Raw genomic sequence first — 56,151 nt, forward strand, 5'->3', positions numbered from 1 at the left:
TCCAGTGTTTGTCGGGCGCGATCTGGGCAAACGCGGCTTCCTGGGACGCCAGCACCAGTTCGTATATGGCTTTTTGTTCAGGCGAGTACTTGCCGCCGACCGGGAATGTACGGCTGATATCACTGGCGTAGCAGTCGATCTCACACCCGGCATCGATCAATACCAGGTCGCCATCCTTGAGCAGGGCGTCATTTTCCTGGTAGTGCAGGATGCAGCTGTTATCGCCAGAGGCGACGATCGAGCCATAGGCTGGCATTTTTGCCCCGCTTTTACGGAATTCATAATCCAGTTCGGCCTCGAGGCTGTACTCATGCAAACCGGCACGGCTGGCCTGCATGGCGCGCACATGGGCGCGAGCCGAGATTTGCGCCGCATGGCGCATGACCTTGATCTCTGCCGCCGATTTATACAGGCGCATGTCATGCAGCAGATGATCCAGAGCAACGAATTCGTTGGGCGGCTGAGCACCGAGGTTCGCCTTGGAGCGGATCGTGTTGATCCACTCCATCAGGTTGCGATCAAAATCGGGGTTGCTGCCCATCGCCGAATACACCCGGTCACGACCTTCAATCAGCCCCGGCAGGATGTCGTCAATGTCAGTGATGGGAAACGCATCGTCTGCGCCGAAGTCGCGGATCGCGCCTTCTTGCCCGGCCCGCAAGCCGTCCCACAGCTCACGCTCGGCATTGCGCTCGCGGCAAAACAGTACGTATTCACCGTGGGCCCGGCCCGGAATCAGGACAATCACCGCCTGGGGCTCTGGAAAGCCGCTCAGATACTGGAAATTGCTCTCCTGGCGGTAAACATGTTCGACATCGCGATTACGAATTGCCACTGGCGCAGCAGGAAGAATCGCAATGCTGTTGGGCTCCATCTGCGCCATGAGCGCCTTGCGGCGACGTGTGTATTCCGATTTCGGGATATGGATCATGGGCAGACGGGTTCCCTCTTGACGATCAATCAGTGCAGCGAAGGCTTGGCAGCCGCAGGCTCAGCAGTTTTTTTGGTTTCAGTGAACAGCAACAGCGGCGCGACGCGCAGGTATTCCATCACTTCCATGTAATCGCTTTCGCCGTCTTCGGATTCTTCCAGGGCATCTTGCACCTGGGAAATGGCCGCCAGATCGTTCAGCACTTCTTTACCTTCAAGACTCAAGGCATTGTCACGGTAGTTCAGGCCGAAACCGGCCAGGAAACCCTGACACCACTCACCCAGGGCGATGGCGCGTTCAGTCAGCGGCGCATCATCGGTAGGCAACAGCAACACAACGGTCATGTCGTCGCCGGTCAGTTCGCCTTTAACCATTTCTTGCAAACCGATCAGGGCATTGCGTACGTTGTCACTGATTTCATTTTCGCTTTGGAACAGCTCTTTGGCATCCGCCAGCCAGCCGTCGTGGTCAAAGCCGGCGCCAGCAGCGCTGCGACCCAACAACAGGCCGTGCAGTTCTGCAGGCGAAACATTATGGCCGCTGGAGGTCAGCAGGGTGGCAAAGGCTTGATACGGGGAATTCTGAATAGGCATGGTCAGCTAGGCGCCAAGCGGCGCTATGTCTAGAATGGAGGCCTTGTATCCTAGCATCGGCAGACGTGCCAGACCATCGAGGCGTCAACTCGTTTGACGGTTACCATCCATCAGAAAATACACAGTAGGACACAATGGAAGACACCGACCTGCATGCACTGATGGCCAGGCTCGAGCTGCTGATCAGCCGCGTCGAGCAACTTAACCGTCAAAACGGACTCTTAGTAGCTCAGGAAAAAACTTGGCGCGAGGAACGCGCGCACCTCATTGAAAAAAACGAAATCGCCCGACACAAGGTGGAATCGATGATTTCGCGCCTCAAAGCCCTGGAGCAAGACTCATGAGTACTAGCAGCAGCGTCACCGTGCACATCCTCGATAAAGAATATTCGATCATGTGCCCCCAGGAAGAACGCACCAATCTGGTGAGTGCCGCCCGCTATCTGGATGGCAAAATGCGGGAAATCCGCAGCAGCGGCAAAGTTATTGGCGCCGACCGTATCGCCGTAATGGCCGCCCTGAATATCACCCACGATCTGTTGCACAGACAGGAAATCGCCGAAGTTCAGCCCAACGGCTCAACTCGCGAACAGGTGCGCGACCTGCTGGAGCGCGTCGATCTGGTGCTCGCCACTGATCCGAACGAACGTCAGAGCTGATTCAAAAGGTTTCTTTGGGGTATACTCGCGCCACTCCCTGGAGTATTCGCCAGTTAGCGATGTCCCTGAGCCGATTCGCACTACCCTGGAGCTTGCACGTTGGACCGGTGTGCATGTCCGCTCGACGGAAAGCCTTAAGGTCTACTGCAACTTCCACCTTGAACTTTCGGGTTCAAGGGCCAAGCCGACAGCGGTACGTCGGGGAGCCTGATTTCCAGCGCAATGCCGGCCATGAGCTGGCATTGCCTTTCACGAGCCAACCGTCCGGTGAACTCGATCTTGAACAGCACCATGACCGAACCTGCGACACGCCCGCAACTTCGACGACTGCTGCGCAAAGCCCGCCGCGAACTTTCGCCCTGCGAGCAACGCCAGGCTGCCCGCGGCCTGTACCGGCAACTGGCGCAACACCCGCTGTTTCGCCGCGCCAGACATATCTCGCTGTACCTTCCCACTGACGGTGAAATCGATCCGCGCCTGCTGCTGCGTGAAGCACAGCGTCGGGGCAAGACTACTTACCTGCCCGTGCTCAGCGCATGGCCACGAACCAAGATGGTGTTTCAGCGCGTTGCACCCGGTGAAAAACTGATCCCCAATCGCTTTCGAATTCTCGAACCCCGAATCAACCGCGCACGCCAGCGCAAGGTCTGGGCACTGGACTTGGTGCTGTTGCCGCTGGTGGGGTTTGATCAAGCCGGGGGAAGACTGGGCATGGGCGGCGGTTTTTATGACCGCAGCCTGGCCTATCTGGCCCGTCGCCAAAGCTGGCGCAAGCCGACACTGCTGGGGCTGGCCCACGAATGTCAGAAAGTAGAGAGTCTGGCCCAGGCCAGTTGGGATGTGCCGCTACAGGGTACGGTCTCGGACAAGCAGTGGTACGTTGCCCACTGACTGCCAGGGCGTCTCTGTCAAATTGACTGGAAGTGTCTAGCGCTTGAAAGGTTGTACCTGTTGCTGCGCCAGTTCCATCGAGGTGTCGGTCGAAGTTGACCAGAGGCTTTGCGCATAACCCGTTGTAACCACGCCCAAACCGAACAAAATAACCAAAATCCACAGTAAATCCGGTTTGCGTTTCATCGATTGCCCCCCTTCAGGCAAATCAACACGATGACAGCAACGGTTTTTGTTATAGGCCGTGCAGCAGCGTCAAGCTTAAAATCCCGGCATTCTGAGGCAACACGAACTGACACGCAAACGCTGGCGTCAACCGACTGTCGGTTTACAAATATCTTGCCAGACAAAATGACCAGGCAGCATTTGAGGAGCAGTGAAAATGGCCTATTGGTTGATGAAATCCGAGCCCGACGAGTTCTCTATCAAGGATTTGCAGAAGACTGGCGAAGCGCGCTGGGATGGCGTGCGTAACTATCAGGCGCGCAACTTTATACGGAGCATGAGCACCGGCGACGAGTTCTTCTTCTACCATTCCAGCTGCCCCGAGCCTGGGATTGCCGGGGTTGGCCGAATCGTCCAGTCCGCGTATCCGGACCCCACGGCCCTGGACCCCGAAAGCCACTATTTCGCCCCCAAGGCCAGCGCCGAAAAAAACCCGTGGAGTGCATTGCAAGTGGCACACGTGCAAACCTTCCCCAGGGTCATCAAGCTCGACTACCTGAAACAACAAAGCGCGCTGGCCGAAATGCCACTGGTACAAAAAGGCAGCCGCCTCTCAGTCATGCCCGTAACTGCCGAGCAATGGGCAGTGGTGCTGGGCCTGCTTTAGTAACACTCGGCTCCCGGGTTGAATCCGCCCCGGCTCCGGCAACATCCTGTATTAGCGTCTAGGCTCTCAACTTCCTTTGACTGGCATCAAGCCTGCGCGGCCTTGAAACAGTCAAACTAGAGCGCTCTGTGACACAGGATGTCGGCATGTCTAAGAATCACCGTCTTTCCCATTACTTCGTTATTCCTTTGGCAATATTGCTGATTGCCGCAGGCGGGTTCGGTTACTGGAAATCCCTGCACGACCGCCTCCCTGAAGGGATCAGCATGGGCAACGGTCGACTCGAGTCCACGGAAGTGCAGATCGCCGCGAAGATTCCGGGCCGCCTGGCCGAGGTTCTGGTCGATGAAGGTGATCACGTGACCAAGGGCCAGTTACTGGCCCGCATGGACACCCGCACCCTTGAAGCCACCCGCGCCCAGGCCCAGGCCGAAGTACAGCGCGCACGTGAGGCCCTGGCGGCCAATGAAGCCAACGTGCAATTGCGCCAAAGCGAAAAACTGCTGGCCAGTCAGGAGCTCAAACGCTTTCGCCAACTGTCCGAACGCGGTTTTGCCAGCGCCCAGCTGCTAGATCAGCAACAGGCAAAATTCAATACCAGCAACTCCGCGGTGGTTGCCGCACAGGCTCAAGTTGCCGCCGCCAAAGCCGCCATCGTGTCCAGCGAAGCGCACGTCGCGCAACTCACCAGTGAAATAGAAGACAGCAGCCTGCGAGCGCCAATCAACGGGGTGATCCAGTTGCGCCTGGCCGAGCCCGGCGAAGTGCTGGGCTCCGGTGGACGGGTATTCATGCTGATCGATCCGAGCGACCAGTACATGAATCTGTACTTGCCCGCCTCGGTGGTCGGCAAGCTGGCGGTTGGCGCTCAAGCCCGCATCGTGCTCGACGCCCTGCCCGATCAGCCACTGCCGGCAAAAATCTCCTTTGTCGCCGCCAAATCGCAGTTCACCCCCAAAGAAGTCGAAACCCGTGACGAGCGGCAAAAACTGGTGTTCCGGGTCAAGCTGCGCCTGACCGACCCCGCCGCCGTACCTCAAGCAAAACCGGGCATGCCGGGAGCCGGTTATGTTCGGACCAGCGACGTGAACTGGCCGGCTAACCTGCAATGAGCGACCTGGCGCTCAACGCCAGTGGCATCAGCCACAGGTACGGCAAACAACAAGCCCTGCTAGACATTGCCTTCAGCCTGCCCAAAGGCACGCGCTGCGGGCTGATTGGCCCGGATGGCGCGGGCAAGTCGAGCTTGCTGGGGCTGATTGCCGGGGTCAAAAAACTACAGCAAGGCTCACTGCAAGTGCTTGGCGGCCCCATTGACGACCGCCGCCATCGCAACACCCTGTATCCGCTGATTGCCTTTATGCCCCAGGGCCTGGGCGGCAATCTTTATCCCGAGTTGTCGATCAGCGAGAACATCCGTTTTTTTGGCACTCTGTTTGGCTTGTCCAGAGATGACTGCGAACAGCGTATGGCGCAGTTGCTCAAGGCTACCGACCTTGAGCGCTTTGCCGAACGCCCCGCAGGCAAGCTGTCCGGCGGGATGAAGCAAAAGCTCGGGCTATGTTGCGCGCTGATCCACGAACCGGACCTGCTGATCCTCGACGAACCCACCACCGGTGTCGACCCGCTGTCACGGCGACGTTTCTGGGAGCTGGTGGATGACGTACGCAGTCAACGCCCACAACTCACATTGCTGGTCGCAACGGCCTACATGGAAGAGGCCGAGCAATTCGAACACTGCCTGATGCTGGATCGCGGCAAGTTGATTGCGGCCGGATTGAGCCGTGAACTGGCAGCCGTCACCACTACCGGCAAGCTGGATGAAGCCTTTACCCACTACCAGGGCGACAGCGCTCATAACAATGAACCCCTGGTGATACCGCCACGCACCAGCGACAACAGCGACATCGCCATTGAGGCCCACAACCTGACCCTCAAATTCGGCGACTTCACCGCGGTCAACAACGTCAGCTTTGCCATTGGCCGGGGCGAGATTTTCGGCTTTTTGGGCTCTAACGGCTGCGGCAAGACCACCACCATGAAAGTGCTGACCGGCCTGATGCCCGCCACGCAAGGCAGCGCCAGGCTGCTGGGTAATCCGGTTAACGCCAAAGACCTGGCCACCCGCAAGCGCGTAGGTTTCATGTCGCAGAGCTTCTCGCTGTACGGCGAATTGAGCGTACGCCAGAACCTGGTATTGCATGCCCAGCTCTTCGACTTGCCCAAGGCGCAAAGCCAGACCCGGATCGAGGAGCTGATCCAGCGCTTCGACCTCGCAGAGGTTGCCGAGCAACAATCCGGCGAACTGCCATTAGGTCTGCGCCAGCGCTTGTCCCTGGCAGTGGCGGTGTTGCATCGCCCCGAAGTGCTGATCCTCGATGAGCCCACCTCCGGCGTCGACCCCGCCGCGCGGGATGACTTCTGGCGCCTGTTGATCGAACTGTCCCGCGAGCAGGGGGTGACGATCTTTCTGTCCACCCACTTTATGAACGAGGCGCAACGCTGTGACCGGATTTCGCTGATGCACGCGGGCAAGGTACTGGCCTGCGACACCCCGGATGCGCTGCAAAAACAGTTCCACGGCGACACCCTGGAGGCGGCATTTGTCACCTGCCTGGAAGAAGCGCAAAACGATCCGGCCGCCAACGTGGCAACCCAAGCCGAGCCGCCACCGGCAGCTGCCGTGAATGCACCACCGCCACCGGGCAAAACCGGCTTCAGCATGGCCCGGCTGATTGCCGTCGCCAGCCGCGAATCCAAAGAATTACTGCGGGACAAGGTGCGCATGGCGTTCGCCCTGCTGGGCGCGGTGTTCATGATGGTCATTTTTGGCTACGGCATTTCCCTGGATGTGGAAAACCTCGCCTTCGCCGTGTACGACCAGGATCAAAGCCCCCAGAGCCGCGCCTACCTTGAAGCCTTTCGCAGTTCGCGTTATTTCGAGGAGCACGCGCCCATCCAGAGCGCAGACCAATTGCACGAACGCCTGCAGCGTTCCGAAATCAAGATCGCCCTGGAAATCCCGCCGGGCTTCGGTCGTGATCTTTACGCCGGACGCCAGCCCACCGTGGCCGCCTGGCTCGACGGCGGCATGCCGTTTCGGGCCGAAACCAGCCGCAACTATGTCGAAGCCGTACACTCGGCCAACCTTGAGCAACTGGCCGCACAAAGCAGCCTGGCGCAAAACAAGCAGGTAATGGCCAGGCTGGAAACCCGGTTCCGCTATAACCAGGACGTGATCAGCGTGAATGCCATCGGCCCCGGGGTGATGGCGCTGATTCTCGCGTTTATCCCGGCGATGCTCACGGCACTGGGCATCGTGCGGGAAAAAGAACTGGGCTCGATCACCAACTTTTACGCCACGCCGCTGACCCGGCTGGAATTTCTGCTGGGCAAACAGGCTCCCTACCTGGCGGTGAGCCTGGTCAACCTGGCATTGCTGGTGGCGATGAACCGCTGGCTGTTCGGCGTGCCGTTTAAAGGCAGCGGACTCACACTGGCATTGGGCGGACTCTTGTATGTACTGGCCACCACCAGCATGGGCCTGCTGATCTCCGCATTCACCCGCACCCAGATCGCGGCAATCCTGGGCACCATGATCATCACCAGCTTGCCGACCATTCAGTTCTCCGGGCTGATCGTGCCGCGCTCCTCCCTCGACGGATCTGCGGCGCTGATGGGCATGCTGTTCCCGGCCGGACACTTTCTCGACATAGCCGTAGGCACCTTCACCAAAGCCCTGGACCTTCGCCAGCTGTGGCCGCAATGCCTGGCACTGCTGGGGTTCTTTGTCGTGTTCACCGGACTGAGCCTGATCATGCTCAAGAAGCAGGAGGTTTGATGCACAAGCTCTCGCACATCCTGCGCCTGGGTCTTAAAGAACTCACCAGCCTGCGTCACGACAGTGTCTTGCTCCTGTTTTTGCTCTATGCCTTCACCGTAGCTATCTATATGCCAGCGGCCGGCTCGATCATCGGCGTGCATAACGCCAGCGTGGCCATCGTCGATGAAGACCACAGCCAGTTATCGCGCAAACTGGCGGAGTCGCTGCTACCGCCCGAATTCCAGGCACCGCAGGACTTGCCTTACGATCAGCTGGACCAGTCGATGGACAGCGGCCGCTACACCTTTGTGATCAACCTGCCGGCCAACTTCCAGGCCGACTTGCTGGCCGGACGCGAACCGGGCGTGCAGGTCAACGTAGATGCCACGGCCATGAGCCAGGCATTTATGGGGGCGGGGTATATCGGCCGGATCTTCCAGCGCGAACTGCTCAACTACACCGGGCAGGCCGATGCCGCGGCCAATACGCCGGCGCTGCTCAGCAGCCGCGCGTTGTTCAACCCCAACCTGGAGGGCGGCTGGTTTCTGGCGGTGATCCAGATCGTCAACAACATCACCATCCTGGCCATCGTCCTGACCGGCACTGCGCTGCTGCGCGAGCGTGAACACGGCACCCTCGACCACCTGCTGGTCCTGCCACTGACGGCACTGGAAATCATGCTCGCAAAAATCTGGAGCAACATGCTGGTGGTGGTGCTGTGTACCTGGATATCGCTGGAAGTCGTGGTGAAATGGGCCCTGGGCGTGCCGCTGGCGGGGTCGTTGACCCTGTTTTTACTGGTAACGGCACTTTACCTGTTTGCCAGTACCGCACTGGGAATCTTCCTCGCGACCCTGGCCCGCTCAACGCCGCAGTTCGGTTTGCTGGCGATCCCGGTGATCATTCCGATGCTCCTGCTATCGGGCGGGAGCACCCCGCTGGACAGCATGCCCGAGTGGTTGCAATGGGTGATGCAGTGCTCGCCCTCAACGCACTTTGTGAGCCTGAGTGCGGCGATACTGTTTCGCGATGCGGGGGTAGAAGTGGTGTGGCCGGACCTGTTGGCACTGACCACTATTGGCCTGGTATTTTTCGCCATTGCCCTTGCGCGGTTTCGCAAGAGCCTGGCGTCTTAGTCATGGGACTGAACACATGCCTGCAGACGCCGGGCCCGGGCACTTACTGAACGATTAAATTGTTAAACAGCAAATCCTCGATCATCGGCTTGCCGGTCTCTTCGAGCATCACCTGCTGAATCTGTTTCAAGGCCTCCTGGCGCAGCTTCTCCTTGGCTTCAACACTGCCCAGGCTTTCGCTGGTCTGCTGGGTAAACAAACCCACCAACTGATTACGAATCAACGGATCATTGGCTTTCACCGCCTTGGCCGCCTCGGCTCCGGACACGCGCAACGAAATGTCCGCCTTGTACACCTTGAGCCTGGAACTGCCATCGAGCCCGTAGTTACCCACGAACGGCGGGTTCAGGGTGACATAGCTGACCTTGGCAGCGCCCTCTTCGGCTTCCTCTGCAAGCGCCACCATCGGCCAGGACAGGGCCAGCATCAATAAAATCCACGCTTTCACAATTCGCTCCTTGGTACGGGTTGAAGAAGCAGCCGGGGCTGCTTGCACATCTATTTCTGGTTATCGGCCAGTTAGCGCAAAGCCGTAGGGCTCCGATCCTGGCGTGAGACAGATCCGAATAAACGGACAGACCTGCCCTTTAATTTTTTATCCACAGCCCGTTTCTCCAGGCCTGTGGACAGTTTGACCCGTTGCGTCTGCCAAGCGGGCTGTGGAAGGTTTCACCCCCGGGCAACAGGTTCACAAATGAAAGTGCTCTGTGGGATTTTTCCTATAACAGCAGAAAGTAAGGCCTGTCATTTTCAGTAACGAAAATGTAACGTTCGCGCTCGCTGATATAACAAGAAATTTGGAGCTCTTGAATGTTTGCTTTCTTTCGACCTGCCGCACACCAGGCGCCCCTGCCTGAAGAAAAAATCGACAGTACTTATCGACGTCTGCGCTGGCAGATTTTCGCGGGTATTTTCTTTGGCTACGCGGGTTATTACCTGCTGCGCAAAAACTTCTCGCTGGCCATGCCGTACCTGATTGACGAGGGTTACACCCGGGGTCAACTGGGTCTGGCCATGTCCGCGATTGCCATCGCTTATGGTTTGTCCAAGTTCCTCATGGGGCTGGTGTCCGACCGCTCCAACCCGCGCTTCTTCCTGCCCTTCGGCCTGCTGATTTCAGCAGGCGTGATGTTCATTTTCGGTTTCGCACCCTGGGCCACCTCCAGCGTCACCATGATGTTCATTTTGCTGTTTATCAACGGCTGGGCCCAGGGCATGGGCTGGCCGCCAAGCGGTCGGACCATGGTTCACTGGTGGTCGCAGAAAGAACGCGGCGGTGTAGTGTCAGTCTGGAATGTGGCGCACAACGTTGGCGGAGGCTTGATCGGGCCGCTGTTTTTGCTGGGTATGGCCTGGTTCAACGACTGGCACGCGGCATTCTATGTACCGGCTACCGTTGCCCTGCTGGTCGCGCTGTTTGCGTTTATCACCATGCGCGACACCCCGCAGTCCGTGGGCTTGCCACCGATCGAGCAATACAAGAATGATTACCCGGCCGGTTACGACTCCAGCCACGAAGACGAATTCAGCGCCAAAGAGATTTTCGTCAAATACGTGCTGCGTAACAAAATGCTGTGGTACATCGCCCTGGCTAACGTGTTCGTTTATTTGCTGCGCTACGGCGTCCTGGACTGGGCTCCGACTTACCTCAAGGAAGCCAAGCACTTCACCGTGGACACCACTTCGTGGGCGTACTTCTTCTATGAGTGGGCAGGTATTCCGGGCACGCTGCTGTGCGGCTGGATGTCAGACAAGATCTTCCGCGGCAATCGCGGCCTGACCGGCATTGTGTTCATGTCGCTGGTGACCGTCGCCACGCTGGTTTACTGGCTCAACCCGCCGGGTAACCCGAGCATTGACATGATCGCGCTGTTCTCCATCGGCTTCCTGATTTACGGCCCGGTGATGCTGATCGGCTTGCAGGCCCTGGAACTGGCGCCGAAGAAAGCAGCCGGTACTGCCGCAGGCTTTACCGGGCTGTTCGGCTACCTGGGCGGTTCGGTGGCAGCCAGTGCGGCCATGGGCTATCTGGTTGACCACTTCGGCTGGGATGGCGGCTTTGTACTGCTGATCAGCGCATGCCTGTTGGCGATTGCGTTCATGATCCCGACCCTGCGCCACAAGAATGTCGCCAGTGCCGAGCGGGCAACCGACGCTTAAGACAACGACATGCAACGCTTGAGCCGCGCCTCCAGATTCAGATCTGGCATGGCGTGGCTACGCAGGGCGCTTACGGTCTGCTCGACATAATCGCGAGTAGTGCCGTAACGCCCGTTGGCGTTGGCCAGTACCTGGCTGAGTACACCGTCCGACAGGTTGCCCGCATAGCTGGGTAGATGTCGCTCCAGCACAAACCCCAATGCCTGCACCTGACTGCCATCCTCCAGCCGGCAAGTGAGCCAGTGCGGCCGATAAGACGGCACCGGCATTTCACGCAGCCACAGGGCATAGAGCGAGGCATCGAGGTTGTCTTCAGGCAGCCGATAGGCAAAACCGCTGCACGAACCGCCCCGGTCCAGACCAAACACCAGCCCCGGCCATTGCGGCGTGCCACGATGTTCGTGGGACCACAGATACAGCCCGCGATGATAGCCATGCACCCGCCCGCGCTTGCGCTCGACCGCCGAACACTCGGGGCGCCAGATCAGTGAGCCATAGGCGAATAACCAGACGGGGCCGCCTTGATGACAGGCCATGGTGGCTTGCAAGGATTGCTGAAGTTGTTCTGGGGTCAACGGCGCCCCAAGATCGAGTCGCGGAGGGTAATCCGGGTTTAAACACACAGATTCAATTACAGTCATAACTAAGGCTTTTGGATCCTGCTCGCATTACATGATGTAAACGAAAGTAACGACCTGAATGGTATAGCACTAAAAAGCAAATGACTTGCAGGTCCGGACCTGTGGCAACCTAGAAAAACCGGCCTGGCTTATTACACTTGTGTAAGGCGCAGGTTCAGGTAACTGGCACCACAGATCTCTATAGTGTTGCACCCCAATATAATGACAGAGGCCACCCTATGAGAAAGTCAGGAATCTGTTGCCTGTTTATGTTGGCTCATGCCAGCTTTGCGCTGGCCCAGGATGACACGCAGCAAAAAGACAAAGACTTCTGGTACGTGCAGACCAGTGTCTATACCAGACACTTTTCGCCAGACCCCGAGCACAATAACAATCAGGATCTGATCGGACTGGAATATAACGACGCTTCAGGCTGGCTTGCGGGCGGAGCAACTTTTCGCAATTCATTTAGCCAGCGCTCTTATTACGCCTATGCCGGCAAACGCTTTGACAGTGAAAACTACCCGGTCTATTTGAAGCTGACCGGTGGCTTGCTGGAAGGCTATCACGGCGAGTATCAGGACAAGATCCCGCTCAATCGCTTCGGAGTTGCGCCGGTGATTATCCCCTCGATCGGGGCCTATTACGGGCCCGTGGCGGCCGAGCTGGTGTTGCTCGGTTTCAATGCCGCCATGATCACCGCCGGACTGCGGATCTAAGGCTTGAAAACCTGCAGGAGCGAGCTGTTGGAAGCTCGCTCCTGCACAGATTTCAAGGGCGCGGGCAGTAGGCAAATACATCCGCGCGCATCTGGTGCGGGTCCATTCCGGCATTGACCAGTGCATCGAGGGTTCCATAGATCATCGCCGGGGAACCGCTGGCATAGACATGCACCGCCTTCAGATCGCTGATGTCTTCACACACGGCTTCATGCAACAGACCACAGCGGCCCTCCCAGCCACACAGGTCACTGACGACCTTGTGCAGGAACAGGTTGGGAATCTTCTGCCAGGCGTCCCATTCCTCCAGGGTGTAGAAGTCTTCAGGGCGACGCACCCCCCAATACAAGTGCACCGGGTGCTGGAAACCCTTCTCACGGCAATGCTCGATCAGGCTGTGCATTTGCGCCATGCCGGTACCGGCTGCGATCAGGACCAGCGGGCCGTCCGGCAACTCGGACAGGTGCGTGTCGCCAAACGGCAGCTCAAGGCGGACCATCCTGTTGCGCTGCAACTGCTCGATCAGGCTGCGGGCGCTGTCTTCGCGCACCAGTACGTGCAGCTCAAGATCACGCCCGGAGTGCGGGGCACTGGCCAGGGAAAAAGCCGATTTCTCGCCATTTTCCCGCTCCAGCATCACGTACTGTCCTGCGTGATAACGCGGCGGCTTGCCCGCCGGCGCACGCAAACGTACGCGCCAGACATCGCCACCCATATCGACACATTCAATCAACTGACACGCCAGGCTACGCACCGGTAACTCTCCCAACGCAAGCACCCCGTCCCACAACACCACGCAGTCTTCAAGCGGCGCTGCCAGGCAGGTATAAAATTCGCCGTGATCGCGGACTTCTCCCGCCTGCTCCACCTGGCCTTCAACCAGCAAGGCCGCACAGACATGACAATTACCATTGCGGCAACTTTGCGGGCATTCATAGCCCAGGCGTTGCGCCGCATTCAGAATCCGCTCTCCAGGCAAAGTTTCCAGCACCGCGCCTGAAGGCTGCAAGGTTACACGCATCAATCTATTCCTAATTGATTCCAGATGTCATCGATCCGGCGTGTGACCGCCTCATCCTTGACGATGACCCGACCCCATTCACGGGTGGTCTCACCCGGCCATTTGTTGGTTGCATCCAGCCCCATTTTCGAACCCAGACCGGAAACCGGCGAAGCGAAATCGAGGTAATCGATTGGAGTGTTGTCGATCATTACCGTGTCACGCTTGGGATCCATGCGCGTGGTAATGGCCCAGATCACGTCATTCCAGTCCCGGGCATTGATATCGTCGTCTGTCACGATAACGAACTTGGTGTACATGAACTGGCGCAAGAACGACCACACACCCAGCATGACGCGCTTGGCGTGGCCCGGATATTGTTTCTTCATGGTCACAATGGCCATGCGGTACGAACAACCCTCTGGCGGCAGATAGAAATCGGTGATTTCCGGGAACTGCTTTTGCAGAATCGGCACGAACACTTCATTGAGCGCCACACCTAAAATCGCTGGCTCATCCGGTGGCCGGCCAGTGTAGGTGCTGTGGTAGATCGGTTTGATCCGATGGGTGATGCGTTCAACGGTGAACACCGGGAAGCTGTCGACTTCGTTGTAGTAGCCGGTGTGGTCGCCGTAAGGACCTTCGGGGGCCATCTCGCCAGGGTGGATCACGCCTTCAAGGATGATTTCGGCAGTGGCAGGCACTTGCAGATCATTGCCACGGCACTTCACCAGCTCGGTGCGATTGCCCCGCAGCAAGCCTGCAAAGGCGTACTCGGACAGGCTGTCAGGCACCGGCGTTACGGCACCGAGGATGGTCGCCGGGTCTGCACCCAGGGCCACCGCTACCGGGAACGGCTGACCCGGGTGTTTCTCGCACCAGTCACGATAGTCCAGCGCGCCGCCACGATGGCTCAGCCAGCGCATGATGACTTTGTTGCGGCCAATGACCTGCTGGCGATAAATACCCAGATTTTGACGGTCCTTGTTCGGACCCTTGGTCACGGTCAGGCCCCAGGTAATCAGCGGCGCCACGTCGCCCGGCCAGCAATGCTGAACCGGCAGCATGGCAAGGTCGACATCGTCACCTTCAATGACCACTTCCTGACACACCGCGTCCTTGACGACTTTCGGGGCCATGGCAATGATCTTGCGAAAGATAGGGAGCTTGGACCACGCGTCTTTCAGACCTTTAGGCGGCTCAGGCTCTTTGAGGAAGGCCAGCAGCTTGCCAATTTCACGCAACTCGCTGACCGACTCGGCCCCCATGCCCATGGCCACGCGCTCAGGCGTGCCAAACAGGTTGCCGAGTACCGGAATCGTATGTCCTGTCGGGTTTTCGAATAGCAGCGCCGGGCCCTTGGCCCGCAGCGTGCGGTCGCAGATTTCTGTCATCTCCAGCACAGGAGACACGGGAATCTGGATGCGTTTCAACTCTCCGCGCTGCTCTAACTGCTGCACGAAATCCCGAAGATCCTTGAATTTCATTGACGTTGGCACCCTCAAAATAGGCGTACATCCTACCTGCTATGGCGTGAGCTGGCAGCTTATCGCTGCTCAGCGGGCCGTATTCACCTCACTCACGCCGGTCAACTCTTGAGCTGCCGCTTCTTCGAACACCGGCGCCAACACTGGCAGCATTAACCGGGCACCCGCCTCTGACAGATGATTGTCGTCGGTGTACAACGAATGACCATCGCGCTGCGCACGACACAGACCCGAGGCGTCGCAAAGCGCCGGGGTCGGATCCAGCACCATGACACCGGCGTCAGCTGCTGCAATTTGCGCGAACAAGCGGTTAATGAATGCTTTTTGCTTGAGGTGGTCGGCCAATGGAAATCCAACGTCGGCTGTCGGTTTATGCAGCATGGCCAGGCGGCTTAGTCGGTACGGCGGATTGAACGGCTGCAGCGGTACATCTTTCATGAGCCAGACCCGATAGCCGGCCTTGCGCAACTGCTCCACCCTGGCCCGCACGCCGTCAGCAAGCCTCTGCTCGGCAACGGCTGGGTCATAACGGCCATCGGCACCCTTCAATGCATGGCCGTGATCGCCCTTGGCGTCGCCATACAGGTACAGGCCCCAACGGGCCACCAACAATACATCCGTGAACGGTTCCGTCTTCAGGGCCTGCTCCACGCGACGGTTGTAATTGGCACAGCGCTCGCCATGTTCCAACCCCTCAAGGGGCAAACAGCCCGCCGAACTGGCCAGCATCACGTTAACCCCGTGCTGCCGGGCGTTGGCGTCCAGCGCCGGAATCAATGCCGTGGCATGACTGTCCCCCCAAACCAGCAACTGCGCGGGCTCGAACCCGGAAGCGCTATTGCCGTAGCGGCAAAAAGGCGTATCGACAGGGCTCTTGTCGTCGGTGATACAGGCCATCAACTCAGGACGCCAGTGGCTGGCATTGGCGTACTGCAACGCATGCTCGGACAAGCGGGACGGCAAACCGTCAGTCCAGCGCAGCGTTTGCCCGGCCAGCCCCAGTACCAGGATACCCAGACCCGCAGCGAGCAGAATCTGACGCCGCCCTGCCAACAATCGACGCTCACGAAACGGGGTTTCGATGTAGCGCCAGGACAAATATCCAAGTACCAGTGTCAGTGCGATCAACGCACCGGTGAGGACAGGACCTGGCTCATCCACGTCGGCATAGCTGGCGAAAACAAACACCGGCCAATGCCACAGGTACCAGGAATACGAGATCAGGCCGAGCCCTACCAGCAGGCGGGAACTCAAAATACGCCCTACCCAGGTGCTGTGATGCTCATTGGCCCAAATCAGGGCAACCACACCCAGCACCGGCAACAGTGCTGCTGCTCCAGGGAACGGGGTGTTTTTGTCGTAAGCGAAAACCGCGACAAGGATCAGTCCGAGCCCGAGCAAGCTTATGCATTGCGCGGCGGCGGCTGTAAGGCGCGTCTTACTGACCGGTGCGACCGCCAGCATCGCGCCAGCCAACAGCTCCCAGGCCCGCATCGGTAACAGGAAAAAGGCCTTTTCAGGGTGTTGCGCAACAGCCCACACGCTTAATCCGAACGAGATCAGCAACACACCAAACAAGGCCAGACGCCAATGCCTGAAGCGACTGGCCAACAGGGTCAGCAGCAGCGGGAAAACAATATAAAACTGTTCTTCAACCGCCAGCGACCAGGTATGAAGCAGCGGTTTTAAATCGCTGGCCACATCGAAATAGCCATCCTGGCGCATGAACAACAGGTTGGAGGCGAACATCACCTGGTATCGAACTGACTGGCCCAGTTGCTCGTAGTCCTTGGGTGCCATCAAGAACCAGCCCACCGCGAGCACGACTGCAATCATGGCGAACAGTGCGGGCAGGATACGCCGCGCACGCCGGGTCCAGAACTCGACGAAACTGAAGCGCCCGGCCTCGCGCTGGCGCCAGATGATCGAGGTGATCAGATACCCCGAGATCACGAAGAATACGTCGACCCCGACGAACCCGCCGGTCAGCCCCGGCACCCCGAAGTGAAACAAGACGACAGCAATGACGGCAATGGCGCGCAAGCCATCGATGTCCCGGCGATATACAAGAGAGCTCATCAATGTCCAAATCCAGAAATATTGTTTTTATTGACCGGTACCAGCCCAAAAGCTTCCTTTTAAATGCAAAAAAATGGCGCCCCTAGGGACGCCATTTTTTAAGACCCGAAAACGTATTACTTACGCTTCATCGACAAGAAGAACTCATCGTTGGTCTTGGTCTGCTTCAACTTGTCGATCAGGAACTCGATGGCTGCAACTTCGTCCATCGGGTGCAACAGCTTGCGCAGGATCCACATGCGTTGCAACTCGTCATCGGCAGTCAGCAACTCTTCGCGGCGAGTGCCGGAACGGTTGATGTTGATCGCCGGGAAGACGCGCTTTTCAGCGATCTTGCGGTCCAGAGGCAGTTCCATGTTGCCGGTGCCTTTGAACTCTTCGTAGATCACTTCATCCATCTTCGAGCCGGTTTCAACCAGCGCGGTAGCGATGATGGTCAGCGAGCCGCCTTCTTCGATGTTTCGCGCAGCACCGAAGAAACGCTTTGGCTTCTCAAGGGCGTGAGCATCGACACCACCGGTCAGTACCTTGCCGGAGCTAGGGATAACGGTGTTGTAGGCACGAGCCAGACGGGTAATGGAGTCGAGCAGGATCACCACGTCTTTTTTGTGTTCGACCAGGCGCTTGGCCTTCTCGATCACCATTTCAGCAACCTGCACGTGGCGGGTTGGTGGCTCGTCGAACGTGGAAGCAACCACTTCGCCACGAACGGTACGCTGCATTTCGGTAACTTCTTCCGGACGCTCGTCGATCAACAGAACGATCAAGTGCACTTCAGGGTTGTTACGCGAGATGTTGGACGCGATGTTCTGCAGCATGATGGTCTTGCCCGCTTTTGGCGGAGCAACGATCAGACCACGCTGACCTTTACCGATCGGGGCGCACAGGTCGATCACACGACCGGTCAGATCTTCGGTGGAACCGTTACCGATTTCCATCTTCATGCGTACGGTCGGGAACAGCGGGGTCAAGTTCTCGAAGAGAATCTTGTTTTTCGCGTTCTCTGGACGATCGTAGTTGATCGTGTCGACTTTCAGCAGGGCGAAGTACCGCTCGCCTTCTTTTGGCGGACGGATTTTACCGACGATGGTGTCGCCGGTGCGCAAGTTGAAGCGTCGAATCTGGCTTGGCGAGACATAAATATCGTCTGGGCCGGCCAGGTAAGAAGCGTCAGCGGAACGGAGGAAGCCGAAGCCGTCCTGGAGAATCTCCAGCACGCCATCACCGGAGATTTCCTCGCCGCTTTTCGCGTGCTTTTTGAGCAGGGAGAAAATCACGTCCTGCTTGCGCGAACGGGCCATATTTTCTATGCCCATCTGTTCGGCCAATTCGAGCAGTTCGGTAATCGGCTTTTGCTTGAGTTCAGTCAGGTTCATATAGGAATGACGTAATCATTTATGGAGGGGGAAATTAAGCTTTTGGCTTAATGAGGCCGCGCCGCAGAGAAGGCGACAGGATCGCGTACTAATTCGATAAGGAGTGCGTCGGCGACGGCTTGCAGGGGGCAGTGGAGAAACCAGTGCGGGGCCGAATGTACCACTTGAGTTTCATAGCGTCTAGTCCCTGAGCCATGAAAAAGCCCCGCATTTTGCGGGGCTTTTATCGACGCTTAAATGTTGGCGTCGAGGAATGCTGCCAGCTGCGACTTCGACAATGCACCAACCTTGGTGGCTTCGACGTTGCCGTTCTTGAACAACATCAGCGTTGGAATACCACGTACGCCGTGCTTGGCCGGGGTTTCCTGGTTCTCATCGATGTTCAGTTTGGCAATAGTCAACTTGCCTTTGTAAGTCTCGGCGATCTCGTCCAGAACTGGCGCGATCATTTTGCAAGGGCCACACCATTCAGCCCAGTAGTCGACCAGTACAGCGCCTTCAGCCTTGAGAACATCGGCCTCAAAGCTAGCGTCGGTGACGTGTTTAATAAGATCGCTGCTCATGGAAGTCTCCGTGGTTGTAAGCAAAAACGTAGCACATCATAGCTGTCATCACCGCGTTCAGGAAGCTGACCCTTGATTGACTCTTACTATAGAGCTGCTTGAGCAAAGGTATCGCCCGTACCTTTGCCCCGGCGCCATCGACGGGACGGGCCCGATTGCGGAGACCCATGAAATGCGCTTCGCCCGGGAAGTCGGGGACAAACGGGGGGTTTATGCATCAGGGTAAAGCCCAGGGAGCTGGCGAATTTCATCGGCACCAACCCGCTGCAGGAACGAGCCTGCTCGCGAGCCGTGCAAAGGGATTAACAGCTCGCTTCTACAAAAAAGAAGAATCGCACAGCAAAATACGAACCGGCCGGGAGCAGCTAACGTCATTGCTTACGTGCGCCACATCAATGCATCTGATACTACGCGTTGGCGCGAGCGTTTGATCGTGGCACGATGGCGAAGTTATCGACCGAGACCCTTCAACCATGCCCCAATCCCAAAGCAAGAATCCATCCCTGATCGCCGCTATTGATCTGGGTTCTAACAGCTTTCACATGGTGGTGGCCAAGGCCCAGAACGGAGAAATCCGTATCCTGGAGCGACTTGGTGAGAAGGTTCAATTAGCTGCCGGCATCGACGAAGAACGCAAACTCAACGAAGAATCCATGCAGCGCGGGCTTGATTGCCTGAAGCGCTTTGCGCAACTGATCAACGGCATGCCGTTGGGCGCCGTGAGAATCGTGGGCACCAACGCCCTGCGAGAAGCCCGCAACCGCAACGAATTCATCGTGCGCGCAGAAGAGATCCTGGGGCACACCGTCGAGGTCATTTCTGGCCGAGAAGAAGCGCGCCTCATCTATTTGGGCGTATCGCACACCCTCGCCGATACTCCGGGCAAACGCCTGGTCGCTGACATCGGCGGCGGCAGTACCGAATTCATTATCGGCCAGCGCTTTGAACCGCTGCTGCGCGAAAGCCTGCAAATGGGCTGTGTGAGTTACACCCAGCGCTATTTCCGCGACGGTAAAATCACTCCGGCCCGTTACGCCCAGGCCTATACCGCTGCCCGCCTCGAAATCATGAGTATTGAGCACGCGCTGCACCGCCTGACCTGGGACGAGGCTATCGGCTCCTCCGGCACCATTCGCGCCATCGGCCTGGCCCTCAAGGCTGGCGGACACGGCAACGGTGAAGTCAACGCCGAAGGGCTGGCCTGGCTCAAGCGCAAACTGTTCAAACTGGGCGAAGCGGACAAAATCGACTTTGAAGGCATCAAGCCTGACCGTCGTACCATTTTCCCGGCGGGCCTGGCGATTCTTGAGGCCATCTTTGACTCCCTCGAACTGCAGCGCATGGACCATTGCGACGGCGCGCTACGTGAGGGCGTGCTGTATGACCTGCTGGGCCGTCATCACCATGAAGACGTGCGTGAGCGCACCCTCAGCTCGCTGATGGACCGCTACCACGTAGATCGCGAACAAGCCGCAAGGGTCGAGCGCAAAGCGCTGCGTGCCTTCGATCAAGTGGCCAAGTCATGGGAGCTCAAGGACGGGATCTGGCGTGAACTGTTGAGTTGGGCGGCCAAGGTGCATGAAGTCGGGCTGGATATCGCCCACTACCACTACCACAAACACGGCGCCTATCTGATCGAGCACTCCGACCTCGCCGGGTTCTCCCGTGAAGACCAGCAAATGCTCGCGCTGCTGGTACGCGGCCATCGCCGTAACATTCCCAAGGACAAATTCGCCGAGTTCGGCGCCGAAGGCATCAAGCTGATTCGCCTGTGCGTGTTGCTGCGCTTTGCGATTTTGTTCTACCACATCCGTGGCAATCAGGAAGCGTCGCAGGTGAAGCTGCGTGCCGAGGGCGACCATCTCGAGGTGATCTTCCCCGAAGGCTGGCTGGAGCAAAACCCCTTGACCCAGGCCGACTTCGAGCAAGAAGCCCAATGGCTGACCCGGGTCGGGATTGTTCTGACAGTGTCCTGATCAAGCAAACACTTCTGCAGTAACCAGCTTGCCTGGCGATGGTATCAACGCGGTGCTAAAGAATAACCGCGGCGTATTCATCGCCAGGCTGGCAGGCTGCTGCAGGGCCGGGGCTTACACCGACGGGCCGGTGCTCACCGTCAACACCGGCAGGCTCAGACGCTCCAGCAGGGTTGCCTGGGCACTGCGCGGGTTTTGATTCCCGGTGGGCGTGTTACGAATGTAACGACCGTCCGATTGCAGGCTCCAGCTGTGGGTGTTGTCCGTCAGATAGCATTCCAGCTCCTTCTTGACCCGCAGAATCAGCTTTTTGCCCTCCACCGGGAAGCAGGTTTCGACCCGCTTATCCAGGTTGCGCTCCATCCAGTCAGCGCTCGACAGGAACATCTGCTCTTCGCCGCCATTGAGGAAGTAGAACACCCGCGTGTGCTCCAGGAAGCGACCAATGATCGAGCGCACATGAATGTTGTGCGAGACCCCCGGAATACCCGGCCGCAGGCAACACATCCCGCGCACTACCAAATCGATCCGCACCCCGGCCTGGCTGGCCTTGTACAGCGCCCGGATGATTTTCGGGTCGGTCAGGGAGTTGAACTTGGCGATGATATGCGCAGGTTTGCCCTCCGACGCGAACTGGGTCTCACGGGCAATCATGTCGAGCATGCCCTTCTTCAGGGTGAAGGGTGCATGCAAGAGCTTTTTCATGCGCAGGGTCTTGCCCATGCCGATCAACTGACTGAACAGCTTGCCGACGTCTTCGCAGAGCGCGTCATCCGATGTCAGCAAGCTGTAGTCGGTGTAGAGCTTGGCGTTGCCCGCGTGGTAGTTACCGGTACCCAGGTGCGCATAACGCACGATCTCCCCCGCCTCACGGCGCAGAATCAGCATCATTTTGGCGTGGGTCTTGAAACCGACCACGCCATAGATCACCACGGCGCCGGCAGCTTGCAGGCGGCTGGCCAGCTGCAGGTTGGACTCTTCGTCAAATCGCGCACGCAGTTCCACAACGGCAGTCACTTCTTTGCCGTTACGCGCAGCATCCACCAGCGCATCAACGATTTCAGAGTTGGCACCGCTGCGATACAGGGTCTGGCGCACAGCCAGTACATGCGGGTCTTTGGCGGCCTGACGCAACAAATCAACCACAGGGGTGAACGACTCAAACGGGTGCAGCAGCAAAATATCCTGCTTGCTGACGACGCTGAAAATGTTCTCGCTGTTCTGCAACAGCTTCGGAATCGCCGGAGTGAATGGCGTGTATTGCAGCTCGGGATGGCTGTCCAGACCGGTGATGCTGAACAGGCGCGTGAGGTTTACCGGGCCATTGACCGTATACAGCTCGGTCTCATGCAGGTTGAACTGCTTGAGCAGGTAATCGGACAGATGTTTGGGGCAAGTGTCGGCCACTTCCAGACGCACCGCATCGCCATAGCGACGCGAGAACAACTCGCCACGCAGGGCGCGGGCCAGGTCTTCTACATCTTCAGTGTCCACCGACAGGTCAGCGTTGCGGGTCAGGCGGAACTGGTAGCAGCCCTTGACCTTCATGCCCTGGAACAGGTCATCGGCATGGGCATGAATCATCGAGGACAGGAACACGTAGTTGTCCCCTGTACCGCCGACGTCTTCAGGCAACTTGATCACCCGCGGCAACAGGCGCGGGGCCGGGATAATTGCCAGACCCGAATCACGGCCGAAGGCGTCGATGCCTTCCAGCTCGACGATAAAGTTCAGGCTCTTGTTGACCAGCAACGGGAACGGATGCGTCGGATCAAGGCCGATCGGGGTGATGATGGGCGCAATCTCGTCGCGGAAAAACTTGCGCACCCAGGCTTTGATCTTGGTGTTCCAGTGGCGGCGGCGAATGAAGCGCACCTGATGCTTTTCAAGCTCGGGCAACAGGATATCGTTGAGGATCGCGTACTGGCGGTCGACATGGCCATGTACCAGCTCACTGATCCGCGCCAGCGCCTGATGCGGCTGCAGGCCGTCAGCACCCGCCTGCTCACGGGCGAAGGTAATTTGCTTCTTCAAGCCCGCGACACGAATCTCGAAAAACTCATCCAGGTTGCTGGAGAAGATCAGCAGGAACTTCAATCGCTCCAACAACGGATAGGACTCATCCAGCGCCTGTTCCAGCACGCGAATGTTGAACTGCAACTGCGACAGCTCGCGGTGGATATACAGACTGCTGTCATCCAGACCCGGAATGGCAATCGTCGGGTGCGCCGCAGGCGCCTCAGGCACGACAGCGACGTGACCTTGCGGCACGGGCGGGGTCTGAGCGACCGGTTCAACAACCGGCTCGGCCTCTGTAGCAACGAGTTCTGTCTGTCCTTCGGTATTCATTGAGTGTTCCTGTAAGAGCGGGTTTGACTCTCGTAACAGTTAAGCGGCGCGTGCAATCGAGCTGCCAGAATGCCACCAACGCCAGTGGGTTTAAACCGCTCGAAGTCGCTTTATGCGGGCTGGAGCCGAGTTAGAGGGTGATTTGTCGAAATTGTTCTGAGCTATGGCCGCGATCTTCAGTGAGCCGGCCTGCCAGCGACCGTGACTGCCCGGCGTTGCAGAATCGTGGGCCTGCCAGCCGCCACAGGTTGAGCCTCAAAACAGCTACGCGCGATGGTTATATCCACCCGCCATGAACACTAGATGACAACACCAATGATGTAAGTCAAATACACACCATTTGTAGGAATTGTTAACGCCAAGACACATTTCGATACTTTCCTGAATGTCCCTTAAGGCGTAGGCTGCGCGTTCATTTCGCCAGCATCCAGACAATGCTCCAACAATTTCTTCAAGAGTTTGGCTACTTCGCCCTGTTCCTTGGGACGTTCTTTGAAGGTGAGACCATTCTGGTTCTCGCAGGCTTCCTGGCGTTCCGCGGATACATGGACCTCAAGCTGGTGATGATCGTGGCATTCCTCGGCAGTTATGCCGGCGACCAGCTGTGGTACTTCCTGGGGCGCAAGCACGGCCGCAAATTACTGGCGCGAAAACCGCGCTGGCAACTCATGGGCGACAAGGCACTGGAGCACATTCGCAAGCACCCGGATATCTGGGTCTTGAGTTTCCGCTTCGTCTACGGCCTGCGTACCGTCATGCCTGTAGCCATTGGTCTGTCGGGCTACCCGCCGGGCCGCTACTTGCTGCTCAACGGTATTGGCGCAGCCATTTGGGCCATTGCCCTGGCAACCGCCGCCTACCACTTCGGTGCCGTGCTTGAGGGCCTGCTGGGCAGCGTCAAGAAGTATGAGCTATGGGTGCTGGGCGCCTTGCTGGTACTGGGCCTGGGCTTGTGGGCGCGTCGGCGCTTCAAAAATGCCCGTCTGACCAAAAAGGCTGCTCTCGAAGAAAAAATCCGGGCCGCTGAAGAAGCTAACAACCCGCCAGCTGAGTAACCCGGTTTCTGCACATATAGAGACCGGCCACGCTTAACAGGCTGTAGCTGAACAGGCCGGCCCAGCCCAGTGCGCTGGCCGGCCATAGTCCCGCCCACGGGGCGAGCCACAGCAGTGGCAGGTTCAGCGCCAGGCGCAGCCATTCAAGCTTCAGTGCCCAGGGCCGGTTCTCCAGCCCGGCCCCCAGCACAAACAAACCCAGCCCCATATATCCCCACCCCAAAATCAACGCCGTCGGCGGCAAAGTCTCGCCCAGATTCAGCAGATAACTGCCGAGCGCCACATAGACCACAAATTGCAGCGCGATATACAGCTGCTGGCGAGGCGGCAATGCCACTTCGAATTTCTCGAACTGGCTCAGGTCCGACTTGTGCAGCGGGTACCTCGCGGCGACATCCGCAGGCCGCCAACCGGTGGGCATAAACCAGATACGCAACTTGTCCCGCCAGCGTTGGGTGCGCCGCGCATCCGCCAGCAACTGGCCATAGAACTGCCAGTTGGCCCACAGCGGATTCCAGCTCTTGAGCGGTGTCGTGACCCCGAAAATCACTGGCTCGGCGTCGTCCTCTTCCTGAAAGGTGCCAAACAGGCGATCCCAAAAAATGAACACCCCGCCGAAATTGCGATCCATGTAGAGAGCATTTTGCGCATGGTGAGCCCGGTGATTGGACGGCGATACAAAGAACCACTCGAACCAGCCCAACTTGGGGATATGCCGCGTGTGGACCCAGAATTGATAGAGCAGATTGAGGGTCGCCACCGTAACGAACACCAACAACGGCACCCCCAAAACGGCCATTGGCAGGTAGAAAATCCAGCCAAATATAAAGCCGGTGCTGGTTTGGCGCAGGGCCGTGGACAGGTTGTAGTCCTCACTCTGGTGATGCACCGAGTGCGCGGCCCACAGCACGTTGCGCTCATGCCCCAGACGGTGATGCCAGTAGTAACAGAAGTCGTAGAATACAAAGGCAAACAGCCAGACCCACAGGCTGTCTTCAGGCAGTTCGGTAATTGCCAGATATTTCAGGGCGACGCCGTAAGTAACCAGTCCTACACCCTTGGTCAGCAACCCGGTGGTGGTCGACAGCACCCCGGTGCTCAGGCTGTTGATCGTGTCTGCAAGGCGATAGGTAGGCATTGCACGCCAGCGGTCGACCAGCAACTCCACCGCGATCAGCACAAAGAAGAACGGCACTGCATACAGAATCAGCTTCATTGCACACCTCACCCCAAGATCAACCAAGCGTAGGCGTTCCCGGGACAACCCCCTATGGCGTCAAACGCCAAATCAGGCGACATTAACGCCACGAACAAGGAGACCCAACATGACCCACAAAAAAGTTGCCGTGATTCTCTCTGGCTGCGGCGTCTACGACGGTGCCGAGATCCACGAAAGCGTCATCACCCTGCTGCGCCTGGACCAGCGCGGCGCCAAAGTGCAGTGTTTCGCACCCGACATCGCCCAGCATCATGTGATCAACCACCTGACCGGCAACGAGATGCCCGAGTCGCGCAACGTGCTGGTGGAATCGGCGCGGATCGCGCGCGGTGAAATCAAGGATATTCGTGAAGCCAATGTCGATGACTTTGATGCGCTGATCGTTCCGGGCGGGTTTGGCGCGGCAAAAAATCTTTCTGACTTTGCCGCCAGGGGCGCCGAATGCACCGTGCAACCTGACGTGCTGGCCCTGGCCGAAGCCTTTGCCCAGGCCTGCAAGCCAGTGGGGTTGATGTGTATCTCTCCGGCCATAGCCGCCAAGATCTACGGCCCTGGCGTGACCTGCACCATCGGCAAAGACCCTGAAACAGCAGCAGCCGTGGGCAAAATGGGTGCAACCCACAAAGAGTGCGAAGTGACTGACATTGTTGAGGACAAAGCCCGAAAACTGGTCAGCACCCCGGCCTATATGCTCGCCCAATCGATCAGCGAAGCAGCTTCAGGCATCAACAAAATGGTCGACCGGGTACTGGAGCTGACCCACGAGGCCTGATCAGCCCCGCGCCAGCCGGGTCAGGATCCGGTCCAGTGAATTGGCGAACGCCTGTTTTTCGCGTTCGCCATAGGCGCCCTGCCCACCGCCCATCTGGCCTTGCTCGCGCAGATCAGTAAACAGATTACGCACCGCCAGCCGCTCGCCCATGTTTTGCGGGTCAAACTCCTTGCCCCGCGGGTCCAGCGCGGCCACGCCCTTCTTCACCAGCCGGTCGGCCAAGGGCACATCGCTGCAAATCACCAACTCACCGGGCACCACGTGCTCCACCAGATAATCATCCGCCGCATCCGGGCCGCTGGGCACCACAATCAGTTTGACCAGCGCGTACGTCGGCTTGACCTGGCTTTGCCCCGCCACCAACACCACCTCAAACTGACGTTTGAGCGCGAATTTGATCACTTGATCCTTCGCGGCCTTGGGGCAAGCATCTGCGTCAATCCAGACACGCATGGGGGAACTCCTTTATCAAATGACTTGCAGGCGCGAGCTGTTGAAAGCTCGCGCCTACAAGATATGGGGGCAATTACGCGGTGTGCACGGGGCGCTTGCCACCCGGCTTGCTGCGGCCGTAGAGCACAATAATCGCCACGATTGCCAGCGCCTGCGCGCCCAGCGAGTAAGCATCGGCATGAATGCCCAGCCAGTCAAACTCGAAGAATGCCACTGGCCGCGTGCCAAAGATCCCGGCTTCTTGCAGTGCTTTGACGCCGTGACCGGCGAACACCACCGACAGTGCGCACAGCAATGCGGCATTGATGCCGAAGAACAGGGCCAGCGGCAATTTGGCCGAGCCGCGCAGGATAATCCACGCCAACCCCATCAACAGCACCAGCGCCGTGGCACCGCCCGCCAATACCGCGTTGTGGCCTGCCGGACCGGCTTGGAGCCACAGGGTCTCGTAGAACAGGATCACTTCGAACAACTCCCGGTAAACCGAGAAGAACGCCAGGATCGCAAAGCCGAAACGCCCACCACCACCGACCAGGCTGCTCTTGATGTAGTCCTGCCACGCTGCCGCATGGCGGCGGTCGTGCATCCACACCCCCAGCCACAGCACCATGATGCTGGCAAACAAGGCCGTGCAGCCTTCCAGCAGTTCGCGCTGGGCGCCACTGACATCAATCACATAGGCCGCCAACCCCCAGGTCGCAAGGCCTGCAACCAGAGCCAGGGCCCAGCCCGCATTGACGCTGCGCACCGCCGATTGCTGGCCGGTGTTACGCAGGAAGGCGAGGATCGCCGCCAGCACCAGAATCGCTTCCAGGCCTTCGCGCAGGAGAATCAGCAAGCCCGAGATAAAGCTCAGGGACCAGCTCAGACCATCGCTGCCCAATAGCCCGGCGGACTGCTTAAGCAAAGCTTTGGCCGCGTCCAGACGCTGCTCCACCTGTTCGGTGGGCAAGCCGTCCTGCAACGATTGCCGATAAGCCATCAGGGCTTTTTCGGTACTTTTACGCACGTTGCTGTCGACGTTATCCAGCGAACTTTCGACCAGCTCAAAACCTTCCAGGTAAGCCGCTACCGACAAGTCGTAGGCTTGTTCGCGATCACCGGCACGATAGGCCGCCAGGCTTTTATCGAGGGTTTGCGCGGTGTAATCGAGCAACTGCGCCGGGCCGCGCTTGACCTGTGGTGGCACGGCGCGCTGAGCACGGAAAGTGGCGGTCGCTTCAGGCCCCTCAGCAACCAGCACCTCGTTGGGTGTGAGACGGGCAAGGTCTGCCAGGTTGTACGTCTTGTCCGCTTTGGCAGCCGCCGGATTGACACTCAACCCCGCGATATAGGTCGCCAGGTCCCAACGCTGACGCTCATCCAGCTGATCGGCAAACGACGGCATATCCGTGCCTTCAATGCCCAGGCCCAGGGTGTTGAAAATCCCATAGAGGCTCAGACGATCAAGGCGTTGTGCATCCCGCAGGTTGGCCGGTGGTGGCGTCATGCCGACGCCTGCCGGGCCATCGCCAGCCCCGGTCGGGCCATGGCACACCGAACAATGCTGGGCAAACAATGGTGCACCGCGGGTCGGATCCGGGGTGATGACAGGGGCCTGGCTGACCTCGTAGGCCAGTGCCAGTCTGGCACCCAACTGGCGCGCCTCGCGGGCCACGCTCGCACCATCGGTACGCTGCTCAATGGCTGACTGCAAGGCACTGACGCCCTGCACCAGTTCCGCACGCTCAGGGCGTTGCGGCAAGTCTGCGACCAGACCCTTGAGAACCGTCAAAAACTCCAGCTGTTCGCGGTACTCGGTGTCATCGATGACCTTGCCATCTTCAACTGTAGGCGGGTAGTCCGCACCGATGTAGTCGATCAGATGCAGCGCTTGTGAGGCGCCTTCCGGGGAGTTGGCAGACACAGCAAGGCTGCACAACGCGAACACTGGCACTATCAGCCAGGCTAAAAAACGCGAGCGGGCGGTCATTAATAAATCCGGATGGAAATGAGAAGTAACACATTGTTCACTTCCAATGACCGTGACTCAAGATCTTTAGCTGGTGGCGCGGTGCAGCGTCGCCAGAAAGCCTGCCGCACCGACGAACAAACCGGCAAAAGTGCGGTTCATGCGCCGCTGTTGCGTAGGCGTGCGCAGCAAGCGCAGGACTTTCGAAGCCAGACCGGTGTAGCCGGCCATGACAATAAGGTCGACACAAATCATGGTCACACCCAGGGTCAGGTACTGGCTCACCAGCGGTGCACTCGGGTCGACGAACTGCGGCAGGACCGCAAGCATGAATACCAGCGCCTTGGGGTTGCTGACATTCACCAGAAATCCTCTGAAGATCAGCGCCAGCGGCTTGCCAATGGAGCGCACGGCAGCGTTATCGCTGAGGTCCGCCGGCAATGCACGCCATTGTTTGACCGCGAGGTAAACCAGGTAAGCCACGCCAAACCATTTGATCGCATAGAAAGCGGTGGACGAGGCGGCGAGCACTGCGCCAACACCGGCGGCAATAATCGCAATCTGCAGTGCCAGACCCAGTTGCAGGCCCAGGGCGTTCCAGTAACCACGCCAGAAACCGTATTGCAGGCCACACGACATCGAAGCAATAGCACCCGCACCGGGCGACAGACTGATGACCCAGCAAGCAGCGAAAAAGGCCAACCACGTTTCCAACGACATCCCACACCTCGGACAAATGCTGTAACAAGTCCTTAAGCTAATGCGCTGGCTGAAAATTGACCACTGATTTTTGTAGTTGGCCGCTACCTGTGGGAGCCGGCTTGCCGGCGATGCTCACGACACGATCTGACCGGGCTGCTGCAGGGTGCTATCGCTGGCAAGCCAGCTCCCACATCGGGCAGGGTCAAAGATCGCCTTCGCGCCAGCGCCGTACAGAGCGCTGGAAGAACAGGCTGTTGGGCACTTGCACCATGCTGCTGCCACTGCCGGATTCTGCAGGCTCGATCAGGGTGGTGTAGAGCAGGTTGATGGCCACGACCCGGCCTTTGACCCCTGGCTTGTCCAGGGTGTCGAGCAGTTCCACCACGTCGCCAATCCGAAACGGGCCCACGGTGAAGATCAACACCGCACACAGCAGGTTGGACAGCACGCTCCACATGGCGAAGAAGGCAATCGCCGCAACCGCGACAAAACCCGAGAGGGCCGTCCACAGCACCGTGGCCGAAACGCCGAGGCGCTCGAGAACGAAGATCAAGGCACTGCCCATGATGAACCAGCGCAAGCCGCCCCGCAGCGGCATCAGCAGCTGCGGCGGAAACGGATAACGCTCGCTCAGTCGGGTCAGGAACCGGGCCACGATGCGCTGCGAGAAGTACCCCGCCAGCAGGATCAGCAAGATCTGCAGGGCAAGCCACAGCGGTGCTATCAGCTCGGCGGGAACTGGCAAATGCAGGGCTTCCATCAGGACAGTGCTTCCAGCTCGGCCTGCAGGGTTTCCAGCAGCTCCAGGGCTTCCATCCAGCGCTCTTCGAGCTGACCTTCCAGCTGTTTGAGCTTGGCCTGATCGGCCAGCAACTCGCGCAATTCGTCTTTGCGCGCGGCTTCGTAGACGCCGCTGTCGCCCAGACTGGCTTCAATTTTGGCCAGCTTTTCATTGACCTTGCCCAGTTCGCTTTCAAGCTTGTCAGCTTCGCGCTTGTGCGGTGCCAACTGCTGACGCAGCGCTGCAGCAGCCTGACGCTGAGCCTTTTTATCGGTCTTGTCAGGATTGACCGGCGTGTTGCTGGCCGGCGCGTTGCGCAAGCGATAATCAGCCAGCCAGCGGGCGTAGTCTTCGAGGTCGCCGTCGAATTCCTGCACCTTGCCGTCTGCCACCAGCAGGAACTCATCCGTGGTGCTTTTGAGCAAATGCCGATCGTGGGACACCACCAGTACCGCACCGCTGAACTCTTGCAGAGCCATGGTCAGCGCCAGACGCATTTCGAGATCAAGGTGGTTGGTGGGTTCGTCGAGCAGCAGCAGGTTCGGACGGCCCCAGGCGATCAGCGCGAGGGCCAGACGGGCTTTCTCGCCACCCGAAAAATTCAGTACCGGCTCGTCGATGCGTGCACCACGGAAGTCAAAACCGCCCAGGAAGTCGCGCAGGGTTTGCTCGCGCTCGGCCGGCGCCAGACGCTGCATGTGCAACAACGGGCTGGCTTTTGAGTCCAGCGAGTCGAGCTGATGCTGGGCAAAATAGCCGACAACCAGGTTCTCGCCTCGGGCCAGACGGCCCGACAACGGCTCCAGCTCGCCTGCGAGGTTTTTGATCAAGGTCGATTTACCGGCGCCGTTGGGGCCGAGCAAACCGATACGGGCGCCCGGGACCAACTGCAGCTTGACCTTCTCCAGGATGGTTTTGTCGCCATAGCCCAAACGGGCATCGGACAAATCCAGCAGCGGGCTGGACAGTTTGACCGCCTCGCGGAACACGAAATCGAACGGCGAGTCGACATGGGCCGCGCTCAGCTCTTCCATGCGTTCCAGGGCTTTGATCCGGCTCTGGGCCTGACGTGCCTTGGTGGCCTGGGCCTTGAAGCGGGCAATGTAGCTTTCCATGTGCGCACGTTGCGCCTGCTGCTTCTCGTAGGCCTGTTGCTGCTGGGCCAGACGCTCGGCACGGGCGCGTTCGAAGGCGCTGTAACCACCGCGGTAAAGGGTGATTTTGCGCTGGTCAACGTGGGCGATGTTGTCGACCACGGCATCGAGGAAGTCCCGATCGTGGGAGATCAGCAGCAAGGTGCCCGGATAATTCTTGAGGAAGTCTTCGAGCCACAGGATGGCGTCGAGGTCCAAGTGGTTGGTCGGCTCATCGAGCAGCAACAAGTCGGACGGGCACATCAAGGCCTGCGCCAGGTTCAGGCGCATCCGCCAGCCACCGGAGAAATCGGCTACCGGCCGATCCATCTGTTCGTTGGTGAAGCCCAGCCCGGCGAGCATTTTGCGGGCGCGGGCATCGGCGGTGTAGCCGTCCGCGCTGTCCAGCTCGGCATGCAGGCGCGCCTGTGCGGCGCCATCCTCGTCGGCTTCGGCCTTGGCCAGATCGGCCTGCACCTGGCGCAGGCGCAAGTCGCCATCGAGCACGTAATCGATCGCGATGCGGTCGAGGGTGTCGATTTCTTGCCGCATGTGGGCAATCCGCCAGTCGGCCGGCAGCAGACAATCCCCGGAATCAGGCGTCAACTCACCCAGCAACAAGGCGAACAAAGTGGATTTACCGGCGCCGTTGGCGCCGACCAGACCGGCTTTGTGGCCGGCGTGCAGGGTCAGCTCGGCGTCTTCTAGCAGACGTTGCGGGCCACGCTGTAAAGTCAGGTTCTGAAGTCGGATCATAATGGCGGCGGAGTCTACCAGCTTCCCTCTCAACTGGCGCGAATTGCACTATGCAGACTGACCTGTGGAATTACTGTTTGAACCTCTATGCCCGGCCCGGGGTAGAGCAAGCGTGTCTGAGCCTGCAAGCGCAGGGCCTGGATGTGTGCCTGTTGCTCTGTGCGGCCTGGTTGCAAGAGCGCGGGGTGGCTTGCAGCGAAGCGCGCCTTGAACATTTAAAAGTCTGCGCCGGGCCATGGCAACGCGAAGTGGTGCAACCGTTACGCCAGCTGCGGATCCGGTGGCGCGATGCGGCCGCACAGGATGATTCGCTGAGCGCGCTACGCATGCAAGTCAAGGCTTTGGAGCTGGAGGCTGAGCGTACGTTATTGCAACGCCTGGAGGCGGCGACACAAGGCTGGTCGTCAACCCGGTCCGGGGACAATTGCGACTGGTTGAACAAGATGGCGAGCAGTGCCAGCCATCCTGATTGCGACGCGCTGCACAGGCTGCGCGCCGCAATCAACCGCGCTTAGGAAGCGCTGGAGGGGGTTGTAGCCGGGGTTGCTGCAGGTGCCGGAGTTGGCGCCGGCGCAGTGGCCACTGGTGCCGCAGCGGGGGTTGTAGCCGGTTTGGCAGCAGTGGCGGCCGGCTTGGCGGCCACAGGCTTTTTAACAGCCGGTTTGGCTGGTGCCTTGGCGGCTGGTTTAACCACAGGCTTGGCCGGCGCTTTGGCGGCTACGGCAGGCTTGGCGGCAGCAGGTTTGGCGGCGGGCTTGGCCGCTACGGCAGGCTTGGCGGCGGGCTTGGCCGCTACGGCAGGCTTGGCTGCTGGTTTGGCCGCAGGCTTGGCGGCAGCGGTTTTGACCGCAGGTTTGGCCGCGACTTTGGCAGGGGCTTTAGCCGGTGCTTTGGCCGGTGCTTTGGCCGCAACCGCTTTGGTCGCTGCCGGCTTGGCCGCAGGTTTTGCAGCAGCTGTTTTGGCGGCTGCTGGCTTGGCGGCAGGGGCTTTGGCTGCTACCGGCCTGGCCGCAGGTTTCGCTGCCGGCTTTTGTGCAGGCGCTTTGGCGGCAGGTTTGGCGGCTGCTTTGACCGGGGCCTTCGCGGAGGATTTAGCGGAGGCTTTTGCTGCCGATTTTTTGCTCGACGCTGCAGGCTTGGCATCGCGAGTCGACAGGGCTTTGCTTACTGCCTCTTTGACCCGGCCAATGCCCTGGGCCAGTTTCAGGCTTTCCTGGGCATCGCGTTTGAGCTGCAAAATGTAGGTACGGGTTTCGGTCTGACGATCCTTGAGTGTATCGAGCAGATGCTCGAGCTCTTTAACCCCAGCCTTGGCTTTGGACTGCGCCTTGGACTTGCCTGCGTTAGCAGCGTCCTGCAGTTTTTCACGCGCCTTGTGCAGTTTTTCCTGAGCTTTGCCGCGCTGTTTTTCAAGCTTGGCGAGCAGTTTCTCAGCATCAGCCAACGCTTGAGAACAAGCGTTTTCCAAATGCTCAAGCAGACTGCCTGAGAGCTGTTGGAGCAGGTGCAACGGCGTATTAACAGGCTTCTTGTTGGCCGACATGGTTTACCTCCTGGCTGAAGTGAGTGCGGCTCATACTAGACCTCTGTAGTAAGCGCCGCTAGGGCATGTTGACACTAACGATAGCTGTGGGTTGCATGGCACTGAGAAACTTGTGCCAGATCAATCTTTAAGCTGTGCCCCGAGTAATTCTGTCGGGTGGCCAAACGTTTTTAAACCCCGAATAAAATCCGGAGTGCGCGCGTCAGCGCTGGCATAATCCCCCGCACTTCAGGCCGGAGAGTGCCCATGCCGCGTTACCTATTCTTGACGTTGTTGTGCCTTGCCCCTTTGACCCATGCGGCCACAACGCCAGGCTCCGATGCTGCCCATGACCTCGCTTACAGCATGGGCGCAAGCCTGGGTGAGCGTCTGCGTCAGGAAGTCCCCGAACTGCAACTGCAGGCGTTGATCGAAGGTCTGCGTACGGCTTACCAGGGCAAACCGCTGGCCTTGAGTGATGAGCGCATCGAGCAGATCCTCACCCTGCATCAGGCCCAGGCCGAAACCGCGTCAGCCCGCCCGCAGAGTGAAATGGCACTCGGCGCCGAGCGTGACTTTTTGTTGAAGGAAAAACAGCAGCCACAGGCACGGGAGCTGGCTGACGGCATCATCCTCACCGAGCTCAAGCACGGCACAGGAGCCAGACCCGGCGTACAGGATTCGGTGTTGGTGAACTATGTGGGGCGGCTACCGGACGGCACAATATTCGACCAGAGCACTCAGCCTCAGTGGTTTCGCCTGGACAGCGTTATCGCGGGCTGGCGCAGTGCGCTGGTGCAGATGCCAGTCGGCGCCAAGTGGCGGCTGGCAATACCTTCGAGCCAGGCTTACGGCACAGAGGGTGCGGGAGATCTGATCGCGCCCTACACGCCCCTGGTATTTGAAGTCGAGTTGCTCGATATCAGAAAGTGAGCGGCCCATAACGAAAAATGGCGCGCCATGCGCACCATTTTCAACCCCACCCCACCTAAGCCTCGATGGCTTGAACTTCTTCTTTTTGCTTGTGCGCGTTGTGCAGCACTTCAATCAGACAGTCTTCGAGTTCAAACCGCTCATGTAGCAGCTCTCCAAGCACCTGGAATTTCGCCGCCAGCTTTTCGCAGTCCGGACGGTGGTCCTTGCCATCGCATTGGTCGTTAAAATCCAGCGCGGCTTGTGTAATGGCTTCAAGTCTTGGGTAAATGGTACTGGCGACTTCAAGGCCTTTATCGTCTTCGAACGCTTTGGCTTCGTCGTTCAGCTGCTCATAAATTTCGAAATGGCCTGCCGAAACGTAATCGACCAATACCTGGCAAAACTCCTTTTGGGTTTTACGCTTGGGATTGGAAGACCTTTGCTCTACATCGACGGCATCGTAAGCCTTCACAAGTTCGCGGCGCTCATGCAACCAGTTATCAATTAGCTTGTGGACGCCATTAAAACGTTCCTGAGCACTCTGACATCTTTCTAGCATGACGGTCTCTCTTCCCTTGTGGGCCCACGCCGCCTGACTGTAGCCAGGCCTGTCTGAACCCAAATGTGCAAAGCGCACCGGTATTGGGCGGCATAATTCCAATAATGCGTGCGGGCCAGATTATGCCCGCACGGCAACTGCTTCAAGGTACCCACGAGAGAATGTTCATACAAGCGTTTAATACTTACTGCTACTCCGGGTCGCAGGCGCACGGGGTTTGCGATAGTAAATCGAGCTGACGACCTGAAAGCCGCCAGCGATACTCAAGCCGACAAAGGCCAGCAGGCTTAGCTCGGGAATGCTCAGATCAAGCACGGTCCAGCTAATGTGTGCGCATACATCGTTTCCCCGATAGATCATCGAGAAAATCTCATTCAGGGACAGGTCGCGCCAGATACTGGCCAGATCGGGTTGGCAAAACATCAGCTGTTCGGGCGCCAGACGTTGCATCAGCACCTGCCTCAGTGCGCTCGCAGCGCCACCCAGGGCCAGCAGCATGGACGCAATGGAATAGCCCCACATGCCCGCACGACGCGGGCCATGCACATAGCCCATCAGGTTGACCAGGCATATCCCCAGCAAAAAGCCGCGTTGCGCCTGACATAACAGGCAGGGCTCGAGCCCCACCCCGTATTCCAGGAACAATGAAGCGCCCATGGTCAAAGCCGCGGCCAGAAACACTAAAAGAAAAATGAACCGTGAGCATGCCAGGGACATGGCTTTTCCGTAACAAAATAGACAGTCGATTACGGTAGATGAAAGCCATCAGCCCTTTCAAGGTCGCCCGCTAGGAACTGTCCGAAAGAACGTACGCAATTGCCAATAGATCAGGTAATCCTTACGAATGGGCTTCGTAAGACATGTCAGCCAGTGTCGCGCTATCTGACCTGCAACGTCCGGCTTGCGCCCATGCGCAAGCCGGACTGCGCCATTTACAGGCTGGTGGCCGTAGCCGGCAAAGGCAGCGCCAGCAAACGCTCATCCAGCAGATTCAAACCTTCCTGAAACAACTGGTTGCTGCGTGTCGTGTCGCCCAATTGCGCCAACAGTCGCGCCAGCTCGGCACAGGCTTCAGGGTTGCGCTCGATTTTCAGGCTGCTTTCAAGATAGTCCCGCGCCTTGCCCCACAGACTGTTTTGCAGACACAAACGACCCAGGGTGAGCAGTAAACTGGCGTCGCCGGGATGCGTCTTGAGCCAGCCTTCTGCAGTCTGCAACTGCTTCACTGGATCGCTGCCCCGCAGCAGGCCATAGAGGCGCACCAGATGGCTGTCGTAGTTGCGCTTGAGCGCTCCACGCAGGACTTCCTCGGCCTCGGCTTGCGCACCCAGACGGCGCAATTGCTCAGCGTATGCCAGCACCAGAGCGGGCTCCTGGCGCTGGGCTGAGGTGAGTTGTTGCCAGGCGCGCTGAAGCGATTGCAGCCCTGCTTCGCCTTCGGTTTCGCGCTGAGCCGCGAAGCTGAGATTCTTGCCCCAGGCACGACGCTCCAGTTCCGCCAGCTCACTGGCCGGCAGCACTTTGTCTTTGCGTAACTCGGGCAGTAACCGGATCAGTGCCGTCCAGTCACCACGCTGTTGATACAGGCGCTGCAACTGACGCAATACCTGAGCATTGTGCGGATGGCGCTCATGCATGGCCTGCAAGGTGGTCAACGCACCTTGGGTGTCAGCGCGATCCATCTGCAACTGGGCATGACTCAGCGCTATCGCCAGTTCGGCCTGGGGTTGACGCTCCAGAGCACGCTCAAGCAAGTTGTCGCTCTCTTCGTAGTGCCCCAGCTCGCTGGCTGCCCGTGCCGCCCCCAGGTAGTACAGCAAAGGCTGGCGCTCGGCTTCGGCGGCGCGTGCCAGGTGTTTCTGGGCACTGGCCCAGCGCCCTTCAGCGAGGTCAATTTGCCCATTCTCGATGGCAATCTGCGTGCGCCGGCTGCGGTTGCGCCGCGACCACGGATTGACCAGACCGGTCGACGCCGTGACCAGCTCGACCAGCAGCTTGATGCCCCAGACCAGCAACCACAGCACCACCAGCAGCGCCAAAGTGGCCCATAGGCTGGATTCGTAACGGAAGCTTTTGTAGGCGATTAATACGTAGCCCGAGTCTTCGGCGATTGCCAGGCCGATGCAGGCCGCAGCTGCAATCAACAAAAACACAATCACATAAAAGCGTCTCATGGGCTGGTCTCCTGCGCCGGGTTGGCAGCCGCCTTGCCCGGCTCATCAGCATTCACGTTGCGACGCTCAAGATAGGCCTGTACCGCACTCAAGGTGCCAGCAAGATCCGGGGTTTTCACCGTGACCGGTTGCTTGCTCAGCTCAATCACCTGTTCAAGGATTTTTTTGCTTTGCGTATTGTCCGGATTGAAGTTGCCCTTGAGCACTTCTTGCGCTTGCGCCAAAGCCTGGGCGTAGACCGCTTCCTGGCCGTTCAGGGCGGCCCACTGGGCCTGTTCCAGCGCCAGACTCAGGGCCAGGCGCACCTGCGTCAGGCTCTGACCTGCCAGCAGCGGCCGCACATTTTTATCGGCGTTGAAATCAATGCGGATGTAGTGCGAGATTTCATCCCACCATTGCGCCCAGCGGCTCGCACCATCGCCATCGGCCGTAAGGCCCAGCAGCGAGTCGCCAGCATCCTTGTATTGCGGAGCCAATGCATTGAGGTCTGCCACCTGATCGCGCAAGGCGCCCAGCTTCAGGAACAGCCCGGTACGGTCCGGCTGCTCAACGCTGCGCAATGCGGTCAAGCTTTTGGCCAGCTGTTCACGTGCGGCGAAAGAGCCGGGGTCATTCTGCTCGCGAAGAATGTCATCGGCGCCCTGCACCAGTGCCTGTGCGCTGCTGATGTCCTGCAATGCCGACAAGCGCAGGCTGGCCAGGCGCAGCAAGTGCTCGGCCTCGGCCAGACGCCAATCCTTGCGGCTGGCGCCCAGTACCGTCTCCAGGCGCTGATTGAGGCGCTGTTGATCGCCTTGCAACTGCACGACCAACTGGCGCTGGTTATCCAGCTCGCTGGCGGATGGCAGCTGGTTAAGGCGCGTCAGCAGGACTTGCTCGGTTTGCTTGATCGACAGTGTTTGTGCCGCCAGGGCCTGGACTTCGCCCAGTTGTTGTTCGGTGTTGGTTTGCAGGTGACGCACCTGCCACACCCCCCAACCGCCGACAGCCATACCGGCGGCACCCAGCAGCAGTGCAACCACGGCCAGGCCATTGCCCCGACGCTCCGGCGTCGTAACAGGCTTTTGAGCCAACGCTTCCGGCGCCGGCTGCACGTGTTCTTTTGGCACGACTGTATCGCTATCGCTCACGTATCCATCCTTTGCATTAGAAAGCGGGTACGGGATGCTCCCGTAGCGCCGCCAGCAAAGCCGTGGCACTTGCGCCACGACAATCCACAACGTTTTTCGCCCCTGCGCTGCGCGCTATCTCGGCAACCCGAGGGCTTGGAACAAACAACGGTAAACGTGCCAACCCGGGCCAGGCAAGGCCCGACAAGCGGTGTAAATGTTCAAAGCCCTGCCCACTGCTGACCACCAGACCGTTCAGGCGTTCCACTTTGACCCGCTCGGGCAGTACCTGCGCCGGGTATGACGGCAACTCTCGACGGTAAAGTTCAAGGTAGTCGACCCGGGCACCCAGACCTCGAAGGCGGTCAGCCAGCAGCTCTCTGCCGCCCTCGCCACGCAGGATAAGAACCCTGGGATCAGCACACCCGACTGCCTGGATAAACACCGGCAGCGCCAACAGGGCTTCGCTGTCGTCACCGCTTTGAGGGTAGCTAACATCAAGGCCGTGGTCGGTGAGAATCTGCGCCGTGGCGGCACCGACGCTGAACCACTTTTGAGCGGGCGCTTGCCGCCAGTACTGCTTGACCAGCGCAACGCCAAGGCGGGCCGCCGGCTTGCTGACCACAATCACCGCGCAATAGCGGTCAATATTGGCAATCAGCTCCAACTGCTCATCAGTCAGCGCCAGCGGATGGATTGCCAGCAAGGGCAAGCTGCTGCTGAAAACCCCGGCGGCGGCCAGCTCGCTCGCCAAAACCGCCGACTCGTCAGCGGGCCGGGTCAGTAACAAGCGCCAGCCTGTCACTCGTGCCCTGCCTCACCGTAGACCGCCTGCAGAATGGCACCCGCTCCTTGAGCCAGCAGATCTTCAGCCACCTGTACCCCAAGCTCCGTAGCGGCACTTTGCGGGCCACGCGCCTCGGCGCTCAGGAGCAGTCCTCCGCCAGGGTCGCCCACCAGACCCCGGAGCCAGACTTGCTCACCTTCGAGTACCGCATAGCACGCAATCGGGACCTGACAGCCACCGTTCAAATGCTTGTTCAGCGAGCGCTCGGCAGTGACCCGCACAGCCGTGTCGGCATGGTGCAGCGGCGCCAGCAAGGCGTGAATTTCATGGTCGCTGCTGCGGCACTCAATACCGACCGCGCCCTGCCCACCTGCCGGCAGACTGTGCTCAATGCTGATTGGCGAAGTGATGCGATCTTCAAAGCCCAAACGAATCAGGCCCGCAGCAGCAAGGATGATGGCGTCATATTCACCCGCATCCAGCTTGGCCAGACGGGTATTGACGTTACCGCGCAGGAAGCGGATTTCGAGGTCGGGGCGACGGGTTAAAAGCTGGGCCTGGCGGCGCAGGCTCGAGGTGCCGACAACACTGCCCTGGGGCAAATCGTCGAGGCTGGCGAAGGTATTGGAGACAAAGGCATCGCGCGGGTCTTCGCGCTCACAAATGCAAAACAGGCCCAGACCTTCAGGGAAGTCCATGGGCACGTCTTTCATCGAGTGCACTGCGATGTCGGCTTCGTTTTCGAGCAAAGCCGTTTCAAGCTCCTTGACGAACAGACCCTTGCCGCCGATTTTCGACAGTGGCGAGTCCAGCAGCTTGTCGCCACGGCTGACCATGGGCACCAGCGTCACCACAAGAGCCGGGTGAGCCTTCTCCAAACGGGCTTTGACGTATTCGGCCTGCCACAGAGCCAGGGCGCTTTTACGGGTAGCGATGCGGATTTCGCGAGAGGACATGGATCAATCCGTACTGAAAAGATACGGCTGATAATAACAGCTCAGCCAAAACAGCTTTGACTTGTATCAGAAGTACCCGGCCTCCCTGGCCCAAAACCCGGCCCCGCGCCTGTTGGCGCGGGTTAGAGTTGCTGCATCATTTTGCGAACACCCGCTACATGCCGGCGGCTGACAATCAGCGCATCGCCATTCAAGCCCCTGAGAAACAGCTGGAAGTGCCCCAGCGGCGTTCGCTGCAGACGCTCGATCCGGTCACGGGCGACCAACGCATTACGGTGGATCCGTACGAAGCGCTGACCAAACTCGTCCTCAAGGGCTTTGAGTGGTTCGTCGAGCAGGACTTCGCCGCCTTCGTGGCGCAAGGTCACGTATTTATGGTCAGCAATAAAGTAAATCACCTGGTCGATAGGAATCAGCTCAATCCCTTTACGGGTTCTGGCACTGATGTGACTGCGTGGGCCACTGCCGGTTTGCGCGGCAGGACGGGTGAGGGCCGCCAGTTGAACGCGGTTGGGCCGGTGCGCCTCTTTCAATGCAGCACCCAGGGCTTCGGCGGTTGCCGGCTTGAGCACGTAGCTGACACCGCTCTCTTGCAGGGCCTGCAGGGAAAATTCGTCAGGGGCCACGGAAAAGACAACCGAGGGCGGTAATTCGCGCTCACATAATTTGGCTGCAACCTGCAGCCCATCGAGCCCCGGCAGGCGGATATCAAGTAACACGACATCCGGCTTGAGGTTTTCGATCAGGCTCAATGCCTCTTCGCCATGAGAGGCGCCAGGCTCCAGCAACGTGTAACCCCCGAGCGTACGGAGCACATCGCTCAAGTGCTCGCGGGCCAGAGGTTCGTCATCAACGATCAGGACATTCATATAGCGCTGTATTCCTGCGTGAGTCTCGCACAAGGATAGCGTAGACAGGTGATGTGACGGCTGTCACGGCGATCCACGCTAAGACTAGCGAAAAGGCCAAAAAGTGCCGCAAACCTCGCAGCAAAAAATCACCTGCATCTGTTGCTCGATTTAATACCGGATGCGTCTGGCATTCTACAAAGACATGCAATGACTCATCCATACGAGCAACTGTAGACGGTTGCCAAGACGAAAGTACTCAATCAATACATTTCGTTCCGGTATTTGTTTATACCTTACTTCCCCTGAAACCTGCCGACCTGGGTCAACGCCACGATTGGCAACCCTGTTATGATCTGCAGTAACTTTCTGTGTAACTCCCCTCAGCCGATTACGAGCGAATCCATGAGCACCGACAAGACCAATCAGTCCTGGGGCGGCCGCTTCAGTGAACCCGTCGACGCCTTCGTTGCGCGCTTCACTGCCTCCGTCACTTTCGACCAGCGCCTTTATCGTCACGACATCATGGGCTCCGTGGCCCACGCCACTATGCTGGCCAAGGTCGGCGTGCTGACTGATGCCGAGCGTGACAGCATCATCGAAGGCCTGAAAACCATCCAGAGCGAAATCGAAGCCGGCACCTTTGACTGGCGCATCGATCTGGAAGACGTGCACATGAACATCGAAGCGCGTCTGACCGACCGCATCGGCGTAACCGGCAAGAAACTGCACACCGGACGTAGCCGCAACGACCAGGTCGCCACCGACATCCGCTTGTGGCTGCGCGACGAGATTGACCTGATCCTGTCTGAAATCACACGTCTGCAAAAAGGTCTGCTGGAGCAGGCCGAGCGCGAAGCCGAGACCATCATGCCCGGCTTCACTCACCTGCAAACCGCCCAGCCGGTGACATTCGGTCACCACATGCTGGCATGGTTCGAGATGCTCAGCCGCGACTACGAACGTCTGGTCGACTGCCGCAAACGCACCAACCGCATGCCGCTGGGCAGCGCGGCACTGGCCGGTACCACCTACCCGATCGACCGCGAATTCACTGCTCAGTTGCTCGGCTTTGATTCCGTGGGCGGTAACTCGCTGGACAACGTGTCCGATCGCGATTTCGCCATCGAGTTCTGCGCTGCGGCCAGCATTGCAATGATGCACCTGTCACGCTTCTCCGAAGAGCTGGTGCTATGGACCAGCGCCCAGTTCCAGTTCATTGATCTGCCAGACCGCTTCTGCACCGGCAGTTCGATCATGCCGCAAAAGAAAAACCCGGACGTGCCGGAACTGGTTCGTGGCAAAAGCGGCCGTGTCTTCGGCGCTCTGATGGGCCTGCTGACCCTGATGAAAGGCCAGCCACTGGCCTACAACAAGGACAACCAGGAAGACAAGGAACCGCTGTTCGACGCGGCTGACACCTTGCGCGACTCGTTGCGTGCGTTTGCAGACATGATCCCTGCGATCAAGCCCAAGCACGCGATCATGCGTGAAGCGGCATTGCGCGGCTTCTCGACCGCCACTGACCTGGCCGACTATCTGGTTCGCCGTGGCCTGCCGTTCCGCGACTGCCACGAAATCGTCGGCCACGCCGTGAAGTACGGCGTGGAGACCGGCAAGGATCTGGCTGAAATGAGCCTCGAAGAACTGCGCCAGTTCAGCGATCAGATCGAAGACGACGTCTTTGCCGTACTGACCCTGGAAGGCTCGGTCAATGCCCGCGACCACATCGGCGGCACTGCACCTGCACAGGTCAAGGCTGCGGTTGTTCGTGGCAAGGCACTGCTGGCCACTCGCTAAAGCTATAACCGCTGCTGCAGGCAGCGGCTACAAGGTTTTGCGGGTTATAAAAAAACGGGCGCCATTTGAGCGCCCGTTTTTTATTGCCCTGCAAATCCCGGCAGGGTTATTTCTTGCTGCTGATCCAGGCCAGAAATTGCGGCATGGCCGCTTCCTTGTCGGCCACAATTCGCTGCACGTGGGGGTTGCGCTGCAGACGCTCCAGCAGTGCCCGGGCTGCCGGATGCTCTGCCAGCAGGTCCAGGCCGAACACCTTATGGCCAACAGCACAGGCCAGATCGACGCTGAACACAAAGTAAATGTCCGCCAGACTCAGCGTGTCACCTGCCACATAAGGCGCGAACTTGCCGTGTCGACCGAGAGCAGCGATGCCCTCCAGCAACTCGACCCGGGCTTTGTCCCTGATCGCCTCGGGCACTTGCATGCCAAAGAAGGCTTCTCCATAACAGGCGCGCGCCGGCAATTCGATGTACAACTCGATTTCCTTGGTCAGCGCCAATACCTGGGCACGCTCAAACGGATCGGACGGCAGCAGTTTTTCCCCCTGCTGGGTCTGTTCCAGGTATTCAAGAATTACACTGGTTTCGTTGATGAAGCCCTGATCGACGCCCAGCACCGGGACCTTGCCACGCGGACTGATCGCAAGTGCCTGCGGGGTCTGTCCGGCAAAAAACGGGACTTCTTCGAATGGGACGCCCTTCTCCAGCAACGCCAGCTTGACCATGTTGTAGTAGTTGCTGACTGCGAATCCATAAAGCTTGATCATTACAAAGCCTCCAGGCCGTATCGGGGTTGGCAGCCGTTGTTATAGAACTTCGCCGCTACACTGGCTAGCAGCATCAGCCACGTGAATACAGTTAGACTGCCCGCCTTTACTTGAGGAGCCTGCCCATGAGCGAGCCAGTTGATATCGATAACGACGAAGAAGAGTTCGCCGAATCCACACTGATCCAGGCGATTGAAAACCAGATCGAAAGCGACAACCCGCCTGCAGCCAAAGCCACGTTCAACAAGTTGACGCTGGTGGGCTACGAACGCGAAGAAATCCTGCAGATGATGGCCCACGTGCTGGCCGTAGAGATTGACGCGATCCTCGAAGAAGATCGCGCCTTCAACACCGAGTGGTACGAAGCAGCCCTGCGTGCACTGCCGACCCTGCCACCCGAGAAAAACTGAGTCGCGGCTCAGGGCCCAATGGCGGGGGCTCGCTGCCAGTCCAGTTCACTGGCAGGCATCGGGCGCCCAAACCAGTAGCCCTGGCCCAGATCACATTTCAAGTCGAGCAGGAACTTCGCCTGCGCGGCTTGCTCGATACCCTCGGCATGTACTTGCAGGCCCATGCTTTGCGACAACGCGATGACCGCCCGGACAATGGCCACATCGTCATTGTCATCCGGCAGCCCCGCGACAAACCCCTGATCGATCTTGAGTTTCTGCACAGGCAATTGCTTGAGCCGCAGCAGTGATGAAAAACCCGTTCCAAAATCATCGATGGCCAGTCTCAAACCCAGCTTGCGCAAACGGTGCATCTGCTCAAGGGCCCCCTGGGAGTCCTCCATCACGGCACTTTCAGTGACTTCCAGCTCCAATAACGCCGGGTCCAGACCGGTATCGGCCAGCACCGTGGAGACCAGGTTGTACAGCTCGGGACGGGCAAACAACCGGCTGGAAATATTGACCGCGACAAACGACAACTCTACCCCGGCAGATTGCCACTGACACATCTGCCAACAGGCCTGTTCCAATACCCAGGCGTCGATTTCGGCAATCAGCCCGGTACGTTCGGCAATGGGAATAAATTCCCCCGGCGCCACCAGCCCGCGCAGTGGATGTTGCCAGCGCACCAGTGCTTCGACGCCGATCAGTCGACTGTTCTGCAGGTCGTGAACCGGCTGGTAGTACACACGCAGCTCTTGCTGCTCCAGGGCCCGGCGCAGATCGCTGGCCACCTCGATCCGGTACTGCGCATGGACGGTCAACTCTTCGGTGTACAGGGCGTAGCCTTCGCGGCCCGATTTTTTGGCCTTGAACAGGGCCGAGTCGGCGTTGCGCAGCAGTTGTTCAGCGTTCACTGCATCATTGGGAAACACACTGATGCCAACACTGGCACTGACAAACAACTGATGTTTATCGATCTCGAACGCGCCCTTCATCAGCTCCAGCACCTGCTGTGCCAGTGCGGCAGCCTGAGTCACCTGGGGACAACTTTCGACCAGCACGGCAAACTCGTCACCGCCCAGTCTGGCCACGGTGAAACCTTTACCAAACACGCTCTGCAAACGCTCGGCAACAGCCTTGAGCAACAGGTCGCCAACGTTATGGCCGAGGCTGTCATTGATGATTTTGAAATGATCGAGATCGATCATCAGCAACGCACAGCCCGATGCGTGACGTTGTGCCGAGGCCAGCGCCTGTTCGGTACGATCGGTGAACAACAGTCGATTGGGCAGCTCTGTCAGTGGGTCGTGGTGCGCCAGCCGCGCCAGTTCGGTCTGGGATTTTTTAATCGCCGAGATATCGGTAAAGACCGCGACGTAATGAGTGACTTGCCCCTTGGAATCGGTGAGCGCACGCACGATTTGCCACTGCGGGTAGATCTCGCCACTTTTGCGCCGGTTCCAGATCTCGCCTTGCCAGTCACCGTTTTCCTGCAATGACTTGAACACCGCCTGATAGAACTCGGGGCCATGGCGCCCCGACTTGAACATGCTGGGCCGCTGGCCCAGAACTTCTTGTGCCGGGTAGCCGGTGATTTCAACCAGTGCGCGATTCACATGCACAATCACGCCATTGCGGTCGCTTACCAGCACTCCTTCGCGGGTACAGTCAAACACCACTGCGGCTTGGCGCAGACGCTCTTGATCCTGCCGTTGACGCTTCAAGCTGACGCCCTGCCCCAGAAAACCGGACAGGCGGCCAAGGGCGATAAAAATCAGGAAGGTGCTTATAAATGCCCAAACGTAACCATTTATGAGCTGCCAGTGGGCCAACTGCGCTGAATCATCGAAATAACTGTTCAATAAATGATCAGTTATTTGCAGCCATAAAACCGATAACAGCCCGTATGACAAGGCCGCGCGCAAGGCATCGCGATAAGAAACCGACATAAGAAAGTCAAAGTACCTACAAAAAAAGGGGGATTATAAAGTAAGAAACATCAAGGCACTCTTATCTGAAAGGGCGACTGGTTTTATCTGGCTGCATGGGGATAATGCGTGTTGCAGTTTTTTTTATCTTCCCGAGGGCCAAACAGCCTATGTGGTACAACGGTTTTCTCGACTTGTCAGCCTGGCAGCTGGTTGCAGTCACCCTGTTGATGACCCACGTGACCATTATCGGCGTCACGGTTTATCTACACCGCTATTCAGCGCACCGCTCCCTGGAGCTTAACGGTGGCCTGAAACACTTCTTCCGTTTCTGGCTGTGGCTGACCACGGCACAAAATACCCGCGAGTGGACAGCCATCCACCGTAAACACCATGCCAAGTGCGAAACCGCTGATGACCCCCATAGCCCGGTCATCAAAGGGTTATCGACCGTTTTGCGAAAAGGTGCAGAGCTATATCGCGAAGAGGCGCAGAACCCCGAGACGTTGCGTATTTACGGCAAAAACTGCCCTGAAGACTGGATTGAGCGCAATCTTTACTCGCGCTACAAAATGCTGGGTGTCAGTTTGATGCTGGTCATCGACCTGCTGCTGTTCGGTGCCATCGGCCTGACAATCTGGGCCATCCAGATGATGTGGATCCCGGTATGGGCAGCGGGCGTGGTCAACGGCCTGGGCCATGCAGTGGGCTATCGCAACTTTGAATGCCGCGATGCCGCGACCAATCTGGTGCCATGGGGCATCATCATTGGCGGCGAAGAACTGCACAACAACCACCATACCTACCCCAACTCGGCCAAGATGTCGGTCAAGAAGTGGGAATTTGACCTGGGCTGGGCCTGGATCAAAGTCTTCAGCTTTTTGCGTCTGGCCAAGGTTCAGCGTGTTGCTCCGATCGCCCACCGGGTTGAAGGCAAGGGCAGTCTGGACATGGACACCGCGATGGCGATCCTCAACAACCGTTTCCAGATCATGGCCCAGTACCGCAAGCTGGTGATCGCGCCGCTGGTGCAACAAGAACTGGCCAAGGTTGATCATTCGGTTCGCCACCAGTTCCGCCGCGCCAAGCGCCTGCTGTCGCGCGAAACCAGCCTGCTGGAAGAACGCCATCACCAGCGTATCGAAACCATGCTCGAGCATAGCCACTCGCTTAAAGTGATCTACGAGAAGCGCCTGGCCCTGCAACAGATCTGGCTCAAAACCAGCACCAATGGTCACGACATGCTGGCGGCGATCAAGGAATGGGTACATGAGGCAGAAGCCAGCGGAATTCAGTCGCTGCGCGAGTTTGCCCATCAGCTGAAAACCTACTCGCTGCGCCCTGCAGCGGTGTAAAGGCTATACAGCTCCCGCATGTCCCTGTGTGGGAGCTGGGTTGCAGCTCCCACACAGGGTTCGATTACTCAGACGCAGCCCTCTGGCGCCTGGATCAGCCGCAACAACTCTGGCGTGCCGACTCTCAGTAAACGTGCCGTTTTGCAGTTGGCCAGTTCACTGATCTCCTCTTCAGTCGTCAGTTTCACCATCTGGCCCACAAGGTTCATTACCAGCGCCTCACGGGAATAGACCCCTCCGCCCAAGTGATAAATCGCCGCAATCAACTCTCGCAGTTCCAGCGGCAAGCGCCAGCGTGTGCGCAAGGCCGAGCCATAGGCTGCTCCGAATTCGGCCAGTGACTCGTCAATGACCCTGGTGTCGAGCGCACCACCGGCCAGCTGCCACTCCTGCAAGCAGCGCAACACCGCCAGGTCACCCAGGCGGTGCAGCAGCCCCGCGCAATAGCAGCGTTGATGATCAAGATTGAGCATCCGCGCCAGCGCGTAAGCATATCCGGCCGCACGCCGCGACACGGCCCACTGCTGTTCGGCGTAGTCCGAAAGACAAGGATCACTCAGTTGCCCACGCTGCTTGAGGGTCAGCCCCAGCACCAGATTCATGCTTCGACCCGGACCCAGGCTCTGCAGCGCTTGTGACAGCGTCTGCGCCGGGCTCACAGGGTGCCGGGCCGCACTGTTGGCCGCGGCAATCAAGACGGCACTGATTTGCGGATCGGTCCGCACTTGTTGCTCAAGCAACGCGAGATCCGGTCCGACGGGGCCGATACTGTGTCTGACTGCCGCCTCTGCATCAATCATTAGCGGCGCACCATCGGATGTTGCACGGTGCTGCGCCAAAAAGCGTATCAGGGTCATGCCGGGCGCCAACCCCGGCACCCCACACAAGACTTCTTGCCCGGCACTCAGCAACAGACCTTGCAAGCGCCGGGTCAGCCCACTGATATCCAGCGGTTTCGTCAGGTAGGCCGTGGGGGCCAATGGCAAGACCTCGCGCACACTGGCAATGTCGCTGCGATCGCTGAGCAAAATAAACGCCCGCACTGGACTGCTCCGGCGCTGGCGTACCGTGCGCAGCAACTCCAGACCGCCCATTGCGGGCAAGTCTGCGTCGGCGATCACCAGGTCATAGGTTTTCTGGCTCAACAGGGTGAACGCCTGCCGACCTTCTTCACACACATCCAGCTGCACATCACAGCGCACACTCAGTACTACGTGTTTGAGCAAATCCCGGGTCCACGGATCAGACTCGGCAATCAGTACGCTCGGTACTGCCATTGAATCTACAACTGTCATGCATTTAGCTCCCGGCGTAAGGCCTGCACCTTAGTCAAAGGCAGCCGGTGGATACACCCGAATGAATCGCTCAAAGCAAAAAAAACCGCCGAAGCGGTTTTTTTTGTCTATCGAGTCACAACTTGCGAGTCAGGACTCAAGCCAGTTCAGCGAAGCACTCTTCGATGATGGCCAGGCCTTTGTCCAGCTGCTCGTCCGGCGAGGTCAGCGGCACCAGCACCCGCAGCACGTTGCCGTAAGGGCCGCACGACAGCAGGATCAGACCCTTGTCACGTGCCTTGGCAACGATTTGAGCCACGGCGGCTGCGTTTGGCTTATGCGAATCACCGCCTTCGAACAACTCGACGGCGATCATTGCGCCCAGCGCACGGACATCACCGATGACCGGGTGCTTCGCCTGAATGGCCTTCAGGCCGGTGACCAGACGCTCGCCAACTGCCTTGCAACGGTCCAGCAGGTGCTCTTCTTCAAACACTTCGAGCACTGCCAGCGCAGCCGCGCAAGCAATCGGGCTACCGGCGTAGGTGCCGCCCAGGCCGCCTGGAGCGATGGCGTCCATGTACTCGGTCTTGCCGCATACACCGGCCAGCGGGAAGCCGCCAGCGATGGATTTGGCGAATGTGGTCAGGTCGGCAGTAACGCCCATTTGTTCCATGGCGAAGAAAGTGCCGGTGCGGCCAGCACCGGTTTGCACTTCGTCCGCGATCAGCAGGATGCCGTGCTTGTCGCACAGTTCGCGCAGGCGGGCCATGAACGCTTTCGGAGCCACGTAGAAACCACCTTCGCCCTGTACCGGCTCGATGATGATTGCAGCGATGTCTTTAGGCTCAGCGTCATTTTTGAAGATGCGTTCGATGCTGGCGATGGAATCGTCAACGCTGATGCCGTGCAGTTCACACGGGTAAAGGGCACGGAAGATACCGCCTGGCATCAGGCCCATGCCGGCCGAGTAAGGCACGACTTTACCGGTCAGGCCCAGGGTCATCATGGTGCGGCCGTGGTAAGCACCGGTAAAGGCGATCACACCGGCACGGCCAGTGGCAGCACGGGCAATTTTCACGGCGTTCTCGACCGCTTCGGAACCGGTGGTGACCAGCAGGGTTTTCTTGTCGAAATTGCCCGGCACCTTGGCGTTGATTTTTTCGCACAGCTCAACGTACGGCTCGTAAGCCAATACCTGGAAGCAGGTGTGGGTCAGCTTGGTCAGTTGCTCTTGCACGGCGGCAATGATTTTCGGGTGCAGGTGACCGGTGTTGAGTACTGCGATACCGCCGGCGAAGTCGATGAACTCACGGCCTTCTACGTCAGTAACCGTGGCGTTCTTTGCCGACTCGGCGAAGATCGGGTGAATCTGGCCAACACCGCGCGGGACAGCGGCTTCACGGCGTTTCATCAGGGATGCGTTGGTCTTGTTGCTCATAGTGTCCTCATTCGCCGCGAATCAAACGGCGTGGTTCAAGGCTGACGCGCCAGGGAGACAGCAATGCCAGCATGCGATGATCGACTGGCATGGGGCTCCCGGCCACAGAAATTAACGATTTGAAACACAGAGGGGGCAGCGCTCTCGTGCCCCTCCTGCTGAACCACCCGCCGGGTTAGATGCCCAGGCAGAGATATTTGATTTCCAGATAGTCTTCGATGCCGTACTTGGAACCTTCACGGCCCAGGCCCGAGGCCTTGATGCCGCCGAACGGTGCGACTTCGTTGGAAATCAGCCCCGTGTTGACGCCAACCATGCCGTATTCCAGGGCTTCAGCCACACGGAACACACGGCTCAGGTCACGGGCATAGAAGTACGACGCCAGACCGAATTCGGTGTCGTTGGCCATCGCGATCACTTCGGCTTCGTCTTTGAAGCGGAACAGTGGCGCCAGCGGACCGAAGGTTTCTTCCTTGGCCACGGCTGCGTTTTTCGGCACGTTGATCAGAATGGTCGGCTCGAAGAAGCTGCCTTCCAGGCTGTTACCACCGCTCAACAGAGTGGCGCCTTTGCTCAGGGCATCGGCAATGTGCTCTTTGACCTTGGCTACGGCCTTGTCGTCGATCAGGGGGCCTGTGGTGGTGCCTTCGTCCAGACCGTTACCGATCTTCAGCTTGGCCACCGCCACTTTCAGTTTTTCGGCAAACGCGTCGTACACCGAGTCCTGAATGTACAGACGGTTGGCACAGACGCAGGTCTGGCCGTTGTTGCGGTACTTGGAAATGATCGCGCCTTCGACGGCCTTATCCAGATCCGCGTCGTCGAACACGATAAACGGCGCGTTGCCGCCCAGTTCCAGCGAAACTTTTTTGATGTCCTTGGCGCATTCAGCCATCAGTTGACGACCGATTTCGGTCGAACCGGTGAAGGACAACTTGCGCACGATCGGGTTGCTGGTCAGCTCGCCGCCGATGTCGCCAGCGCTGCCGGTAACTACGCTCAGCACACCTTTGGGGATGCCGGCACGATGCGCCAGCTCAACCAGGGCCAGGGCCGAGAACGGGGTTTGCGAAGCAGGCTTGATGACCATGGTGCAGCCAGCGGCCAAAGCCGGGCCTGCTTTACGGGTGATCATCGCGGCCGGGAAGTTCCAGGGCGTGATTGCAGCCGTCACACCGATAGGCTGCTTGATCACGATCAGGCGCTTGTCCGGCTGGTGACCCGGGATCACGTCGCCATAAATGCGCTTGGCTTCTTCAGCGAACCACTCGATGAACGAGGCAGCGTAGACAATTTCGCCCTTGGCTTCGGCCAGTGGCTTGCCTTGCTCCAGAGTCATCAGGCGACCGAGGTCATCCTGATTTTCAATCAACAGTTCAAACCAGCGACGCAATTTGGTTGCACGCTCTTTGGCGGTCAGTGCGCGCCAGGCCGGCAAGGCCTTGTCGGCAGCTTCAATCGCGCGACGGGTTTCGGCTGCGCCCATTTTTGGCACGGTACCGATGATTTCACCGGTAGCCGGGTTGTTGACCTTGATCGTCTGACCACCGTCCGCATCCACCCAAGCACCATCGATGTAGGCTTGTTGGCGGAACAACTGTGCGTCTTTGAGCTGCATGTTGGCTTTCCTTAACAGCACCGCGCAGGCGCGGAGCGAATTATTGATAGTAGAAAGGCGCCATGGAAGGCTGCCGTCAGGAAGTCATTCACTGCCAAAGTATCTAAATAACGCACTAAATTTTAGCCGTGCGGTTCAGCACTCAGACAAGAGCGTTTGAAATCTCAAACGAATCCTAGGATCAATGGGGGTAAAGGACAATAGGCTGTTCGAAAAAAAGAACAAGCGGCTGTCTATTACCCATTTTTCCCCCGGCATCCATTAATAGCCCAAAACGCGTCCGGAAACACCTGACGAATCAGCAGCATGGACGGACGCCACACAGATGAGTATTATGGCGCCCGCATTGCACCAGTAGCTCAGCTGGATAGAGTACTGCCCTCCGAAGGCAGTGGTCGTGGGTTCGAATCCCGCCTGGTGCACCATCTTCTTTCCCTTGTATTACAGGGGATAGCGCTACTGACAGAAACCTGTCCTGGTCCTGAAAGTCGTTTTTGCCAAAAAATTTCCACACTTGAACGTGGCGGGAATGGTCGAAATGGCAACCATCAGGAATCGCGGCGAGTATCAGTGGTAAGCGCAGATCCGTCGCAAGGGCTATCCAGCCCAACGCAAAACCTTCGAAACCAAATCCGACGACGCTCAAGCCTGGGCACGAATGATCGAAAGCCACCTTTCTGATTCAACTCTCGAATGTGCGCGTGCGAAAAACCGAGAACGAATAGAGCGGCAACATCGTCACAATGTCAGCGCTCGATTTGCCGAGCGCATCGTGTCGTTGGCCTGCTTCAGTTGAACTGATATCTACTTGCCATGTATCCCCAGCGGCTATGTCGGTCATAGGCCTGCTCCGGATAGGTGAGTAATGGCTCCATCAGCCCATTGGGTGTCGAACACTGCATGAAGCCACGCCTGCGTGCTGATCACCTCCGTCGGTCTCAGCGCTTGGCTGAACGCGTGGATAGCCAGATCATTGGTTAACAGCCCCAATTGATGATAGGTGGGAGCCAGAAAAAACCACCACAACCAGCAAAAGCGCGCCGACCGGCAAACACCCCGCCGCCCATGCCACTCGAAATAGCCCCCATACCAGTCTTATGCCGCCTCCTGAATCAGTGAGTGGAGGCAAAATAACTGGAAATCAGATATAGCTTGATCAGCCGCACCTTGCCCGGATACGGCTATGAACAAGGCTACTTATCACAGGTGTTTAAATTCTTCTTTCAGCAACTCGGAAAACTTATCTTTTGCACGATGAAATTCAACGTTTTTGTTCGATATGAAATAATTTTTCACAGGCAATAAATCTTCAAACATATATTCACTTATACTTCCGAACCGCCCGAACTGCTCAAACAAACCTTTCGGAACTAACGACACGCCTGCTCCGGAACTTACGCACCCCAGGATTGTGCCATAACTGGCTATGCTTGTTATGGGGATTGATACTTCATGCCTCTCCAGCCAACTTACCAACGCCTTCCTGTAAGGGCATCCTTCAGGCCACATGAATATATCAGTGCCACTCAAGTCCTGCGGCTCATTTATCCGCCCCGCAGCCGGAGAGGCGATCAAGACCAACTCCTCCTTGTAAATCTCAATGATTTCAAGATCCGGGTGCTCAGGCCTGACAGCGATGATTGCTCCATCCAGTTCATGGCTGACCACATCGTTTGATAATTGCGACCAATCCCCCGTACTAAACTGCATTTGTACAGAAGGATAGAGCTGATGGAACTTTGATAAAAGCTTGGGCAACCTGCCTGTGGCGGATGACTCTATAGCGCCAATTTTCAAGTTTCCCGACGGCGCTGCGGCGGGATCGAGGGCTCTTTTTGATTCCTCACTCAAAGACAGGATCTTGTTAACGTAGCCAAGAAACAACCGCCCGGAAGGGCTGATTACAAGCCCCCGGCCTTTCCTTATAAATAACGAGACCCCGAGTTCTCTTTCTAAATGCTTGATTCTGTTTGTGATGTTTGACGGAACACAGTGCAACAGTTCAGAGGCGCGGATAATGCTTCCTTGATCGGCCACTGCTTTGAACATCGCTAACTGAGACAACTCCATGTCATTGCTCACTTAAAGTGAATGATGGAATAACTATAAGTCACTTGTTGCAAGCATTCAACTCGTTTAATTTGTAGATGACGGTATGTACGGTTACATGACCGCAGCGTTTGGTGCCACGGCCTGGGTTGAAGACAAATATAAAATACGCGAATGAAACGAATTTTCAGAGTTTCTGTACAACACCGGCGTAGCAAAACATAAGGCAGCTTTGAGTTCAGCCGAGCATAAATACTCAATCATGGAGGCGATGATGGTTTCTATCGCTTCAGAGATTTGGAATGGTCCAGAGTACAACTTCATTGCCCAATACATAGAGGACACGTTACTCACCCTCAATCCTTCTCTGAAAACGAACACTCAGAGTTTGCGTAACGCTAAAGGATAGGTCATGGGACATTCTGGTGAAGTGGAAAACAAGCATGGCTTGCATGCTTTAGCTGCAGCACAAGCATATGCTCGAACGGCCGATATAACTTTCAAGTTGGGTCGACTGAAAGGAACTATGCTCAATTACAATGAAAGAGTAGGAAACGCTTTTGCGGCTATGCACCAAGCCCTGACCTCATAGAGCCAGTTTCTATAGCCAGAGGGATATACCGATTATCTTTCTTCAAACGAGCCATAGGCTAATCGGTATATCTCGAAAAATGCAGAGCTCAAACCAAGAGAAATGTCATGATTTATTGTTGGAAATTTAAGTTGCACAAGGATCCATTATATGGATCTTGAACAAACTTTGATCGCGCTAGGTTTTTTTGCCTTTTGCGGCGGCTTGATAGATGCTGCAGTCGGTGGTGGCGGGCTTGTACAACTGCCGGCACTTTTGCATGCCCTCCCTCAGCAAAGTCTAGCTACTGTTTTCGGAACTAACAAACTGGCTGTTTTGGCGGGCAATTTATCTTCCATATTCAGCTATGTAAAGCGAATAAAAATCATGTGGAAGTTAATGCTTCCCACCATGCTTTCCGCATTTCTATTTGCCTTTCTTGGTGCCTTCTCAGTATCTATCGTGCCAAAAAAACTAATGGAGTTTGTTGTTTTTTTCATCCTGATAGCCATGGCCATTTATACTTTCACGGAAAAAAAATTAGGCTTGGTGGCTTCTAATAAACATTGCGGATCAAAGGAGATTATCTCAGGGGTTTTGTTTGGTGGCCTCATTGGTTTCTATGATGGTGTCTTTGGCCCTGGCAGCGGTAGTCTTCTGCTTTTTATATTTGTAAAATTTTTTGGCTTCGATTTTTTAAACGCATCGGCCTCTGCAAAACTGGTTAATCTGGGTACGTTTAGCGCAGCGCTTATGTTTTTTGTTCCGTCTGGCAACGTCTTATGGACTATCGGCGGTGTAGTTGCTCTGTGCAATATGGCAGGTTCTCTCACCGGTGTTTTCTTGGCACTCCGTTACGGAAGCGGCTTTATCAGGATATTTTTCCTGATTCTGCTTATATTTTTGATAGGCAGAATGGGCTTGTCTCTATTTTCGTAGGGGATAAGCTCAAGCTTTAATCCCTGCGGCCAGCCACTCGCTTCGACTGATCACCAGTTGGGGGTATGACTCGGATGGATCCTCCGGACACATGCAACCCGACAAAGCCCGCCCTGTGCGGGCTTTGTCGTTTCTGCCTGCCGTCTCCTCTCATGCTGTGGCTGCCCCGGACATTGCCGGCAGGACGGTTCAGTCCTATCGTTCCCCGGTCCTGCTGAAGCTGCACGCCAGCAGCCTCAATCGCACAAAACAAGGAGCGAAACCATGAAGCAAGCCCTGGCCACCAAGGATCGTGTGCGAATCCAGCAAGTTGAAGTGCTGTCGGACAACTGGTACGTGCTGCGCAAGACCACCTTCGACTTCCAGGGACGGGACGGGATCTGGCGAAAGATGTCCCGGGAGACCTATGACCGCGGTAACGGTGCGACGATCCTGCTGTACAGCCCGCTGAAAAAAACCGTGGTGCTGACCCGCCAGTTCCGCTTCCCCGCCTTCGTCAACGAACATGACGGCATGCTGATCGAAACCTGCGCCGGACTGCTGGATCAGGATGATCCACACACCTGTATCCGTAAGGAAACCCAGGAGGAAACCGGTTATCGCATTGAAAATGTACGCAAGGTGTTTGAAGCGTTCATGAGCCCCGGTTCGGTTACCGAGCGCCTGCATTTTTTTGTCGGGGAATACTCTGACCAGGACAAGGTCAGCGAGGGTGGAGGCCTTGAAGCCGAGGGCGAGGAGATCGAAGTTCTGGAGTTGCCTCTGGACGACGCACTGGCAATGATCGACACGGGAGAAATCAAGGACGGCAAGACCATCATGCTCTTGCAATACGCGAAGCTGCACGGACTTGTGGATTGCTGAGTTTTTCACTTCGGGAGATTGCTTATGTATAGCCATATCCAGATCGGCGCGCGGGATGTACCGGCGCTGGCAGTCTTTTACGACGGGGTGCTGGCCACTCTGGGCCTGGTGCGCATTGTTCATGATGATGAAGACCGCGGGCCTGCGGGTGCGGGCTGGCAGCGCCCCGGACTTTACTGGCCGCAGTTTTACATTCAGTCGCCGATCAATGGTTTGCCCGCGACCTGGGGCAATGGTGTGCAGGTGAGTTTTGCCGCGCACTCGATCGA

52 protein-coding genes, 1 tRNA gene, 1 other RNA gene and 1 pseudogene (2 of these 55 running past the window's edge) are annotated in these 56,151 nt (G+C 58.0%); 22 read left to right on the forward strand and 33 right to left on the reverse strand.

Translation table 11 applies throughout. The features are described 5' to 3' along the window. Positions 1-931, reverse strand: partial view of a Xaa-Pro aminopeptidase gene (gene pepP, locus JQ848_RS21745; protein ID WP_003438337.1) — the 5' portion only. The gene continues 404 nt to the left of window position 1, outside the view; only the first 931 of its 1,335 coding nucleotides appear in the window; the start codon lies at positions 929-931; its stop codon lies off the left edge, out of view. A 29-nt stretch (positions 932-960) separates the two neighbouring features. Beyond that, the gene (locus tag JQ848_RS21750) at positions 961-1,524 is read right to left on the reverse strand and encodes a YecA/YgfB family protein (RefSeq protein ID WP_003438334.1); all 564 of its coding nucleotides are present in this window, start codon (positions 1,522-1,524) and stop codon (positions 961-963) included. Between the two features lie 134 nt (positions 1,525-1,658). Here JQ848_RS21750 and JQ848_RS21755 point away from each other — a divergent pair, with 134 nt between their 5' ends. The 4 genes from JQ848_RS21755 (at position 1,659) to JQ848_RS21770 (ending at position 3,073) form a co-directional block, all read left to right on the forward strand. Next, on the forward strand, positions 1,659-1,868 hold the full coding sequence (locus tag JQ848_RS21755) for a TIGR02449 family protein (RefSeq protein ID WP_003438332.1): 210 nt from the start codon (positions 1,659-1,661) through the stop codon (positions 1,866-1,868). Beyond that, positions 1,865-2,182: a cell division protein ZapA gene (locus JQ848_RS21760; protein ID WP_003438329.1), complete on the forward strand. Its 318-nt coding sequence runs from the start codon at positions 1,865-1,867 to the stop codon at positions 2,180-2,182. Before JQ848_RS21755 ends, JQ848_RS21760 begins: the two co-directional genes overlap by 4 nt. A gap of 31 nt (positions 2,183-2,213) precedes the next feature. After that, positions 2,214-2,391: non-coding RNA, 6S RNA (ssrS, locus tag JQ848_RS21765), on the forward strand. Positions 2,392-2,473: 82 nt separating this feature from the next. After that, positions 2,474-3,073: a 5-formyltetrahydrofolate cyclo-ligase gene (locus JQ848_RS21770; RefSeq protein ID WP_202211169.1), complete on the forward strand. Its 600-nt coding sequence runs from the start codon at positions 2,474-2,476 to the stop codon at positions 3,071-3,073. 36 nt (positions 3,074-3,109) lie between these two features. Here the strand turns inward: JQ848_RS21770 and JQ848_RS21775 are convergent, their stop codons facing one another. Further along, positions 3,110-3,259: a hypothetical protein gene (locus JQ848_RS21775; RefSeq protein ID WP_003438323.1), complete on the reverse strand. Its 150-nt coding sequence runs from the start codon at positions 3,257-3,259 to the stop codon at positions 3,110-3,112. Positions 3,260-3,455: 196 nt separating this feature from the next. On the opposite strand from JQ848_RS21775, the gene JQ848_RS21780 reads away from it, so the two are divergent. From JQ848_RS21780 to JQ848_RS21795, 4 genes are all read left to right on the forward strand, one after another. Continuing rightward, positions 3,456-3,905 carry an EVE domain-containing protein gene (locus tag JQ848_RS21780; RefSeq protein WP_202211170.1) on the forward strand — a complete coding sequence of 150 codons (450 nt, stop codon included), beginning with the start codon at positions 3,456-3,458 and terminating at the stop codon, positions 3,903-3,905. A 146-nt stretch (positions 3,906-4,051) separates the two neighbouring features. Then, positions 4,052-5,017, forward strand: coding sequence for an HlyD family secretion protein (locus JQ848_RS21785; protein WP_003438317.1), 966 nt, complete (start codon positions 4,052-4,054; stop codon positions 5,015-5,017). Continuing rightward, positions 5,014-7,746 (forward strand): ribosome-associated ATPase/putative transporter RbbA, encoded by a 2,733-nt coding sequence (gene rbbA / locus JQ848_RS21790; RefSeq protein WP_003438315.1) that lies wholly within the window; start codon positions 5,014-5,016, stop codon positions 7,744-7,746. The genes JQ848_RS21785 and rbbA overlap by 4 nt, the downstream gene beginning before the upstream one ends. Further along, positions 7,746-8,864, forward strand: a complete 1,119-nt coding sequence (locus JQ848_RS21795) for an ABC transporter permease (protein WP_010656875.1) — start codon at positions 7,746-7,748, stop codon at positions 8,862-8,864. Before rbbA ends, JQ848_RS21795 begins: the two co-directional genes overlap by 1 nt. 43 nt (positions 8,865-8,907) lie before the next feature. Here JQ848_RS21795 and JQ848_RS21800 read toward each other — a convergent pair whose 3' ends face one another. Further along, positions 8,908-9,312 (reverse strand): flagellar basal body-associated protein FliL, encoded by a 405-nt coding sequence (locus tag JQ848_RS21800; protein WP_202211171.1) that lies wholly within the window; start codon positions 9,310-9,312, stop codon positions 8,908-8,910. Between the two features lie 362 nt (positions 9,313-9,674). Here JQ848_RS21800 and glpT point away from each other — a divergent pair, with 362 nt between their 5' ends. Then, on the forward strand, positions 9,675-11,024 hold the full coding sequence (gene glpT / locus JQ848_RS21805) for a glycerol-3-phosphate transporter (protein WP_003438307.1): 1,350 nt from the start codon (positions 9,675-9,677) through the stop codon (positions 11,022-11,024). Here the strand turns inward: glpT and JQ848_RS21810 are convergent. Further along, positions 11,021-11,665: a gamma-glutamylcyclotransferase gene (locus JQ848_RS21810; protein ID WP_003438305.1), complete on the reverse strand. Its 645-nt coding sequence runs from the start codon at positions 11,663-11,665 to the stop codon at positions 11,021-11,023. The two genes, glpT and JQ848_RS21810, sit on opposite strands and share 4 nt — an antisense overlap. A gap of 248 nt (positions 11,666-11,913) precedes the next feature. On the opposite strand from JQ848_RS21810, the gene JQ848_RS21815 reads away from it, so the two are divergent. Continuing rightward, the gene (locus tag JQ848_RS21815) at positions 11,914-12,363 is read left to right on the forward strand and encodes a hypothetical protein (RefSeq protein ID WP_003438304.1); all 450 of its coding nucleotides are present in this window, start codon (positions 11,914-11,916) and stop codon (positions 12,361-12,363) included. A gap of 52 nt (positions 12,364-12,415) precedes the next feature. On the opposite strand, the gene JQ848_RS21820 is transcribed toward JQ848_RS21815, so the two are convergent. From JQ848_RS21820 to trxA, 5 genes are all read right to left on the reverse strand, one after another. Further along, positions 12,416-13,384 (reverse strand): CDP-6-deoxy-delta-3,4-glucoseen reductase, encoded by a 969-nt coding sequence (locus JQ848_RS21820; RefSeq protein WP_003438302.1) that lies wholly within the window; start codon positions 13,382-13,384, stop codon positions 12,416-12,418. Next, on the reverse strand, positions 13,384-14,850 hold the full coding sequence (gene ubiD, locus JQ848_RS21825; RefSeq protein WP_003438295.1) for a 4-hydroxy-3-polyprenylbenzoate decarboxylase: 1,467 nt from the start codon (positions 14,848-14,850) through the stop codon (positions 13,384-13,386). The genes JQ848_RS21820 and ubiD overlap by 1 nt, the downstream gene beginning before the upstream one ends. 69 nt (positions 14,851-14,919) lie before the next feature. Beyond that, complete coding sequence (locus tag JQ848_RS21830) at positions 14,920-16,929, reverse strand: acyltransferase family protein (RefSeq protein ID WP_202211174.1); 2,010 nt, start codon at positions 16,927-16,929, stop codon at positions 14,920-14,922. A gap of 116 nt (positions 16,930-17,045) precedes the next feature. Beyond that, the gene (gene rho / locus JQ848_RS21835; protein ID WP_003438291.1) at positions 17,046-18,305 is read right to left on the reverse strand and encodes a transcription termination factor Rho; all 1,260 of its coding nucleotides are present in this window, start codon (positions 18,303-18,305) and stop codon (positions 17,046-17,048) included. Positions 18,306-18,538: 233 nt separating this feature from the next. Further along, on the reverse strand, positions 18,539-18,868 hold the full coding sequence (trxA, locus tag JQ848_RS21840; RefSeq protein WP_003438289.1) for a thioredoxin TrxA: 330 nt from the start codon (positions 18,866-18,868) through the stop codon (positions 18,539-18,541). Between the two features lie 473 nt (positions 18,869-19,341). On the opposite strand from trxA, the gene ppx reads away from it, so the two are divergent. Further along, positions 19,342-20,844 carry an exopolyphosphatase gene (gene ppx, locus JQ848_RS21845; protein WP_003438287.1) on the forward strand — a complete coding sequence of 501 codons (1,503 nt, stop codon included), beginning with the start codon at positions 19,342-19,344 and terminating at the stop codon, positions 20,842-20,844. Between the two features lie 114 nt (positions 20,845-20,958). On the opposite strand, the gene ppk1 is transcribed toward ppx, so the two are convergent. Next, the gene (gene ppk1 / locus JQ848_RS21850; RefSeq protein WP_003438285.1) at positions 20,959-23,193 is read right to left on the reverse strand and encodes a polyphosphate kinase 1; all 2,235 of its coding nucleotides are present in this window, start codon (positions 23,191-23,193) and stop codon (positions 20,959-20,961) included. Positions 23,194-23,627: 434 nt separating this feature from the next. Between ppk1 and JQ848_RS21855 the strand changes: the two genes are divergently transcribed. Beyond that, positions 23,628-24,248, forward strand: coding sequence for a DedA family protein (locus JQ848_RS21855; protein WP_003438283.1), 621 nt, complete (start codon positions 23,628-23,630; stop codon positions 24,246-24,248). On the opposite strand, the gene JQ848_RS21860 is transcribed toward JQ848_RS21855, so the two are convergent. Further along, positions 24,226-25,464: a sterol desaturase family protein gene (locus JQ848_RS21860; RefSeq protein ID WP_202211176.1), complete on the reverse strand. Its 1,239-nt coding sequence runs from the start codon at positions 25,462-25,464 to the stop codon at positions 24,226-24,228. The two genes, JQ848_RS21855 and JQ848_RS21860, sit on opposite strands and share 23 nt — an antisense overlap. Before the next feature lie 109 nt (positions 25,465-25,573). On the opposite strand from JQ848_RS21860, the gene elbB reads away from it, so the two are divergent. Continuing rightward, positions 25,574-26,239, forward strand: a complete 666-nt coding sequence (elbB, locus tag JQ848_RS21865) for an isoprenoid biosynthesis glyoxalase ElbB (protein ID WP_003438276.1) — start codon at positions 25,574-25,576, stop codon at positions 26,237-26,239. Here elbB and JQ848_RS21870 read toward each other — a convergent pair whose 3' ends face one another. The 5 genes from JQ848_RS21870 to JQ848_RS21890 all read right to left on the reverse strand — a co-directional run bounded on the left by JQ848_RS21870 (position 26,240) and on the right by JQ848_RS21890 (position 32,015). Continuing rightward, positions 26,240-26,692, reverse strand: coding sequence for a YaiI/YqxD family protein (locus JQ848_RS21870; RefSeq protein ID WP_202211178.1), 453 nt, complete (start codon positions 26,690-26,692; stop codon positions 26,240-26,242). 73 nt (positions 26,693-26,765) lie between these two features. Beyond that, positions 26,766-28,664 carry a cytochrome c/FTR1 family iron permease gene (locus JQ848_RS21875; protein WP_202211180.1) on the reverse strand — a complete coding sequence of 633 codons (1,899 nt, stop codon included), beginning with the start codon at positions 28,662-28,664 and terminating at the stop codon, positions 26,766-26,768. Positions 28,665-28,730: 66 nt separating this feature from the next. Next, entirely contained in the window at positions 28,731-29,363 is a 633-nt protein-coding gene (locus tag JQ848_RS21880; protein WP_202211182.1) for a LysE family transporter, read from the reverse strand. Between the two features lie 184 nt (positions 29,364-29,547). Further along, on the reverse strand, positions 29,548-30,105 hold the full coding sequence (locus JQ848_RS21885; protein WP_003438267.1) for a mechanosensitive ion channel family protein: 558 nt from the start codon (positions 30,103-30,105) through the stop codon (positions 29,548-29,550). Then, on the reverse strand, positions 30,105-32,015 hold the full coding sequence (locus JQ848_RS21890) for an ATP-binding cassette domain-containing protein (protein ID WP_003438265.1): 1,911 nt from the start codon (positions 32,013-32,015) through the stop codon (positions 30,105-30,107). The genes JQ848_RS21885 and JQ848_RS21890 overlap by 1 nt, the downstream gene beginning before the upstream one ends. A gap of 50 nt (positions 32,016-32,065) precedes the next feature. On the opposite strand from JQ848_RS21890, the gene JQ848_RS21895 reads away from it, so the two are divergent. Then, positions 32,066-32,530 carry a TIGR02444 family protein gene (locus JQ848_RS21895; protein ID WP_160626407.1) on the forward strand — a complete coding sequence of 155 codons (465 nt, stop codon included), beginning with the start codon at positions 32,066-32,068 and terminating at the stop codon, positions 32,528-32,530. Here the strand turns inward: JQ848_RS21895 and JQ848_RS21900 are convergent. Continuing rightward, a complete protein-coding gene (locus JQ848_RS21900) occupies positions 32,527-33,558 on the reverse strand; it encodes an AlgP family protein (protein WP_202211184.1) in 1,032 nt (343 codons plus the stop codon). The two genes, JQ848_RS21895 and JQ848_RS21900, sit on opposite strands and share 4 nt — an antisense overlap. A 246-nt stretch (positions 33,559-33,804) precedes the next feature. Here JQ848_RS21900 and JQ848_RS21905 point away from each other — a divergent pair, with 246 nt between their 5' ends. Continuing rightward, positions 33,805-34,470, forward strand: a complete 666-nt coding sequence (locus tag JQ848_RS21905; protein WP_003438256.1) for an FKBP-type peptidyl-prolyl cis-trans isomerase — start codon at positions 33,805-33,807, stop codon at positions 34,468-34,470. A gap of 55 nt (positions 34,471-34,525) precedes the next feature. Here the strand turns inward: JQ848_RS21905 and JQ848_RS21910 are convergent, their stop codons facing one another. The 8 genes and pseudogenes from JQ848_RS21910 to JQ848_RS21945 form a co-directional block, all read right to left on the reverse strand. Then, positions 34,526-35,011 carry an Rsd/AlgQ family anti-sigma factor gene (locus JQ848_RS21910; protein WP_003438254.1) on the reverse strand — a complete coding sequence of 162 codons (486 nt, stop codon included), beginning with the start codon at positions 35,009-35,011 and terminating at the stop codon, positions 34,526-34,528. A gap of 177 nt (positions 35,012-35,188) precedes the next feature. Then, the gene (locus JQ848_RS21915; RefSeq protein ID WP_010656885.1) at positions 35,189-35,728 is read right to left on the reverse strand and encodes a disulfide bond formation protein B; all 540 of its coding nucleotides are present in this window, start codon (positions 35,726-35,728) and stop codon (positions 35,189-35,191) included. Positions 35,729-35,943: 215 nt separating this feature from the next. After that, positions 35,944-37,185 (reverse strand): heme biosynthesis protein HemY, encoded by a 1,242-nt coding sequence (locus JQ848_RS21920; protein ID WP_202211185.1) that lies wholly within the window; start codon positions 37,183-37,185, stop codon positions 35,944-35,946. Beyond that, on the reverse strand, positions 37,182-38,315 hold the full coding sequence (locus JQ848_RS21925; RefSeq protein ID WP_202211187.1) for a uroporphyrinogen-III C-methyltransferase: 1,134 nt from the start codon (positions 38,313-38,315) through the stop codon (positions 37,182-37,184). Before JQ848_RS21925 ends, JQ848_RS21920 begins: the two co-directional genes overlap by 4 nt. 16 nt (positions 38,316-38,331) lie before the next feature. Beyond that, positions 38,332-39,099: a uroporphyrinogen-III synthase gene (locus JQ848_RS21930; protein WP_003438244.1), complete on the reverse strand. Its 768-nt coding sequence runs from the start codon at positions 39,097-39,099 to the stop codon at positions 38,332-38,334. Next, entirely contained in the window at positions 39,096-40,037 is a 942-nt protein-coding gene (hemC, locus tag JQ848_RS21935) for a hydroxymethylbilane synthase (protein ID WP_202211189.1), read from the reverse strand. Before hemC ends, JQ848_RS21930 begins: the two co-directional genes overlap by 4 nt. A 122-nt stretch (positions 40,038-40,159) precedes the next feature. Then, complete coding sequence (locus JQ848_RS21940; RefSeq protein ID WP_003438237.1) at positions 40,160-40,906, reverse strand: LytR/AlgR family response regulator transcription factor; 747 nt, start codon at positions 40,904-40,906, stop codon at positions 40,160-40,162. Next, positions 40,903-41,025: pseudogene (locus JQ848_RS21945) on the reverse strand (sensor histidine kinase); the annotation flags it as partial. The pseudogene JQ848_RS21945 and the gene JQ848_RS21940, both read right to left, overlap by 4 nt. Positions 41,026-41,290: 265 nt before the next feature. Here JQ848_RS21945 and argH point away from each other — a divergent pair. Further along, positions 41,291-42,685 carry an argininosuccinate lyase gene (gene argH, locus JQ848_RS21950; RefSeq protein ID WP_003438234.1) on the forward strand — a complete coding sequence of 465 codons (1,395 nt, stop codon included), beginning with the start codon at positions 41,291-41,293 and terminating at the stop codon, positions 42,683-42,685. Positions 42,686-42,791: 106 nt separating this feature from the next. On the opposite strand, the gene JQ848_RS21955 is transcribed toward argH, so the two are convergent. Continuing rightward, positions 42,792-43,451, reverse strand: coding sequence for a glutathione S-transferase family protein (locus JQ848_RS21955; protein WP_003438231.1), 660 nt, complete (start codon positions 43,449-43,451; stop codon positions 42,792-42,794). Positions 43,452-43,576: 125 nt separating this feature from the next. Here JQ848_RS21955 and JQ848_RS21960 point away from each other — a divergent pair, with 125 nt between their 5' ends. Next, positions 43,577-43,861, forward strand: a complete 285-nt coding sequence (locus JQ848_RS21960) for a hypothetical protein (RefSeq protein ID WP_003438228.1) — start codon at positions 43,577-43,579, stop codon at positions 43,859-43,861. 8 nt (positions 43,862-43,869) lie between these two features. On the opposite strand, the gene dibA is transcribed toward JQ848_RS21960, so the two are convergent. Further along, positions 43,870-45,792, reverse strand: a complete 1,923-nt coding sequence (gene dibA, locus JQ848_RS21965; protein WP_003438225.1) for a phosphodiesterase DibA — start codon at positions 45,790-45,792, stop codon at positions 43,870-43,872. A gap of 149 nt (positions 45,793-45,941) precedes the next feature. Between dibA and desA the strand changes: the two genes are divergently transcribed. Beyond that, complete coding sequence (gene desA / locus JQ848_RS21970) at positions 45,942-47,126, forward strand: delta-9 fatty acid desaturase DesA (protein ID WP_003438223.1); 1,185 nt, start codon at positions 45,942-45,944, stop codon at positions 47,124-47,126. Between the two features lie 68 nt (positions 47,127-47,194). Here the strand turns inward: desA and JQ848_RS21975 are convergent, their stop codons facing one another. From JQ848_RS21975 to gabD, 3 genes are all read right to left on the reverse strand, one after another. Further along, positions 47,195-48,421 (reverse strand): HDOD domain-containing protein, encoded by a 1,227-nt coding sequence (locus tag JQ848_RS21975; RefSeq protein ID WP_202211191.1) that lies wholly within the window; start codon positions 48,419-48,421, stop codon positions 47,195-47,197. A gap of 136 nt (positions 48,422-48,557) precedes the next feature. Further along, positions 48,558-49,841 carry a 4-aminobutyrate--2-oxoglutarate transaminase gene (gene gabT, locus JQ848_RS21980; RefSeq protein ID WP_003438216.1) on the reverse strand — a complete coding sequence of 428 codons (1,284 nt, stop codon included), beginning with the start codon at positions 49,839-49,841 and terminating at the stop codon, positions 48,558-48,560. 175 nt (positions 49,842-50,016) lie between these two features. Next, on the reverse strand, positions 50,017-51,459 hold the full coding sequence (gene gabD / locus JQ848_RS21985) for an NADP-dependent succinate-semialdehyde dehydrogenase (protein WP_003438213.1): 1,443 nt from the start codon (positions 51,457-51,459) through the stop codon (positions 50,017-50,019). Between the two features lie 348 nt (positions 51,460-51,807). On the opposite strand from gabD, the gene JQ848_RS21990 reads away from it, so the two are divergent. Beyond that, positions 51,808-51,884, forward strand: a tRNA-Arg gene (locus JQ848_RS21990). Positions 51,885-52,141: 257 nt separating this feature from the next. Here the strand turns inward: JQ848_RS21990 and JQ848_RS21995 are convergent. Next, entirely contained in the window at positions 52,142-52,300 is a 159-nt protein-coding gene (locus JQ848_RS21995; protein ID WP_158525128.1) for a hypothetical protein, read from the reverse strand. 359 nt (positions 52,301-52,659) lie between these two features. Continuing rightward, positions 52,660-53,529, reverse strand: coding sequence for a LysR family transcriptional regulator (locus tag JQ848_RS22000; protein ID WP_202211193.1), 870 nt, complete (start codon positions 53,527-53,529; stop codon positions 52,660-52,662). Positions 53,530-54,250: 721 nt separating this feature from the next. On the opposite strand from JQ848_RS22000, the gene JQ848_RS22005 reads away from it, so the two are divergent. The 3 genes from JQ848_RS22005 to JQ848_RS22015 all read left to right on the forward strand — a co-directional run. After that, the gene (locus JQ848_RS22005; protein ID WP_127195654.1) at positions 54,251-55,018 is read left to right on the forward strand and encodes a sulfite exporter TauE/SafE family protein; all 768 of its coding nucleotides are present in this window, start codon (positions 54,251-54,253) and stop codon (positions 55,016-55,018) included. Between the two features lie 264 nt (positions 55,019-55,282). Continuing rightward, complete coding sequence (nudK, locus tag JQ848_RS22010; protein ID WP_003438202.1) at positions 55,283-55,882, forward strand: GDP-mannose pyrophosphatase NudK; 600 nt, start codon at positions 55,283-55,285, stop codon at positions 55,880-55,882. Positions 55,883-55,906: 24 nt separating this feature from the next. Continuing rightward, positions 55,907-56,151: the 5' portion of a VOC family protein gene (locus tag JQ848_RS22015; protein WP_003438199.1), read on the forward strand. It continues 166 nt past the right edge of the window; 245 of the gene's 411 nt are visible here — the first part of the coding sequence; its start codon is at positions 55,907-55,909; the stop codon falls past the right edge of the window.

This window comes from Pseudomonas paraversuta, from assembly GCF_904067025.1.
GTDB lineage: Bacteria > Pseudomonadota > Gammaproteobacteria > Pseudomonadales > Pseudomonadaceae > Aquipseudomonas > Aquipseudomonas paraversuta.

Coding starts and splice junctions, on each gene's coding strand:
- JQ848_RS21890 (WP_003438265.1), bottom strand. CDS start 32,015: ATGATCCGACTTCAGAACCTGACTTTACAGCGTGGCCCGCAACGTCTG.
- argH (WP_003438234.1), top strand. CDS start 41,291: ATGAGCACCGACAAGACCAATCAGTCCTGGGGCGGCCGCTTCAGTGAA.
- rbbA (WP_003438315.1), top strand. CDS start 5,014: ATGAGCGACCTGGCGCTCAACGCCAGTGGCATCAGCCACAGGTACGGC.
- JQ848_RS21785 (WP_003438317.1), top strand. CDS start 4,052: ATGTCTAAGAATCACCGTCTTTCCCATTACTTCGTTATTCCTTTGGCA.
- JQ848_RS21870 (WP_202211178.1), bottom strand. CDS start 26,692: ATGCGTGTCTGGATTGACGCAGATGCTTGCCCCAAGGCCGCGAAGGAT.
- JQ848_RS21750 (WP_003438334.1), bottom strand. CDS start 1,524: ATGCCTATTCAGAATTCCCCGTATCAAGCCTTTGCCACCCTGCTGACC.
- ppk1 (WP_003438285.1), bottom strand. CDS start 23,193: ATGAATACCGAAGGACAGACAGAACTCGTTGCTACAGAGGCCGAGCCG.
- trxA (WP_003438289.1), bottom strand. CDS start 18,868: ATGAGCAGCGATCTTATTAAACACGTCACCGACGCTAGCTTTGAGGCC.
- JQ848_RS22000 (WP_202211193.1), bottom strand. CDS start 53,529: ATGGAGTTGTCTCAGTTAGCGATGTTCAAAGCAGTGGCCGATCAAGGA.
- JQ848_RS21820 (WP_003438302.1), bottom strand. CDS start 13,384: ATGCGTGTAACCTTGCAGCCTTCAGGCGCGGTGCTGGAAACTTTGCCT.
- elbB (WP_003438276.1), top strand. CDS start 25,574: ATGACCCACAAAAAAGTTGCCGTGATTCTCTCTGGCTGCGGCGTCTAC.
- JQ848_RS21920 (WP_202211185.1), bottom strand. CDS start 37,185: ATGAGACGCTTTTATGTGATTGTGTTTTTGTTGATTGCAGCTGCGGCC.
- JQ848_RS21975 (WP_202211191.1), bottom strand. CDS start 48,421: ATGACAGTTGTAGATTCAATGGCAGTACCGAGCGTACTGATTGCCGAG.
- JQ848_RS21955 (WP_003438231.1), bottom strand. CDS start 43,451: ATGATCAAGCTTTATGGATTCGCAGTCAGCAACTACTACAACATGGTC.
- ppx (WP_003438287.1), top strand. CDS start 19,342: ATGCCCCAATCCCAAAGCAAGAATCCATCCCTGATCGCCGCTATTGAT.
- JQ848_RS21910 (WP_003438254.1), bottom strand. CDS start 35,011: ATGCTAGAAAGATGTCAGAGTGCTCAGGAACGTTTTAATGGCGTCCAC.
- JQ848_RS21960 (WP_003438228.1), top strand. CDS start 43,577: ATGAGCGAGCCAGTTGATATCGATAACGACGAAGAAGAGTTCGCCGAA.
- JQ848_RS21905 (WP_003438256.1), top strand. CDS start 33,805: ATGCCGCGTTACCTATTCTTGACGTTGTTGTGCCTTGCCCCTTTGACC.
- glpT (WP_003438307.1), top strand. CDS start 9,675: ATGTTTGCTTTCTTTCGACCTGCCGCACACCAGGCGCCCCTGCCTGAA.
- dibA (WP_003438225.1), bottom strand. CDS start 45,792: ATGTCGGTTTCTTATCGCGATGCCTTGCGCGCGGCCTTGTCATACGGG.
- nudK (WP_003438202.1), top strand. CDS start 55,283: ATGAAGCAAGCCCTGGCCACCAAGGATCGTGTGCGAATCCAGCAAGTT.
- JQ848_RS21895 (WP_160626407.1), top strand. CDS start 32,066: ATGCAGACTGACCTGTGGAATTACTGTTTGAACCTCTATGCCCGGCCC.
- JQ848_RS21760 (WP_003438329.1), top strand. CDS start 1,865: ATGAGTACTAGCAGCAGCGTCACCGTGCACATCCTCGATAAAGAATAT.
- JQ848_RS21940 (WP_003438237.1), bottom strand. CDS start 40,906: ATGAATGTCCTGATCGTTGATGACGAACCTCTGGCCCGCGAGCACTTG.
- JQ848_RS21995 (WP_158525128.1), bottom strand. CDS start 52,300: ATGACCGACATAGCCGCTGGGGATACATGGCAAGTAGATATCAGTTCA.
- JQ848_RS21815 (WP_003438304.1), top strand. CDS start 11,914: ATGTTGGCTCATGCCAGCTTTGCGCTGGCCCAGGATGACACGCAGCAA.
- JQ848_RS21770 (WP_202211169.1), top strand. CDS start 2,474: ATGACCGAACCTGCGACACGCCCGCAACTTCGACGACTGCTGCGCAAA.
- JQ848_RS22005 (WP_127195654.1), top strand. CDS start 54,251: ATGGATCTTGAACAAACTTTGATCGCGCTAGGTTTTTTTGCCTTTTGC.
- JQ848_RS21880 (WP_202211182.1), bottom strand. CDS start 29,363: ATGTCGTTGGAAACGTGGTTGGCCTTTTTCGCTGCTTGCTGGGTCATC.
- ubiD (WP_003438295.1), bottom strand. CDS start 14,850: ATGAAATTCAAGGATCTTCGGGATTTCGTGCAGCAGTTAGAGCAGCGC.
- JQ848_RS21795 (WP_010656875.1), top strand. CDS start 7,746: ATGCACAAGCTCTCGCACATCCTGCGCCTGGGTCTTAAAGAACTCACC.
- hemC (WP_202211189.1), bottom strand. CDS start 40,037: ATGTCCTCTCGCGAAATCCGCATCGCTACCCGTAAAAGCGCCCTGGCT.
- JQ848_RS21830 (WP_202211174.1), bottom strand. CDS start 16,929: ATGAGCTCTCTTGTATATCGCCGGGACATCGATGGCTTGCGCGCCATT.
- gabD (WP_003438213.1), bottom strand. CDS start 51,459: ATGCAGCTCAAAGACGCACAGTTGTTCCGCCAACAAGCCTACATCGAT.
- JQ848_RS21900 (WP_202211184.1), bottom strand. CDS start 33,558: ATGTCGGCCAACAAGAAGCCTGTTAATACGCCGTTGCACCTGCTCCAA.
- JQ848_RS21915 (WP_010656885.1), bottom strand. CDS start 35,728: ATGTCCCTGGCATGCTCACGGTTCATTTTTCTTTTAGTGTTTCTGGCC.
- desA (WP_003438223.1), top strand. CDS start 45,942: ATGTGGTACAACGGTTTTCTCGACTTGTCAGCCTGGCAGCTGGTTGCA.
- JQ848_RS21860 (WP_202211176.1), bottom strand. CDS start 25,464: ATGAAGCTGATTCTGTATGCAGTGCCGTTCTTCTTTGTGCTGATCGCG.
- JQ848_RS21775 (WP_003438323.1), bottom strand. CDS start 3,259: ATGAAACGCAAACCGGATTTACTGTGGATTTTGGTTATTTTGTTCGGT.
- JQ848_RS21855 (WP_003438283.1), top strand. CDS start 23,628: ATGCTCCAACAATTTCTTCAAGAGTTTGGCTACTTCGCCCTGTTCCTT.
- gabT (WP_003438216.1), bottom strand. CDS start 49,841: ATGAGCAACAAGACCAACGCATCCCTGATGAAACGCCGTGAAGCCGCT.
- JQ848_RS21755 (WP_003438332.1), top strand. CDS start 1,659: ATGGAAGACACCGACCTGCATGCACTGATGGCCAGGCTCGAGCTGCTG.
- JQ848_RS21885 (WP_003438267.1), bottom strand. CDS start 30,105: ATGGAAGCCCTGCATTTGCCAGTTCCCGCCGAGCTGATAGCACCGCTG.
- rho (WP_003438291.1), bottom strand. CDS start 18,305: ATGAACCTGACTGAACTCAAGCAAAAGCCGATTACCGAACTGCTCGAA.
- JQ848_RS21780 (WP_202211170.1), top strand. CDS start 3,456: ATGGCCTATTGGTTGATGAAATCCGAGCCCGACGAGTTCTCTATCAAG.
- JQ848_RS21875 (WP_202211180.1), bottom strand. CDS start 28,664: ATGACCGCCCGCTCGCGTTTTTTAGCCTGGCTGATAGTGCCAGTGTTC.
- JQ848_RS21810 (WP_003438305.1), bottom strand. CDS start 11,665: ATGACTGTAATTGAATCTGTGTGTTTAAACCCGGATTACCCTCCGCGA.